Raw genomic sequence first — 57,091 nt, 5'->3', positions numbered from 1 at the left:
TGCACCCGAAATACTGAAGCCACGGGGCCAAAAAATTCTTCTTGATAGGGTGGCGCACCGAGCGGAATCTGATCAAGAATCGTTGGTGCATAAAAATTCCCTTTTTCCTTGAGTCGATAGCCCCCAGCTAAAACCTTAGCTCCTAAATCCACTGTTGTTTTTACCTGTGCATCTAGTTCATTCAAGATTTGCGGCGTGGCAAGAGGTCCCACATCCGTTTCAGGCTGCATCGGATCGCCTACCTTCAAAGCTTTAAACTTATCAACAAATTTAGAGATGAACTGATCCGCGATCGCTTCTTCAAGAATAAATCTCTTTGCTGCGATACAGGTCTGCCCATTGTTCATGACTCGCGCTGTTACCGCAGTATTTACAGCCAATTCCAAATCCGCACTTTTAAGCACAATAAATGGATCGCTACCCCCAAGTTCCAATACTACTTTTTTGAGATGATGCCCTGCGATCGCGGCTAGGCTCTGTCCCGCAGGTTCGCTTCCCGTCAATGTCGCCGCTTTTACCCTTGAGTCAGCAACTATTCCTGCTACGCGATCCGCCCCAATTAACAGGGTTTGAAATGCACCTTCGGTTATGCCTGCGGCATGGAAGACTTCAGCGATCGCTAAGGCGCATTGCGGCACATTTGAGGCGTGCTTTAGCAGCCCCACATTCCCCGCCATGAGTGCAGGGACAGCAAAGCGAAACACCTGCCAAAAAGGAAAGTTCCAAGGCATGACTGCGAGGATAATTCCCAGAGGTTGATAGCGAATGATCGTGCGACTAGCGTCGGTTTGAGCAGGAGTATCGGCTAAAAAACTCGGTGCATGTTCGGCGTAAAAACGGCAAAGATTGGCGCACTTCTCAATTTCGGCGATCGCACTTTTGAGTGTTTTTCCCATCTCAAGGGTCATAATGATCCCGAATTCAGTTTTCTTGGCTTCCAGAATATCGGCGGCTTGGTACATCCATTGGGCGCGATCGCGAAAACTCGTATGTTTATAGGTGGCAAAGGTGCGATCGGCGAGTGCTAACTTATGTTCAAGTTGCTCATCCGTCAAAGGCTCAAAGGTCTTTAACACTTCTCCTGTTACAGGATTTATTGATGCGATCGCCATGATCTTTTCTCCATTCCTGAGTAGCTACATCAAGCTCAAACTTGCCATCGGTAAGCTCAAACTCGCTATATCAGTTTGTATACATCAGATCTTAATCCTTGCGATCGCCAAATCTTCCGATAATTCAACTTAAATTAATTCTGTGCGTTGTTCTATTCCCAAAATGCCCGCCTCTGCCATTTTGTAATACTGCTCTACCGAAAGGCGACATTTTGCTGGTGTAGATATTGCAGCGAGTTTCGTTGTCGTCACCATAACGCCCTCTTGGTTAATATCTTCATTGTCTTAATGATATAGCGATCGCCTTCAGTACGTTGCACTATAAAGTTTTGAAAGCGCGGCAAAGCCACGCTTTCAAAACTTTATATGTGAATTTTATTTACAGAAAACTCTTTACAATCCAGAAACTTGACTAAAACCCTTGACCTTATACCATAGTATAAGGTCTAAGCTTGTAATTGTTGGATGTGAAAACAAGGATGGCAATGCTGCAAGTTGGTGAAGTCTCTCGCAAATTAGGTCTTAATCCTCAGACACTTTATTTTTATGAGCGGATTGGGCTAATTCCTCCTCCTCATAGGACTGAATCTGGCTATCGATTGTTTAGTCAAGAAGATGTAGATCGTCTGTCCTTCATTACCCATACTAAATCGATGGGATTGAGCTTAGATGACATCAGAGAAATCTTGGCTGCTAAGGATAGCAAATCGCCGACTTGTCAAACAGTGCATGATTGTTTGTCAAAAAAAGCAAGAGCGATCGAAGAAACCATTCAGCAACTACAAATCTTACTGGATGAACTTCACCCCCTCATTAATCACTGTCATCAAAATATTGAGTGCCAAGATTGTTCCAGTCCCAAAGAATCTTGCGCGGTATCAGATGATCCTCGTCATGACTTTCAGAAAGCTTGTAGTTCTTGGCAAGGGCTTGCTAAATCTGAAGAACAGGTTTTAGCTGTGAATTGATTGGCGGTTTTTACTTCACATACCACTGAGCCTCTGCGGGTTAAGGTTTCATAGGCGATCGCTCAGTGGCTAACTTTGTATTTAAAGCTCATTAAATAAATTCATAAGTTCATCAAATTCAAATAGCCATCATTTGCTAACGCAAGTTTTGCATAGGATAGGCGGCATTTTGTGCTGGATATCCTTCCTTAGCATGATGGGAAAAGGTTGTGCTTACGCTTTTTGATCACACACTTATCCAAATTTTTAGATAGGGAATTAGCGATTCTTCTCTTCTTCTCAAAACCTTTAGCACTGCCATTTAGATATAGACGCTTAAAATATGACAAGACTATTTTCAGATATCATTCCTGATCCTCAACCTGAACAACTAAAACTGAGTTGGGTATCGGTGGGTTTCTTTACTATTGTTCATGCTCTAGCCCTTTTAGCCCCTTGGTTCTTTTCATGGTCAGCTTTAGGAATCACAATCCTATTGCATTGGTTTTTAGGAAGCATTGGTATTTGCTTAGGCTATCACCGTTTGCTGAGTCATCGCAGTTTCCAAGTACCAAAGTGGTTGGAATATGTGATTGCTTTGATTGGTGCAGCAGCTTTGCAAGGCGGCCCCATCTTTTGGATTGCAGGACATCGCTTACACCATGCTCATACTGAAGATGAAGAGAAAGATCCCTACTCAGCACGTAAAGGTTTTTGGTGGAGTCACATGTTGTGGATTCTTTACCCTAAATCAGACTTTTTCGATGCGGATAAGTATTTCAGATATGCTCCTGATCTGGCGCGTGACCCCTTCTATCTCTGGTTAGATAAGTACTTTCTCTTACTGCAAATTCCTGTAGGTGTTGGTTTATATTTACTGGGCGGTTGGTCTTACGTCATTTGGGGAATGTGTGTACGTTCAGTATTTTTATGGCATAGCACTTGGTTTATTAATTCTGTTACCCATATGTGGGGCTATCGTACCTTTGAGACTAATGATAATTCGCGCAATCTTTGGTGGGCTGCGATCGTGACCTATGGCGAAGGTTGGCACAATAATCACCATGCTTATCCTAATGTGGCAAAAGCTGGCTGGCGTTGGTGGGAAGTTGATGTGACTTGGTGGGCGATTCAAGTACTCAGAGCTTTGGGCCTAGCCACAAAGGTAATCATGCCTCCAGCGATCGCCAAATAATCACCAAATAAAAAAGAGACTCGCTAAGCGAGTCTCTTTTTTTATTTATGCAAGAGCCATAACTTGATTAATCACTTCATTTCTTGCCCATTTGTCGGCTTCGAGAATATCCTCAAGTTCTGGCTTCGAGATGAGATTGTGCCGATCGCATACGTGCTTAATCAGATCGGCAATCTGTACATAACGCACACGTTCTTGAAGGAATAGCTCCACTACTTGCTCATTAGCGGCATTCAACACCGCAGGCATCGTACCACCTGCGCGACCTGCGGCATAGGCTAGTTCCATGCAGGGATATTTCTGGTGATCGGGGGCGCGGAAGGTGAGCGTGCCACACTTAACGAGATCAAGGCGTTCCCATTGAGTGGGAATGCGATCGGGATAGGAGAGGGAATAGAGCAGAGGCAGACGCATATCGGGAATGCCTAGTTGCGCTAATACGGAAGTATCTTCTAATTCAATGAGTGAATGGATAATACTTTGGGGATGAATCACGATTTCGATTTTGTCGTAATCCACACCAAAGAGATAATGGGCTTCGATTACTTCTAAACCTTTATTCATCAAGGTGGCGGAATCGATCGTAATCTTTTTACCCATCGCCCAATTGGGATGTTTTAAGGCATCGGCAACGGTGACAGAGGCGAGTTCCTCAGTGGGGCGATCGCGAAAAGCACCACCCGAAGCTGTGAGAATAATCCGCCGCAGTCCCCCTTCAGGAACTCCTTGCAAACATTGGAAAATTGCTGAATGTTCCGAATCGGCTGGTAATAACTTCACACCATGCTTTTGCACCAATGGCACAACCACTTCACCACCAGCGATCAGGGTTTCTTTGTTGGCTAGGGCAATATTTTTTCCTGCTTTAATGGCGGCAATGGTGGGTAATAGTCCCGCACAGCCGACAATCCCTGTGACCACGGCTTCAGAATCTCCATAAGCAGCCACAGTTTCTACGCCTTCGGCTCCCGCTAACATGATCGGCTTGACGGCTAGATCCGCGATCACCTCTTTGAGTTCAGCAAGTTTTGTTTCACTAGCGATCGCCACAATTTCGGGCTGAAACTTACGAATCTGCTGGGCAAAAAGCTCAATATTCCCCCCTGCGGTCATGCCTACGACTTGAAATTTTTCAGGATATTCTGCAACGATATCGAGGGTCTGTGTGCCAATTGAGCCAGTGGAACCAAGCAGAGTAATACGTTTCATAAAAATGGGCTTGTTAAGTATTTATTAAAGTTTTGCGTAAAGTCTTGCTTTAAAGTCTTGCATAAAATTTTGAGCGATCGCGATTTACTACAAAAAAATAGAGTATTGCCATATATGGGTAAGGATAGTCTGCACTGCAAACTATCCTTAAGGCTCTCGCGAATACAAAATGTCCCACCAAAGTTATCTAGCTTCGACTTCGCTCAGCCAACTTTATCTGAGCGAAGTCGAAGCCACAGGTACTTTAATTAATAGTAAGTCCCTAATAAAAAATAGAGGGACGCAAAGCGTCCCTCTATTTTTTTATTAAATTAGGCGTTGTTGCATAAAAAGGGGAAGAGAAGGTAAATTAGATAAAAATCAGGAGATGGAGTCCCAGCAAATGACACAGAAACATGAGATCCGCAACTGGACAGAGTATAACGCAGGGCTAAAACAAAGAGGAAGCCTGACTTTTTGGATGAGCGAAGAAGTAATTGAAGGATGGTTAAATCAAACATTAAGTGGCAAACGGGGAGCTTCCAAAGATTACAGTGATATAGCAATAGCGACATTTATCACGGTCAAAGCGGTATATCAGCAAGCAGGAAGACAAACGCAAGGACTGTTAGAGTCAATATTTGCCTTGATGGGAATAGATTTACCAGTACCAGACCACAGCACCGTGTCAAGACGGACAGCAAGTTTAAGTGTGACCTTACCAGTAATCCCGAAACAGGGAGCAGTGCATGTAGTAGTTGATTCGACAGGGATCAAAGTATACGGCGAAGGGGAATGGAAAACACGGCAGCATGGAATTAGTAAGAGACGGACATGGCGCAAATTACACCTAGGAGCCGATGAATCAACAGGAGAAATACTGGCTGCGGTCGTCACCACGAATGATTGCCACGATGGAGAAGTACTCGCCGATATTCTCGATGCGATTGATGCTGAAATTGCTCAAGTTTCCGCAGATGGAGCTTATGACCATCGTCATTGTTATGACGAGATTGCCCAACATGGTGCTAAAGCCGTGATTCCTCCGCGCAAAGATGCCAAAATCTGGCAGCATGGCAATACCAATGCTCCACCACATCCGCGTGACCAAAATCTCCGTTATATCCGTAAACATGGGCGTAAAAAATGGAAACGTGACTCAGGTTATCATCGGCGCTCTTTGGCAGAAACTACGATGTTTCGTTTCAAAAAAATCTTTGGTGCTACTTTATGTTCTCGTAAATTTGACAATCAGGCGGTTGAGTTGTTCATCAAATGTGCTGCTCTTAATCGCATGATTCAACTGGCTAAACCTCTCTCCTCTCCTGTTGTTCGTTAATTTTCTAAGATCCTCCATCTTTTGGCTTCTTTTTATTCATGCAACAAAGCCATTAAATTACTTGGAATTTCGGATTATTTCTGAGAGATGTCGCATCAAAGGATTGTGCCCAAGTCAAAAACTGATCATCAAGAATTTCGCTATGGGGTTCGATTAGTAGCGCTAGGTAATTACCATGCTGCTTAATAACTACAGCCGTATAGTCGTTTCCATGAATTACCGCATGGGTGAAATTTTCTACGGGCAAAGAAGCTGCTAATAATGATTTCAGTCCTAAAGCTTGGAAAATTGGCTGCACCCAGATAATGCTCTTACTGCCATCAACAAGGGTGTAATACTCTTTGGGAAGTCCACTTAAATCAAAAGTTGCAGCCCCAAGGGTATAGGTTTCAAATTTGGTTTCTTCTAAGGCTGTCATAGTTTTTGTAGCAAGCGATCGCTCTTGCCTAAGTTCTCTATCCTACTCATCCCATTGAATGGTAGTCACAATAATCATAGCAACCGTCATAGTACTTAAATAAGTAAAGGGGAGCTTTGCTCCCCTTTACTTATCTCAAGGCTGAATTTTTCGATTTTTCTACTTCGCGATCTTTTTTGCCTCGGAAGATAAACCTTACGGGAGTACCTTCAAAGCCAAGGCTCTTACGGAATTGATTTTCGATATAACGCTTGTAGTTATCGTTAAAGCGATGGGGATCATTTACGAACAGGATGATTGTGGGAGGACTATCAGAAATTTGAGTGCAGTAATAAACCTTGCCCTGTTTGCCACCGCGACTAGTAGGTGGTGCGTGCCATGTGACTGCTTCGGTAAGCGCTTCATTTAGTACCGCAGTGGGGACGCGACGCTTATGCTGCTCAGCAGCAATGTCCACGCGATCAAGAATTTGAGTTACACGCTGACCAGTTAATGCACTAACAAAGATGATGGGCGCATATTCCACAAACATCAAGCGACTTTTCACTTCTGCGGTGTAGTCATAGATGGTGTAGGAATCTTTTTCGATCGCATCCCATTTATTGACCACAATTACACAAGCTTTACCCTCATCGTTAATGCGACCTGCAAGCTTTTGATCTTGATCGGTAACGCCATCAAGGGCATCAATCACTAACAAAACGACATCAGAACGTCCGATCGCTTTAAAAGCACGGTTAATACTAAAAAATTCGATGCCGTAATCAATATTCTTTTTACGACGAACTCCTGCGGTATCGATCAGGCGATATTTCTTGCCATCACGTTCTACCGACATATCGATCGCATCACGGGTTGTCCCAGAAATTGGACTAACAATACTTCGATTTTCGCCAATGAACGAATTGAGCAAGCTGGACTTGCCAACGTTGGGACGACCAATAATCGCTACTTTAATTTCGTCGCTTTCCTTAACTACTTCGTCAGGAGGTGGCAAATGTTTGATCAACTCATCAAGTAATTCGCCCGTACCGTTACCATGAATGCCAGACATGGGAATTGGCTCGCCTAGTCCCAAATTCCAAAATTCTGCTGCTAACGACAGTCCATATTTGGAGCCTTCACATTTGTTCACTGCCAATAGCACAGGAATATTTTGTCGCCGTAACCAGCCCCCCAATTGTTCATCAGCATCGGTGATTCCTGCCTGTCCATCTACTACAAAAATTACGGCTGCCGACTCACGGATAGCAATCTCTGCTTGTTCGCGGATCATTGGCAAAAATTCAGTCTCGTCGTCAAATACTAATCCACCTGTATCAACAACTTGAAATTCGTGTGCTCCCCAAAAACATTCGCGATAAACGCGATCGCGGGTTACACCAGGTTGATCGTAGACGATCGCATATTGTTCACCTGATAGGCGGTTTACGAGTGTAGATTTGCCCACATTGGGGCGACCGACAACGGCAACAATCGGTAGCGGCATGGCTTTACAGTTTTAGAATTCCGAACTCACTATTATAACTTTAAATAAAATCGATTGTCAAATATTTGCTGGGTTTAAACTCAAGCTAAAGGACATGCAGGAAAATAAGGAACCGATTTTTTGTGGCGCGGCTTCGCCGCGCCACAAAAAATCGGTTCCTTATTAAATCGCAGAACCCTAAAGTTGTTGGCATTAAATGTAGGATGGGTTAGCGATCGCATAACCCATCATTAAATCGATAATTATTGATATGACTACAAGTTCTTCCCCTTCCCCAAATTTAGATCAACCTGATGCTTGGCTATATGATCGTTCAGTTTTAGGATGGATTCTCAATCCCAATCTGAATAAGCAATTACCCTTTCTATACAAAATCTTTAGCCTATATTGCAAAACATATTTTCAAATCACAGGTAAAACATATCTTCGTGGTGGTCGAGAATTATTTAGATTCCTATCAAGTATTTTCTACAAACTTGCGCCCGATCAATTTTTAGAATTGCAACTAGCGGGTTACAAAGTATTTTTAGACCCCATTGATATGCGGCTTTTTCAAGTAGTTAATGAACTTGCTAGTCAAGATACAGATACGCGAGTTTTAGCGAAATTACTATCCGAAGGTGATACTTTTCTAGATGTGGGTGCAAATCATGGCAGCTTTGCGATCGTGGCAAGTAAGTTGGTCGGAGCTAATGGATTTGTGTTAGCGGTGGAGCCACAGCCTCGTTTAGCTCAAGCATTAGAGCGATCGCTCACGGCTAATGCCCTATGTAAGTTCCAAATCCATAACCTCGCAGTGGGAAATACCGATGGTGAAATAGAACTCTTAGTTCCTCTTGGAACATCTGGTTCCGCAGGAATTTTTCCAGAACATTCCGCAACTCATCAATACAAAACTTTTAAAGTGCCTCTAAGAAGGTTTGATGATCTCGTAGATTGGCAGAAATTTAATGGTCGCGTATTACTCAAGCTAGATGTCGAAGGCAGTGAATGTGCATTTCTCTCAGGCGCAAGCAAGATGATTACAACTCTCAAACCTACCCTGATTATTGAAGTACATCCCACTAGTTTGAAAGCCGCAGGAGCAACAGGAGATAAACTCAAGGAATTGCTACAGTCATTAGGCTACACTCGCTATGCCGAGCTTGATGACTGCGATCGCACTTTCCCCTTAGAGGAACTAAATACTGATATTCAAAGAAATGTCGCAATGATGATGACATAACTATCTGAAACCAATTTTGGTATTTCCACAGCCTTTGGCTGTGGAAATACCAAAATTGGTTTTATAAAAGCCAGACTAAGTCTGGCTTTTATAAAACCAATTTTAATAATGAGAATTGCTATGACATAAAGAAGAGGGAGCGCTTAGCGCTCCCTCTTCTTTATGATTCGAGAAATACGCCCATCTTGCGGAATTTTTGATAGCGTAGCTCCTGTAGCTCTTCTATACTCAATTTACTTAAGCGATCGAGGTTTTCTACAAGTGCAGCTTTGAGATTTTCGGCGGCTTTGAGAGGTAAACGATGCGCCCCACCTAGAGGCTCGTCAATTACATAATCAACGATACCCAAACGTTTCAAATCGGGGGCGGTAATTTTTAAAGCTTCAGCAGCTTTACCTGCTTTTGCCGAGTCGCGCCAGAGAATTGCGGCACAAGCCTCTGGTGTAGCTACGGTATAGACCGAATTTTCAAACATCATGATGTGATCGCCAATACCAATACCCAAGGCTCCACCCGATCCGCCTTCGCCAATTACTGTGCAGATGATTGGTACACCTAGTCCAAACATTTGCCGCAAATTTGCGGCGATCGCTTCGCCTTGTCCTTGCTCTTCGGCGGATACTCCGGGGTATGCTCCGGGGGTATCAATCAAGGTAATAATGGGCAATTTAAATCGATGGGCATGATCCATTAGTCTGGCAGCTTTGCGATATCCTCCCGGAGAAGCCATGCCAAAGTTACGAGTCATGTTGTCCTTAGTATCACGCCCCTTTTGATGTCCCAAGATTACCACTGGGCGATCGTTAATTCTGGCTAGTCCACCCACCAAGGCAGGATCGTCATTGCCACGGCGATCGCCATGCAACTCCATCCACTCATCGGTAATTGCCTGCACATAATCTAAAGTGCTAGGGCGACGGGGATGCCTTGCGATCTGCATCCTTTGCATGGCTCCCAGTCCCGAAAAAATTTCACGCCGTAAAAGCTCAGCCCGTTGCTCTAAAAGGTGAATCTGCTCAACCATATCAACATCGTTTTCATTCGCGAGTTCGCGGATTTGGGCGATACGGTTTTCTAGTTCAACAATGGGCTTTTCAAAGTCAAGCAGGATTTGGCGATCGGCCATGATGGATGCAGTTTTGTATAGTAGATACCAAATCTCAGATTAGCAGACAACGCGCTAGTTACAGCCTTTTACAAGTAAAAGGGTCGTAGGCAATTTTTCAAAATCCTTACCTTGCAATGCTTTTAAAAAATTCTGAGTAGATTTGGGTTAGTCGCAATCTGCTATGTAGCGATCGCAATTAGTAATCTTCATTTGAGTGTGCACGTCTATACACAAAATGGATATATCCGTCTTATTTGTAACAAAAATTAAAAATTGATCGCCTAATCTAGATTTATCCCAATTCTCTTTGTGAGAACAAATGGCTTTGCCATTTGTTCTCACTACACATCACAACATTGCGGAGGTCTCAATGGCTACAAACAGATCTATCCAAAGAAAAGTGGAAATTCGCTATCTTTCCTCAATGAAAAATGGAATGGCGGAGTTTTATACCCCACAGGCGAGTCATGAAACCATGCTTGTCCAGATTGCCGCAGGGGCGATCGATGATTTGTTTGTGCATCATTTCCAGACCGATCAACTTTTGGTAGTGCGTGGGAGTTTTGTCCTCGTAGTGCTGAGCGATCGCCAATATCAATATATTCCCCTCAGCGAATATCGCCCTGCGGTGGTGACGATTCCTCCCAATGTGCCGCACGCCGCCATTAATCTCAGTGATCAGCCCTGTGTGATGGTCAATGCTGTTTTGCGTCACGGTGCGCCCTATGCCAAAGATTACCAACCCCGTCGCCATCCTTTTCCCTATGACCTTGACGCAGCTCGTCGGGCGATCGCTTCTTTGGAAATGCCAATCAGTGCTTAGTTATAGTTAGGATATAGCTAACTCTTTTATATTGCTGCGAATGCCAGACCATACTCATATCCATGTTAGAGGTGCGAGACAGCACAACCTCAAAAATATTGACCTGACGATTCCCCGCGATCGCCTGATCGTGTTTACAGGTGTATCTGGCTCTGGCAAATCATCCCTCGCCTTTGATACGATTTTTGCCGAAGGTCAGCGTCGCTATGTGGAATCGCTCAGTGCCTATGCGCGGCAATTTTTAGGACAAGTCGATAAGCCTGATGTGGACTACATCGAGGGCTTAAGTCCTGCGATTTCCATCGACCAGAAATCAACTTCGCATAATCCACGATCGACGGTCGGCACGGTCACAGAGATTTATGACTATTTGCGCTTACTGTTTGGTCGCGCAGGTTCGCCCCACTGCCCGATCTGCGATCGCAATATTGCGCCCCAGAGCATCGATCACATGGTGGATACGATTATGGAATTAAGCGATCGCACGCGCTTCCAACTACTCGCGCCCGTGATTCGTGGCAAAAAGGGAACCCATAAGAAATTATTAGCGAGTCTGGCTTCGGAAGGTTTTGGCAGAGTTCGCATTGATGGCGAAGTGCGGGAACTGAGCGACAATATTGAGTTAGATAAAAACAAACTCCATGATATTGAAATTGTCGTCGATCGCTTAGTTCGCAAGGATGATATTCAAGAGCGCTTAACGGATTCCCTCGCTACCTGTTTGAAACGTGCGGAAGGGATTGCGATGGTGGAGATTATACCCTCACCCCCAGCCCCTCTCCCAGAGGGCGAGGGGAGCAAGAAATCTAAGCAAGAAAGCAATATTCTGACTTTCTCAGAAAATTTTGCCTGTCCTGAGCATGGCGCAGTGATGGAAGAACTATCCCCCCGTATGTTCTCCTTCAATTCTCCCTATGGTGCTTGTCCTGCTTGTCATGGATTGGGAAGTATTAAAACCTTTAATCCTGAACTAATTGTTCCCGATCCCTCTTTACCTGTATATGCCGCGATCGCACCTTGGGCGGATAAAACCCATACCTATTACATTTCACTTCTATCAAGTGTCGGTGAATATGCAGGTTTTGAAATCAATACACATTGGGAAAAGCTCTCGCAAGCCCAGACTGACATTATTCTCTACGGCACTACGGAGAAGATTTTAATTAAGCCTGATTCCCTTTATCGCGATCGCGCTGAGGGCTATTACAAACGCTATGAAGGGGCAATCGCCATTCTCGAGCAACAGTACAAAGAGGCGGGTGAATCGCAAAGGCAAAAGCTAGAGAATTATCTGATCGAGCAACCCTGTGCCACTTGCGAAGGTACGCGCCTCAAACCTGAATCCCTTGCGGTTCGCATTGGTGGCTTTAATATTATTGATTTTGTATCGGCTCCCATTGGGACTTGCTTAGATCGTCTCAAAAATCTCAATCTTGATACTAGAACCAGACAAATCGGCGATCGGGTATTGCAGGAAATCGAAGCGCGATTGCAGTTTTTATTAGATGTCGGTTTAGATTACCTAACCCTTGACCGTTCCACCATGTCCCTCTCTGGCGGCGAAGCCCAACGGATTCGCCTTGCTACTCAGATTGGCTCAGGATTGACAGGAGTTCTCTATGTATTGGATGAACCGAGCATTGGACTCCATCAACGGGATAACTCGCGATTGCTTGCCACATTAACCAAACTGCGGGATCTCGGCAATACCCTGATCGTGGTTGAGCATGACGAAGAAACTATTCGGGCGGCTGATTATCTCGTAGACATCGGACCAGGGGCAGGCGTGCATGGTGGGCGAGTCGTCGCCCAAGGCAGCGTCAAGGATATTGAAAAAAATTCTGAATCCCTCACGGGGGCTTATCTCTCTAAACAAAAACAAATTTATACCCCTGCAGAAAGGCGCGAAGGCAATGGCAAATATTTAGAAATTTGCAATGCCTATCTGAATAATCTCAAAAATATCAGTGTCAAGATTCCCCTTGGCAAATTGGTTTGTATCACAGGCGTATCAGGCTCAGGCAAATCTACGCTTATTAACGACCTGCTGCACCATTCGCTAGAACATAACTTTTCACGGAAAGTGCCTGTCCCTAAAGGTATTGATGAAGTCAAGGGACTAAAGCACCTCGATAAATTCATCGTCATCGACCAGTCGCCCATCGGACGCACGCCTCGATCCAATCCTGCGACCTATACAGGGCTATTCGATGTGATCCGTGAAACCTTTGCGCTCACTACTGCGGCGAAAACTCGCGGCTACAAAGCAGGACAATTTTCCTTTAACGTCAAAGGCGGACGCTGTGAAGCTTGTTCGGGTCAAGGCGTAAATATCATTTCCATGAATTTCCTGCCCGATGTCTATGTGCAGTGCGATGTCTGCAAAGGCGCAAGGTATAACCGTGAGACGCTGCAAGTTAAGTACAAGGAAAAAACGATCGCTGATGTCCTCGATATGACCATCGAAGAAGCGATGCACTTTTTCGAGAATATTCCCTCCGCCCATGCCAAATTAGGAATGCTGGTGGATGTGGGCTTAGGCTATGTGCGTCTCGGTCAGTCTGCCCCCACCCTTTCTGGCGGTGAAGCCCAACGGGTAAAACTTGCCACCGAGTTAGCACGACGCGCCACAGGCAAAACCCTCTATTTAATCGATGAGCCGACCACAGGTTTAAGCTTTTATGATGTGCATAAACTGCTGGATGTGATGCAACGCCTTGTTGATAAGGGCAATAGCATTATTACGATTGAGCATAATCTTGATGTGATTCGGTGTGCTGATTGGATTATTGATCTGGGTCCTGAAGGCGGCGATCGCGGAGGTGAGGTGATTGCAGAAGGTACGCCCGAACAGGTGGCAAAAGTTAAGAAATCTTACACTGGCAAATATCTCAAACAAGTTTTAGCTGAATATCCTCGCAGCAAACCCTAATTGTGTTGCGGCAAAGCCTCCACACAATAATGTGAGTTCGACATAGCCATTTGCAAAGTGCTAAGCACTTTGCAAATGGCTATGTCGAATTAATGTTTGATTAATGCCCCAGCAAATAAAATCAACCTAAAAACTTACTTTTTGCCTCAAATATTAATTTGTTTTAAGTTATCTCACAATCTGATCATTGAATGTAAACCACTACGATAAACTTGGTTTTAAACATCCCGTGCCTAAATAGGTACATATATTGATTGGAGCAATAGCAATATGTCGCATGCAGTCAAAATTTATGACACCTGTATCGGCTGCACACAATGCGTGCGTGCCTGTCCTTGTGATGTTTTGGAAATGGTTCCTTGGGATGGATGTAAAGCGGCTCAAATCGCTTCTTCTCCCCGTACTGAGGACTGCATTGGTTGCAAACGTTGCGAAACTGCTTGCCCCACTGACTTCCTAAGCGTCCGTGTCTATCTTGGTGCTGAAACCAGCCGTAGCTTGGGTCTGACCTACTAATTTTAATTATTTATTTTTTTAATTACTTATTAGTTGGCTAGATTCTTGTTTATTTTCTATTAAGTGCAATTATTTTTATCCTGCATTTAAATTGAGGAGCGCCATTTGGTGCTCCTCAATTGCTTTAAGAGAGAGTCGATGCTAAGCATCGACTCTCTCTTTTGCGTTTATGCTGGTTACTATTGGGTGTTTTCTAATTTTTGTTTGCCATGCTTGACGTTTTCGATCGCTTGCCCGACGGTTTACTCGATCTTGAGTCCGATCAACTTTACAAAATACTTGAGCGCCCCACACTAATTCACTTAGAAGGCGATCGCCAACCAGCATTATTCGTTTCAGTTTTGCTACATGGTAATGAAACTACCAGTTGGTTAGCAATTCGTGAACTACTGCGAAAACATGAAGATAAAAGGCTACCGCGATCGCTATCAGTATTTATCGGTAACATTTCCGCCGCAAGATATCGCCTCAGACATTTACCCAATCAGCCTGACTACAATCGCATCTGGCAAACAGGTGACTCTCCAGAGCATCACATGGCACAACAGGTAATCGATGAAATGAGATCGCGTGGAGTATTTGCCAGCATCGATGTGCATAATAATACGGGCAGGAATCCTCATTACGGCTGCATTACGCATTTAGAGAAGGATTTTCGGAAACTGGCTAGATTATTTGGCAAAACCGTTGTCTATTACACCAGTCCCAAAACGGTACAGTCCTTTGCTTTTGGACATTTTTGTCCCTCCATTGTTGTGGAATGTGGACAGCCCGATGTTCCCGATGGTACAGCCCATGCTTTGGAATTCATGGAAACTTGCCTCAATCTCGATAGTTTTGATAGTCTCTCAGATTCGCTGATCGCTGATATTGATTTATTTCACACCGTGGCGATCGTCAAAGTACCTGAAGAAATTAACTTCAGTTTTGATGGTAATCCTAACGATGACATCACTTTTCCTACGGAGATGGATTGCCTCAATTTTTGCGAATTACCAATTGGAGCAAACTTTGGTAAAGCGAAATCTGAAAGAGCCTATTTATCAGCCTTGAGTGAAGATGGTCAAGAAAAAGGCGATCGCTATTTCCAAATCGAAAATGGCGAAATTAAATTAAAGATTGCGGCTATGCCATCAATGCTAACTCTCGACACCGATATCATTCGCCAAGATTGTCTTTGTTATCTAATGGAACGTTTGCCCCTTCCTTAGCTTCGACTTCGCTCAGCTAGCCTTAATTTCGCAGGCTGAGCGGAGTAAAAGGCTATCTTCCAAAGGGAAACTTAAATGGTAAAGGCTTAATCAGCGCTAATTCATCAATCATTTGCTGATGTAAATGACCATTAGTTGCCAGCAATCTTCCCGACTTAGGAATATGTTCGCTGCCATCATATGCCGTGACTATGCCACCAGCCTCACGCACAACCACCACGCCAGCCGCTAAATCCCATAGCGACAAACCTCGCTCCCAATAGCCATCTAAACGCCCACAGGCAACATAAGCCAAATCCATAGCGGCGGAACCACCACGTCTTACGCCTTGGGTGAGGTGAGTAAAATGGCAAAATTCTGCATAGTTATTATCTTCAACGAGGGTACGATCGTAGGCAAAGCCTGTTACTAAAAGACTGCGACTAAGTTCTGTCGTCTTAGAAACATGAATCGGTACACGATTACGAGTTGCACCTAAGCCTGTGGCAGCACGAAAAATCTCATCGCGAAACGGATCATAAATCGCGCCCACGGAAGGAATTCCATCAATTAATAAGGCGATCGATACCGATGAGAATGGATACTGATGGGCAAAATTAGTCGTTCCATCAAGGGGATCGATCGCCCACAAATATGGACTATCACTATTTCCCAATACACCTGACTCTTCTGCCAAAATGCCATGATCAGGAAAGTGGCGTTGCAAAATCGAGAGAACGGTTGCTTCCGATTCTTTGTCAGCGATCGTCACTAAATCCCCAGGGCGTTTCTCTTCGACTTCTTTCTCTTGGAGGTTTCCGAGATAGGATCTAAGTACTGCACCACCCGCACAAGCTGCCTCAGTAGCAATATCTAAGAAGGTTTGGAGTTGCTCTTTACTAACGGAAGCTAGTGAAGTTGTCATAAATTATGAGAATTAAATCTAGTGAGATGAGAGGTATTTTGCATTTCTGATCCTAACCCTAAAGCGAATTTTAAAAATAGAGTTCAGATTACATTAGGAAAATAATGGTGGCTCATATAGCGCGAACTATCATTTTCCTAAAAATAGAAATCACCAGATTGGTGGTGTTAATCCAGAACCGATCGCTGCGAAAATGTTAACGCATTACATTGTAAAGATTCTTATCATAAGTCTTTATGTTTTGTTACATTTTTTGTTAAATCACTAACTCGCCCGATCTCCTCCCACACATTCCTCGATTAACATCTCCGTAAATAACGCTAGTTAACAGTCCATGAAGCCTTATTGGAAAAATTTCCTGCTCTCACCCTTGTTTTTGGTAGTTGCGATCGCTAGTTTCTTTCCCTTACCTACCTTTGCTACCTCATCCAAACCTACTACTCCCGAAGATGAGTCTAACGCCAAAGAAGCAGAAGAACTATGTGGCAAACCAACCCTCGATGATCTCACCCAACATAAAGTAAAACAAGGCGAGACTCTAGATGCGATCGCCAAGCAATATAACCTCAAAACAGCAACCTTGATGGGACTAAACCCTGAAGTTCGTAGTGGCAACGTCACAGTGGGGCAAACCCTATCAATTCCACCGATGGATGGCTTGACCTATCGCTTCAAAAATGAGGAAAACTACACCACTGTTGCCAAAAAATACAATATTCGCGCTGACGTTTTATTCGAGCGCAATGGCTGTCAGCGCCGCCCTAAAGTCGTATTTGTACCCGGAGCCATCTGGAAACCCGATCCTATTCCCTTCAATCCTGCGATCGCCTCTAGAGGTTCTGACAATCCAACTGTGATCATGCAAACAGGGGGCTATCCTCTGCCCTACTCTGTCCCTGTCACTTCTGGCTATGGTTGGCGCATGAATCCTGTTACGGCGATTTGGTCATTTCATAGTGGGATCGACCTCGGCGCACCCTTTGGCACGCCTGTACTAGCAGCAAAAGCAGGTAGAGTTGATTTTGCTGGGTGGGGCGATGGCTATGGCAATCTTGTCGAATTAGATCATGGTTCCACAGGCACACGCTACGCCCATTTAGAAGCAATTTATGTCTATCAAGGGCAACAGGTAGCTCAAGGACAACAACTTGGGATTGTCGGCTCGACAGGACGTTCAACAGGTCCTCACTTACACTTTGAGATCATGGTTCCATCAGGTGATGGCTGGGTAGCCCTTGATCCAGCCCCCTATCTCAACCGCATCGCAGGAGTTATGTCCGACATCTTCCCGCTTTAAAAGCGATTATTTCCCCGCCGCAAGGAAATTTAGGTTTAATGTGAATAAAGCATTGCTTTGCAATGCTTTATTCACATTTTTGCTTTTATATGAACTTTTCTCCCAGTGCAATTGCCCTACTTGCCTATGGCATTGTTGCGATCGCAGGTGGCATCATCGGTTTTGCCAAAAGCAAGAGCAAAATATCCCTCATCTCAGGCAGCCTCAGTGGGGTAGGACTACTGATATCAGGAATCGCCACTGCCCAAGGTCAAGGGTGGGGCAAAATTGCTGGTATCGCGATCGCAACCCTCTTAGTCATCGTCTTTGTCACGCGCTTCCTCAAAACCAAAAAATTCATGCCAGCAGGTTTAATGATCATTGGTGGAGCCGCAACCCTTTTTGTAGCAATACTTACAAGTTAATTGATCCCGTTTCTTACCTCTAGTGCTACCATAGCAAATGTTAAGAAGTGTGATGAAGAAAAGCTTGTGGACAACGCAATGCTTCAAAATGTTTTGGTAATCATTGCTTTGACAAAGAAACCCTCCATGTCAGAAGCGCCTCTAAACTTTTAGCAATCTCCCTTGGATATTGCTTGAGCTAAAGGATCTCTGCATGGTACGGCATCACATCAATCGTTTTTATTCACATTTTTGATTGGAGAAAAAATTAAATGAGCGTAGTCACGAAGTCCATCGTGAATGCAGATGCTGAAGCACGTTACCTCAGCCCTGGTGAACTAGATCGCATTAAGAGCTTTGTAACCTCTGGTGAGCGTCGTCTTCGCATTGCACAAACTTTGACCGAATCCCGCGAGCGCATTGTTAAGCAAGCTGGCGATCAACTTTTCCAAAAGCGTCCTGATGTTGTTTCTCCTGGTGGAAACGCATATGGTGAACAGCTAACCGCAACTTGCTTGCGTGACCTTGACTACTACCTCCGCCTCGTAACTTACGGAGTTGTATCTGGTGATGTAACCCCAATCGAAGAAATTGGTCTAGTTGGCGTTAAGGAAATGTACGGATCTCTCGGTACTCCTATCGGTGCTGTTTCTGAAGGTGTGCGTGGTCTGAAAAGTGCAGCATCAGCTTTATTGTCTGGTGAAGATGCAGCAGAAGCTGGCTACTACTTCGATTATGTAATCGGTGCATTGCAGTAAGACGATTCTTGATCTGTTTTGAAATGCATTCTGTAGCTAGTTTTAAAACATTTCGGATTTCTTAATTTCTAAATTCAAAAATTAATTGCAAACCTAAAAAAATATATAAAAATGGCACAAGACGCAATTACCTCGGTTATCAACTCCGCCGACGTTCAAGGCAAGTACCTTGATGCAGCTTCTTTGGAAAAGCTAAAGAATTATTTCGCAACTGGCGAACTTCGCGTTCGTGCTTCTCAAGCGATCGCTGCTAACTCTGCAACCATCGTTAAGGAAGCTGTTGCTAAGTCCTTGTTGTACTCTGATGTTACCCGTCCCGGTGGCAACATGTACACCACCCGTCGTTATGCAGCTTGCATCCGCGACCTCGACTACTACCTCCGCTATGCAACCTATGCAATGCTAGCTGGTGATGCATCTATTCTTGATGAGCGCGTACTCAACGGCTTGAAAGAAACCTATAGCTCTCTTGGAGTACCTGTAGTTTCCACCATTCAAGCAATCCAAGCGATCAAGGAAGTTGCTGCTAGCATCGTTGGTTCTGACGCTGGTAAAGAATTGGGTATCTACCTTGATTACATCAGCTCTGGCTTGAGCTAATTGCTGATATAGCGTTTGTTGCTATTTATTTATTAATTTAATTTCTAATTAATTAATATTTACAAGGCGGCGGCGGTAGGTAGCTTAAGCTCCTATCTCGCCGCCAACGCTTATGACAGATAAATTTAATTTTTATTTGTCTTTGTAATTTATTTTTAATATCATTGGCTCTGAAGGAGATTGCCGCTATGCGGAGTTTTAAAATCACTGCTTGTGTACCTAGCCAAACTCGCATACGTACACAACGAGAGTTGCAAAATACCTATTTCACGAAGTTAGTTTCCTACGACAACTGGTTCGCTGAACAGCAACGCATTATGAAAATGGGTGGCAAAATTCTTAAGGTTGAACTAGCTACAGGTAAGCCAAACACAAATACTGGCTTGCTTTAATTTTTTGTTGACCACAAAAATCACGAAAGTCTTACTTAGTAAGGCTTTTTATAAAATTTGCAAAAGCAGAAAGAGTAAAAACTCTTTCTGCTTTTTGTATATAGACCCAAAGATGCGGCGCTAAGTGCCACCTCTTATCGTTTGGGATGATTTAAAACTGAGAATCTCAAAAAGCAAAGCCTTGCTAAGCAAGGCTTTTACCTTTAGGCTTTTTGCCAGATTAACCCGAACTGACATTAATGCAAGCCCCACGATCGCTTATAGGAGTCATAAGAAATATATTTACAATTTGCACCAAAAATGCTCCTTTCGATATATCTAATCTAAAATGTTTGACATGATACAGTTTTCATCATAAACTTAAAGTATTGTTACGTTATGTTGACACAAGTGCTAACATCTACATGTCAGGAAACTTAAATAAGTTACTTGTTGTCATTGTCTATTGTCATTGTTTGATCCGTTAAAGAGGTACTTATGAGTGACTTACCTATCGAGAAGCAGTTTACCCACATGATGTTTTGCCAACAGATCCAAAACATTGATCTAGACTCAGCAAAGCAACTCCTCACTGAGTTACATATGCTCTATCTAGGACAACAAGCTGTTATGGTAAAAATTGCTAAACAAGAATTTTTAGGGGGCATCTAATCTGACTTTCATCCATAAACGAAAAAGGAGCGCTCCGCGCTCCTTTTTCGTTAACACCCTAAAATTTTGTCTATGGCTGCCGTTAAATTCGTTAGGATTTCCTGAGGTTGGTACTTTTCGAGTTGAGTTTGGTTGCGGATGCCGCTAAGGACAGCGATCGCAGGAATATTATGACTTTGGGCAGCAAAAATATCAGCTTCAGTATCACCAATCATCCATTGCTGATCCACATTGGGTAAAGTAGCTTGAGCAATTTTCATTAATTTGGGTTTGTCTTGAGTATCGACAGTCTTTACATAGTCATCATCAAGACAAAATATGCGATTGCCAGGAAAAAAACGTCTCAAATTATATTGATCGAGAACTGGCTCAAGTTCTCGGCGACGACGCATGGTCATGACAGCAAGATCGTATCCAGCTTTTTGAGCTTTTTCTAGAGCAGGAATCGCATTTTCAAGCAAACGATCATAGGCGAAATAGGGATCGGTATGCACAGTCGCACGACGTAAATGGGCAAAGGCAACTTGTTGCTTCTCATCAGTAAAACCTGAAAGATTAGCAATATCTTTTTCAGGAACTTGCGATCGCTTTAATTCCCAAAATTCAGATTTAGATAGAGTTTTAACTATTTGCTCAGGCTGACCTATCTTCCCTAAACAATATAAATAAACTTGATAATAGCGCTCTGATACATCCATGATTGGACCATCAAAGTCGGTAAATATGCGTTTTTTCATAAAAGTTAGTTGAATAAAAAATTTGCAGGATCAAATTTTTTATTCTTTAGTTTCAGAAGTCCAAGTTCCGTAGTGATTTAAGATATTTTCGATTAAAACTTGCGATCGAACTGGTATGTTTTGGGGACGGCTGAGCCAGAGTCCACCAATTTGACTACCTAAATAGCTAAACTCAGTGCTTTCTTGCCAAAATAATTCCACATCCACATCATCAATTTGTTCAATATGTGAAGCTAACTCCCGATACATAGCTAAAGCAATATCGGGATTGTAAGTTATTTTGCTGCGATTAATCGATAGCTCCCCACTAGGCACTTTCTAATTCCTGTGTATTGAGAACGTTGTTAATTGGGGTTGTGGTCGTGTCAATGATGCAACAGTTAACTTCATCAATGCAGACTTTTCCCCATTGCAAAGCCCAGCGTACTAGGGCAACTCGATTATCAGTTTTAGTTTTAGTTAAAATATTGCTGATGTGATTATCGACAGTTCGTTTACTGATTGCTAGTTGAACAGCGATATCTTGATTAGTTAAGCCCGCAGCCACTAATTCAATCACTTGAAGTTCTCGCTCGGACAGGGCAATCGATTGAGGTGTTAGTGTGGTTGGAGTCGGTTCGGCAGGATTGGTCATGATAGCGAGGGTAAATTGCGCCAATGTTTCAGAATATTACTCATTTTTGGCGGTTAACTAATGAGTATAATTTCTCAGTCAATATTGTGTCAATTAATTAAGATTCTCTGAGTTTGTCTGAAAACTAGCTTAAGGGGAAGTTTCATAACTAAGCTAGCAAAGATTCTATCCATTTGGGGGGAGCAGGGATAGGATTACCGAGACGATCAAGGACAATCCATGCAACGAGATGAACTAGTAATTGATAAGCAAAGTTGCTAAAGATGATCGCGGCGATCGCAAAGGTTTGAATCGCGGCAAAGTCGGGCTGCTCTAATGAACCAAAAAGCTGCATTAGCCAATTGAGAAATCCTGTAATCTGCACAATTGAATATGTCCAGAGATTCTCTCCTAATAAAATCGAGAGAAAAGCAAATTGAAAAGCTGTCCCCAATGAGCCAATGATTGTTGCAATGCTAAGCGAGCCAGACCAAGGAAAATCCCTCTTCCAGAGATAGCCTAGGGTGACTCCGACTAGTCCATGCGGAATAATATATTGAATACTGCGTGTCGGTCCCATCAAGATCGCCAGAAGTAAAGCTGTCACAATCATTGCCATCCATGCGGCGCGACCATTCCAACGCAAATAGGCAAGAGCAGTTGGCAATGGAAATAGCATTCGTAGCAGAGGTCCAAGGGGAAAGTAATAGTTAATTAAAAACAACATAGCCGTGGTGCTTGCCAAGAAGGCAGTCTCTACCATGGCACGAGGATCTTTAGATGGAACTGGGGACATGGGTATGGGGATCAAGAAATATTTATATTATTAAGCCCCGCTAAGCGGGGCTTAATAATCAAGTTATGAGTTTTCGGCGGGAAATTCTTTGGAGATTGTATCTGGGAAACGACGGCGCAAACCATATAGCCAAATCAGACCAAAAATCCCTGCGGCGATCGCGGTTAAGCTGACCATTTGAGCAGTACGCAGTGGTCCAATCATCAAGCTGTCGGTGCGTAAACCTTCGATCCAAAATCTACCCAAACTATAGGCGATCGCATAGATCATAGTGATTGTGCCAGTTTTGAGTTTAGGAAACTTTAAAAAAGTAAAGATCAAAATGGCAAATACACCAACATTCCAGAGTGACTCATAAAGAAATGTAGGGTGAAAGTAGGGTTCATTAATAAACTCAGGTGGACGGCGATTGATGGGAATAAATAGCTTCCAAGGTAAATCCGTGGGCGCACCAAAGGCTTCAGAGTTAAAGAAGTTGCCCCAACGCCCGATCGCTTGTCCAAGGATCACCGTCGGCATGACGATATCAGCCATTAACCAAGTGGAAATTTGTTGGCGCTTACAGAAAATAGTTGCTGCGATCGCCCCACCAATAATTGCCCCATGAATAGCAATGCCACCTTCCCAGATCGCAAATACTTTGTACCAAGGTTGAGTTTGAAAGCGCTGCCATTCAAATAGGACGTAGTAAAAACGAGCGCAGGGAATTGCCCCTACGACTAGCCAAATCGCCAGATCCCCAACCAGTTCAGGATCAACATTACGTTTTTTGGCAAGGGTTTGCGCTAACACAGTGCCTAGAATAATCGCCGAAGCAATCAGCAATCCGTACCAACGAATTGTTAGTGGACCAATCTCTAAGGCGATCGGTCCAGGTGAGGTAAATTCAAAAGCAAGCGGCAACAAATTAATCACTTTTCCTTTTCCTGTTTTCCTATACCAAATTAAAAAATGGCGCTGCCATTTTTTAATTTCAAATTATTTGTACCTTATACCTGCCTGCTTCAGGCGATTTAACGCTTCACCTAAGCGATCGCAATCAGCGATCAAACTAATTCTCACATAACCTTCACCACCTTTACCAAAGGCACTACCGGGGGTGAATACGACACCTGTACTTTCTAAGACCTTGAGTGCAAAGTCGGCGGAGGACATTCCTACGGGTACAGGAATCCAGAGATACATCGTGGCATAGGTTTTGGGGATATCCCATCCTAGTTCCCCCAGTCCCGCAATTAGGAAATCACGGCGCTCTTTGTAGCGATCGCAGACTGCTTCTAGATATTGGTCAGGTAGTTGTAGTGCTGTTTCTGCGGCTACTTGAATTGCTGAGAAAATACCGTAATCAAGGTTAGTTTTGAGAGTTCGTAAACCTTGGATAATGTGACGATTACCAACCACAAAACCGACGCGCCAACCAGCCATGTTATAGGTTTTGGAAAGGGTATGAAATTCTACCCCGACATCTTTACCACCTTCGATTTCCAATAGGCTAGTAGGTTGATAACCATCAAAGGCAAGTTCGGCGTAACAAAGATCATGAACTAATAGAATCTCGTATTTCTTCGCAAAGGCAACCGCTTCTTCAAAAAACTCGCGTGGGGCGATCGCACCTGTGGGATTTGCAGGATAGTTGAAATACATGACCTTTGCACGTTGAGCAACTTCCTCAGGAATTGCCGCAAGGTCAATCAACCAGTTATTCTCAGCGCTGAGAATCATTTCATAGATTTCGCCCCCTGCAAGCAAAGGACCGCGAAAATGGGCGGGATAGGCAGGACTTGGCACAAGTACTACATCCCCTGGATCGATATAGGCGATCGCTAAATGTCCTAAACCTTCTTTAGAACCAATTAGGGGTAAGGCTTCTCCCTCAGAGTCAAGTTGCACATTGTAACGGCGCTTATACCAGTCTGTAATTGCGCGACGGAAACTTGCAGTACCTTCAAAGGGGGGATAGCCGTGATTTTTGGGATCTTGTAAAGCAGCGATCGCGGAATCAATTACAGGCTGGGGCGTAGGTCCATCGGGATTACCCATGCCCAAATCGATCAAATCTAGACCTTGCTCTTTCGCTCGCAACTTTAACTCATCTAAGCGTGCAAAAACATATTGAGGAAGTTTTTCTAATCGCTGAGCAGGTTTGAGCCAAGTCTTCATTTGTGTTTTGAGAGCGTATAAGGTGAATGTTGGGAATAATTGTCGCGGAGCAACAAAAATCAACTGAATTTGTTGTAGAACTTCGATCTTAATAGAAATTGTCTCGCGATCATAACTTGTGATTAATAAAGTCAGCCTGTATTAAGTAGCTGGGCATAATTAAAAACTAGAGCCACAACCTGCGGCGCACGCTGCGCGTGCGCCGCAGGTTGTGGTTTTTTATATTTAATTGCGCCCAGCTACTTAAGTAGTAAGCACAAATAAACTTAAAACCCAGATTGTCATGCTGCCTGCAAAGCGGGCAGCATGACAATCTGGGTTTGTTTTTTAACTATTTAATTTCTAAGGTTAATCAAAGAGTTTTGTCGCTATCAAGTTTAACGATAGCTATAAATCAATGATATTTATCAGTTGAATGACAATTTATAGATGCTTTTCAATCTAAATCCTAATAAATAAGTCTGGGTATAGCTTTGAGTCTATTAGGATGATTTGAAAATTATTAACTTTTATGTCAAAAGACTTAATACAAGTTTACAAAAGCTTCATACAATGTATTTAACGAGTAAGTATTTATCCTCATCATGTCTGTTGCAGAATTTCCTTGGCTTACAACAATTCTTTTGTTTCCTCTAGTCGCCGCCTTTGCGATTCCCTTCATTCCAGATAAATATGGCAAGACCGTGCGCTCATATGCCGTGGGGGTTGGGTTTGTCGAACTATCTCTAATCATTTATGCATTCTGGAGTCAATACAACCTGCATGAAGCAGCGTTTCAGATGACAGAAACTTATGCTTGGATTCCCCAAATTGGTTTGAACTTTTCGCTAGCGGTTGATGGTTTGTCCATGCCGCTAATTCTATTGACAGGTTTGATTACTACCCTTGCAATTTTTGCAAGTTGGAACGTTACCCAAAAGCATCGCCTGTTCTACTTCTTGATGCTTTGTCTATATAGCGCTCAGATTGGCGTATTTGCAGCTCAGGATTTACTCCTATTTTTCTTGATGTGGGAATTAGAGCTAGTTCCTGTATATTTGCTGATTTCGATTTGGGGGGGAGCTAAGCGTCTTTACGCTGCAACCAAGTTTATCCTCTACACAGCATTAGGTTCGATTTTCATTCTTGTTGCTGGTTTAGCGATGGCATTCTATGGCGATGTCACCACCTTTAACCTATCGGAACTAGCCTTAAAGCAGTATCCGATCGCTTTTGAGTTACTCGCCTATGCTGGTTTCTTAATCGCTTTTGGTGTGAAGTTACCAATTTTCCCATTACATACATGGTTGCCTGATGCTCATGGTGAAGCTTCTGCACCAGTATCAATGGTCTTGGCTGGGGTCTTGCTCAAAATGGGTGGCTATGCCTTAATCCGTTTCAATATTGAAATGTTGCCCAATGCCCATGTTTACTTTGCGCCTTTACTTGCTGTTTTAGGCGTAGTTGGCATTGTTTATGGAGCATTAGCTGCCTTCGCGCAACAAAATCTCAAGCGTCGCCTAGCCTATTCCTCAATTTCCCACATGGGCTTTATTTTGATAGGACTTGCATCATTTAATGATCTTGGAGTTAGTGGTGCAGTATTGCAAATGCTATCTCACGGTCTGATTGCAGGCGCATTATTCTTCCTTGCTGGTGTCACCTACGATCGCACCCATACTTTAATGATGGACGAAATGGGTGGGATTGCCAAAATCATGCCTAAGGCTTTTGCCCTGATGACCGCTTCGGCAATGGCTTCTCTCGCACTTCCAGGGATGAGCGGTTTTGTAAGCGAACTGAAGATTTTCCTTGGTATTACCACCAGTGATGTCTATGCATCCAATTTTAAGATTGTGATGATCTTTATCGCGGCGGTTGGCGTAATTATCACCCCCATCTACTTACTCTCAACCTTGCGCCAAGTATTCTATGGCAAGCCTAATCCAGCTTTGCACTTCGATAAATATGTTAGTGATGCAAAGCCTCGCGAGATATTTGTTGCAGCTTGCTTGCTTGTGCCAATTGTGGCGATCGGCATGTATCCCAAGTTGGCAACCCAAACCTATGATGCTAAGACTGTGGCGGTAACTGAACAGGCTCGCGATGCCTTCAGTTTAGTCGCTCAGTCCAATCCTCATCTCTACTCGTCAGGTTTTATCGCACCTCAACTACCTCACCCAAATCCTCAGTCCCTTTTAGGAATTATGGAATAGGGATAAATTCTGCAAAGACTAAAAGAGCGCTAAGCGCTCTTTTTTTATGAAATCTTAGGTAAATCTCGCTCTAAATCTGTCGTCACAAACCTAAGAAGAGATAGCGGCGTGATAACCACCATTCTCGTTTTACTCATACAGGCGGCGACAGCTATAGCAATGTAATTTTTGCTTAGGACATAAAACCCAAATAAGTGAAGGAGGCACTTCGTGCCTCCTTCACTTATTTGGGTTTTGATTTGTCCTAGCTATCTCTTACATTGCTATATAACTCTAACCTTGGGAGCAATTCTCATTCGTGAGGTGATTCTACAATAAGTACTAGAATCAGACTTGATCGCCAAACTAAATCGCCAAACTAAATTGAAGTCCCATGACTAATGCCAATCTGCCCCGTCGTGAAAGTTTAGTCAATCGCTTAATTTTTGGGCTAACCACCAGTACATCTCTCCTAGCTACGGCAACTTTGATTCTGTTGCTACATATTCAGCAGGGAACACCAGAACTAGAAAACTTCACCACATGGTTAGCGATCGTGGTACTTTCCACAGGACTAGGCTCAGGGCTATTTGTAGCGATTTCCATTATCCGTAGCATTCAACCACCACTGACGGAACTAGCCGAAGCTGCCGAAGAAATCTCCCTAGGTAATTTGTCTGCGCGATCGCAATTAAATCGTTCAGATGAAATCGGAGAATTTGCCAAGGTTTTTAATCGGATGGCGGCGCAGATGGAAACCAAAACCGCTACCCTTGAAGCTCGTGATATTCAGTTTGCCCTGCAATCTCTCGATCGCGTGTTAGTAAACACCACCGATCAATACAAATTAATCAAGGCAAGTTTAGAAGAGATCTGTAAACTCACAGGTGCTCAACTCGGTAGCATTTACCTATGGGAAAATTCAAACTCTCGCCCTGAGGGATGTCTGGTATTAGCGGCCGAATGGGGATATAAAACTAGTCAAGCCCTTACAGAAATCACCCTCGGCGAAGGGATCATCGGTCAAGCTGGACAATTAGAAGAAGCGATTATTTGGGAAGGCGATCGCCTCAAAGGACAGAATTTAGTTTACCGTACTCCCGTTGGCGATCTCTTACCACAGAGCATTTCAGCATATCCTCTGATGCTCAGAAGTAGCCTTGTGGGCGTTCTGTTTTTGGGTAGCCTCACCCCCCTCTCGGCTCGAGGCAGGAATATTCTGCAATCCATTGGTCGCCGCCTTGCTACCGCCATTAGTAATGCCCAGAGTATTGAAACGATCGCCCGTCAGAGAGAAGAACTGACTACTGTTTTTGAGCAACTTGCCGATGGTGTATTACTTAGCGATCCTGCGGGACGAATTCTCAAAATTAATTCCGCAGGACGTAAAATCCTCAGTTTTAATGCTGTCAATGATGGCGTTCCTGCATCACCAGTGATCGCTAAATCTATGGAGGAAATTGTCAAACAGTTTGACATTAGGCATCAGGATGGCGAACCCGTCGATTTAGCGAATCTGGTGGTATTTCGCGCCATGTCTTCAGGCGAAGTTGTAGAGGATCAAGTGGTTTTGCGACCTCCTGAAGGCAATGAAATCATTCTCAGTACGAAGGCTGCACCATTGGTAGGGACTGAATCGGAACTGATTGGCAGTGTGATGATTTTGCGTGATGTCACCGAGCAACGCTATCGCGACAAGGTGATGCAAGAAACCAACAAGATCATGATCGAGCAGCAAAAGCGCATGAGCATTTTGCAACGTCTCACTAACTTGATTAACCAACAGCTACAGGATTTAAATGTTCTCTTAGAATCAGTAGTAGAAGCGACTTGCGACGCGATTATGTGGGCAGAGATTTGTGTAATTGCCCTATACAATCCCAAAGAGAACCGACTAACTTTGTCAGCAGCAAAAGGATTGCCCGATGATTTTCCTCTGCAAGCATCCTTTGCACTAGATGCTCAAAATCTAATCGCACAGGTATTTAAAGAAGGAATTCCTGTTGAGATCAAAGCAGGAGAATCGCATTTGATCGAAGATCTACCTGTAAAAAGTGCTTTGTGCGTACCGATTGAGTCAAGTCGTTCTGGGCGTTTAGGGGTTTTGGCGATCGGGCATTGCCGTTTAGAAAGAGCGAGTTCGCGCGAAGATTTAAATCTATTAGCCTCCTTTGGTGTGCAGGCTGCGATCGCGATCGGTAATGCTCAGTTAATTAATCAAATCGAAGCACAGAATGCTCAATTATTAGAAGCAACTCAACTCAAGAGTCAGTTTCTTGCCAATATGAGTCATGAATTGAGAACACCGATGAATGCGATTATCGGTTTCTCACAAGTATTGCTGCGCCAGCGTCGTGACGCTCTTTCACCAAGTCAAGTCGATATGGTAGAGCGGATTTTGCGTAATGGTAAAAATTTACTAGATTTGATTAATGACATTCTCGACCTATCAAAAATCGAGGCAGGCAAAATGGAAGCGCATCCTGAGTTCTTTAACCTAGATGAATTAATCCACCATACCTGTGAAAGTCTGCAACCTTTAGCTGGCAGTAAATCCCTAAATTTTGTATTTGAGAACCACATTGGTACTTGTGCGATCTACCATGACTCAATTCGGATTAAACAAGTAATTACGAACTTAGTTTCCAATGCGATTAAATTTACGGATAGTGGCGAAGTTTGTGTCGAGTTAAAATATGCGGAAACATCTTCACAGACTGTTGATTCTCCATCTGCGGAGGTCATAGAAACCAGCAATTCACTTGAAGAAGGTCAAACATCTCCATTCGCAACCTCAAATATTCTTATTTCAGTTCGTGATACAGGTATTGGGATTGAGCCTGAGTTTCAACGTACTATTTTTGAACAATTCCGCCAAGTCGATCAATCTTCTACCCGCAAGCATGGTGGTACTGGCTTAGGCTTAGCAATTACAGAACAGCTTGTCCTGCTCATGGGGGGAACTATCTACTTAGAAAGCGTAGTTAATCAAGGCTCTACCTTTACCATTGAGTTGCCACCACGCTTGCCACAAACTAAAGAGTAATAAAGAGCGCTAAGCGCTCTTTTCAATTACTTTCCTTCTACTTTTTCAGAATATGCACTGGCGGAAAGAGTATCACTCAGTTCACTTTCGTCTTCAATGCTTACCTTGAGTAGCCATGACGCGCCATAGGGATCGTTAGCAATATTTTCAGGTTCATCAATTAGAGTGGTATTGGCTTCAATAACAGTCCCTGTTACAGGTGAGTAAATATCTTCTACAGCTTTCACCGACTCAATTGTGCCGAAGGTTTGTCCTTTCTCCACTTTTGTCCCTACTTCAGGAAGATCAAGAAAGACAATATCGCCTAACTGATCGATCGCAAAAGCTGTAATCCCAACAGTAGCGACATTATTTTCTAGACGAATGTATTCGTGGGAGTTGGTATATTTTAGGTCTTCAGGATATTCAAACATCTTGATACTTTTCCTTGTTTACTCTATTTAGTCGCTGATTAGCGCAGTGAAGATGTGTGGCTTAGCAAATTGGCAAATTTGTAGTGCGATCGCTACCTTGAGTCTTTATACCAAAAAATTGTGATCAAAAAGAAAGGTGACGCAATGCGTCACCTTTCTTTACTGTTTTGTATCAGCGATCGCTTCAATGTCGTCTAAATCATCTAATGGCTCACGTTTAGAGAATCCCCAGAGAAAAACTGCGCCAATCAATGAGAGCATCAACCATTCAGGAGGAACGAGGCTATCAGAAAAAACCTTAATGAATAGGCGCAAACCTACTAGCAACACAATTAGATAACCCGCTGATTCTAGATGCGTAAATTCAGATAACCACTTGATAAAGAGCCCTGCTAAAAAGCGCAAAGCAATAATTCCTGCCACCCCACCAATTAATACTAACCAAGTTTCCTCAGCTACGGCAACGGCTGCTGTCACACTATCAAGGGAAAAAGCTAAATCCGTAAGCGATACAAGAGCCACAACTTGCCATAGCTTATCTGCCATGCGGACTGGGTGCTTAGTATCATGTCCTTCTTGTGCTTTTTCTAAGAAGAATCTGCCCGATAGCCATAGTAGATATAGGGAACCCGCGAGTTCAAATTGCCAGTATTTGATAACCCATGTTGCCGTGAAGATTAAAACAACGCGCAACACAAAAGCGCCAATCAAGCCATAGCGTAGCGCCCATTTCTCTTGCTGTGGATCTGGTAAACTTCGCACGATCGCGGCAAGAGCGATCGCATTATCAGCAGACAGAATCGCCTCTAGCAGAATTAGCACACCCAAAATGGGAATGACTTCAACCCGAAAGGATAAGGCATTTGTATCTAGAAACTGCTCGAACATTCAATACGATCCATCACAAAAGGTCAACAAAACAATATCAGTATACAAAATCATCAGACCATCATTTCAGGAATTAAGTTGAGAGTATATCCCTCTATCTTGCCGCTATTTCTTGCTTTGTGGTTATTTATAGCTAAAGCCAAGTAAGTTAAAATATAAAAACCAGAAGTAGAGTTGTGGCGCTTCGCGCCACAACTCTACTTCTGGTTTTTGGTTTTACATATCTTGATGCGTAGAAACACAGGATAAATTTTGTTACATTTTGCTGTGTTGCAGAGCCTAGCATTGTGTTAACAATGAATAAAGGATTGCTAAAATTAGGTACTTTTTATGAAGTCAACAGCCTTTAATCATTCCGTGACTGCGATCGCTAGCACTATGATTGCTAGTGTGATGGCCATTGGTATGACATCGAGCGTACAAGCGCAAAATGCCGAACATCTCAAGTCTTTATTGGAACACCACACATGTCAGCGCTGTGAACTGAGTGGCATCACGGCAAATGGGGCAGATCTCCGTGAATCTTTTCTTGATGTTGCTGATCTAAGGAAAAGCGCACTTTCTGGTGCAACTTTAGCTTTTAGCACGATGTATTATGCTGACTTTCGGAGCGCCGATCTCAGCAACTCTGACCTGCGAAATACTTTTTTGATTAATAGTGACTTGATTCAGGCAAATCTATCGGGTGCAAATGCGCGGAATAGTCGCTGGAAATATATTGATCTAACTGAAGCCAACTTGCAAAATGCTAATTTGATCGATATCGAATTGGTCTATGCCAAACTCAATCGCGCTAATCTCAGCAATGCTTCCTTGCGTAATGCGAGCCTCTATGGTGCAGATTTGACAGGTGCAAATCTTAAGGGAGCCGATCTTTATCGCGCTGACCTCACCAATGCGATCGTTACAAATGTTGACCTCAGCCAAGCGAATCTTTGCCGTGCAACTATGCCTGATGGGACAACTTCCATGCAGGGCTGTATGCTGCAAAAATAAACACCTGAGAGAGGCGTAAAGCGCCTCTCTCTAAATGTCACGCGAGAGGGAAGTTTTTTATGTCGATCGCACCATCACCAAATCCAGCATCTAATCAAATACGTTGGCTGCAAGTGTGGAGTCTTGCCTCAGTGCAGGGGGCAATCTCTCTGACTTGGATAGCGTATGCGGTGTACTTGCCCAAGTTTATCGAGCAGGTGTTTGCATACCCCACTAGTCAAGCTCAACAATTTGCAGGGTTGCTATTGGTGATCGAAAGTGCGATCGCGGTAATTATCGAGCCATTATTTGGGGGACTCTCCGATCGCTGGCAGCGTTGGTATAGCTCACGGATGCCCTTGATTGTGGCGGGAGTAATTGGCTCAACAGCTTTATTTATTGCCCTGCCTGCCGTCGTCGTTTTTGGTGGTTCCAATGAAATTGTCCGCTTGATCTTGCCGAGCTTGGCGGTTCTGTGGGCGATCGTCATGGCAACCTTTCGCAGTCCCGTGATTTGTTTATTGGCAAGCTTTGCGGGAGCTACCCAATTGCCGCTTGCAGGTAGTGTTTTAACCTTGGTCGGTGGTTTTGTCGGTTCGATTCGCCCCTTAGCGACTAGCTTTATTCTGGGACTGGGCGCACCAGCGACCTTTGTGATCGCCTCATTCACCCTGCTCGCAGGTGTTGCAGGTTTACGCAGCGCGATGATCTATATTCCCAAAAATCTCAATCCCGCCTTAGAAAATGCGGAACCATTCAAGATTAGAGATTTCTTAAATAATTTAGCGATCGTGATGCTCGTTGGTGGAGCGATCGGTTTAGGAATGCGCTTGCTGATGGGAGATGTGTTACCCCGCACCCTCAAAGCAGATCTTACAGGACTTACAGGTTTATCCTTTGAAGTTTTAATGGGTTCAGCATTAATTACTCAGGCGCTATTGGCGGTCGGTACTGGTAATATCTCCAAATTTATCGATAACAAACGCTTGATGATCTTTAGTTTAGGTGGAATTGCGGCGGGACTAGGCTTGTTAGCAGGTGGCTATGGGGCGATCGCTTCCTTGATCGTTATTTTGTTGATATTAGGATTCCTCAGTGCCGTAAATAATGGCATGGTTGCCTTTGCCCTCACAATGGTTCCGAAGGCACTCGGTGGGTTAACAGTTGGGACATTCTTTGGCGGATTGTCAGGGGCGATCGCTATCTTTGGTTATCTCGTTCCCAAATCCTCAGAGATGCTTTCCACGCCAAATGCGATTTTACTAACAGCGATCGCTTTTCTCCTTGCAGGTGTCGGCATTGCTTTAGGTGAGCGCATTACTCGCAAAGTCAGTTTTGAGTAATTGCTGCGGTTTCCCACGAGTTGCACCAATAATCCAATTACCTAATGCAGGAACCATCTGACATAGACTCACTCCCATATTTGCGAGGGGTGGCTGCACAAAGCAATTGTGCATGATTCGCCCTAGTTGTAAGCGCATTTGAAATTCCCTTTGCCATGCGATCGTATATTGTTGCTTAAAGGCGATCGCGTTAATTTGCTGTTCGAGAAATTGACTCACCAAGGGAACTGCTATTTCGGCTGCACGTAGAGCCATCGCCATGCCATCACCACAAAGCGGCGTAATCATGCCCGCTGTATCACCAATCATACAGATATCGTTATAAAAGTTTTCTTTACGCGCAAAGCTAATCTGGCTTAAGCCCTGTAGAGAAGGCGAAACTCGCTGCATATGAGCAAAGCGATCGGCTAGTACAGGGTTTTTCGCCAAGGATTCAGGAATACCTAAATCTTGATGAATTGGCTCTTTCATCACTCGTTCATGGGCAATCCAACAAACATTGATTTCCCCAGTTTCAATTTGTGACAATCCACAATAACCATTGGGGAAACTATGCAACTCGATCACATCACCAATATCAATCCCTGTGAAATGTCCTTTATAGGCAATCCAAGGCGATCGCTTGGCGATAAATTTACGATTGAGTGTGCGATCGAGGGAAGATCTTTTCCCAAATGCTCCTAATACTAAGCGTCCAGAAAATTCTCCTTTAGTAGTACTAACTTGAAATCCCTCTGCAAGATTTCCCGTAACACCCGTAACCTTAGTATTGTCGATACAAGTGACATTCAAATCTTTGGCACGTTCAAATAGCATCAGGTCTAGTTGATAGCGACTAAGACCAAGAGCAGTGCTAGGCAATGGACTCCGAAAGGATGCGCCGCTAGAGGTAGTTAAGTAAGCACGATGAATCGGATGTGCGCCGACTTTGTGAACCTGTTCCAATATACCTAAGTTCTCAAATGCTGCGGTAACTTCAACGGAAAGGAACTCTCCGCAGAGTTTGTGTACAGGATAATGGCTTTGCTCTAGCAGTAATATACGATAACCAAGTTTTGCTAGTTGAATGGCAGCACTACAGCCCGATAGCCCAGCACCAATCGCGATCGCGTCATAATTCATATTTTATCCTGATATCATTGATTCTAAACTTTTAATGGAGTGACATTAAGTAAAACTGTTAAAAAACACTCTATTTTCGTTAGAAAGAATTTAACTTATACAGATTCGCTAAGATAAACTTTTTTAATTATAAAGTCTCTTCAAATTCTCCATGCACCACTCCGACAATAATGAGCAAAATGTTCGCAGTTTCGATTTAACAAATTGTATCTAAGTTTTTGTCTACGAAGTAGTTTATTAGCTCTCTCAACTACGATTTTGTGAGAACCTTTACGAGGACTATGTATAATCCCGTAGCGGTGTTTTCGTCCCATACGACGAAATTGTTTCAAACTAATTTTACTCACAATGCCATTATCCATTAGATGAATAACGCAGTTTTCCCCAACGTATATCCCATGATGCTGGTATCGCAATCCTAAATTAGGATGAATCTTAACTACAAAAATATGTGCTCCAAGATAAGGCTCATCTTTTCTACATGGAAGAGTACTATCTAGAGGATTACGAATGACAACAGGAACTATTTTGTTTGCTTGTTCTAATGATTTTTCAAGTTTCTTGGGTAAAACTTTTACTTCCTGAACAGATTTTCTTATACCCTTAAAATTTTTGTGAGTTATTCTCTTTAGTAATTTAATTGTCATTTATTTGTGTATATTATGAATTAGTAACCATCTATATTTTATTTGCCTTTAATAATTTTAACTCACCAAAAATAAGACCTTTATAAGCTTGACCTCAGAATTTCTTACTTGTATCTTGAAGTAAGTATAAATTGTTTGTTAACTTCGCTAACCTAGCAAAAGCCATGTCCTTGCAATATATAACTGACCAACAAGGCGAAAAAGTTGGAGTTGTGTTAGATATCACAACCTACAATCGGTTGACCTCAAATACTGATCCTGACCTACTACAAGGTCTAAGTATTCCTGAACTAGAAGCATTAGCTGAGAGTAAATTGACAACTGACTCTCAACAACAACTTAGTGACATGTTGGCACGTAATTCTGAAAATATCCTTTCAAACAATGAATTAGCTAAATTAGATCAACTTTTGCTCAGAGTGGATCAGTTAAATATTCTCAAAACTAGAGCTAGATATACCTTAAAAAGCATAGAGAACTATGCAAAATCAGCGTGAGCGTATATATTTCTGTCGATTTACAGCGTCAAATTCGGGGACGATTTTCCAACTGTTGTGCGTATTGCCAAACGGCTGAATCTCTGATTGTAACGACATTTGAAATTGAACATATTAATCCTCGCTCATTAGGCGGAGCTAAAACGTTTGAGAATCTATGCCTTTCTTGTCCGTCTTGCAATCGCTATAAATCGTCACGACAGACTGCAATTGACCCATTAAGCCAAGAATTAGTCCCACTATTTCATCCTCAAAAGCAAAAATGGTTAGAGGAATTTAATTGGGGAGAAGATAGCACAGAAATCATAGGGATTACGGCAATTGGTAGAGCAACCATTGCAGCACTAAAAATGAATCGTCCTGAATTAATTCGTGTACGCAGAATGTGGGTAAAGATGGGAGAACATCCACCTACTTCTATTACTTAAGCTCTACACTGCTTAATACCCAACGAAAGGCATAGCGCCACTTGAGCGAGAAATTGCTTAAACCTGCGGATTCGGCGATGCTTTTTAATTCAGGAGATTTGAATCCGCGCAAAACAGAAACGGGTGCATCATTCCGCACCATATCTACCGCAGGCAATAGCCTTGTAAGGGCATAGATGCCGTAATAGGCGAGGGGATGGCGATGTAAATCATTGATCAGAATTCCATGCTTGGATACACGCTGCATCGATCGCACAATTTGTACAGCATTCTCATGGGCAAAGTGATGTAAAAACATGGCAGCGATCGCTATATCAAACTCACCGTCATCGTAGGGAAGCGCCAGAGCATCGGCAACTTCCACATTAATTTTTGATTGCAAGTTTGACGGTAAACGCTTTTGTAAGGCAGAACGGGCATAGTCCACCGTTACGGGATTCGCATCGATCGCCACAACTTCGACATTAATCACAGAGGATTGCGCTGCTGCCCACCGCACAATATATTCAGGAAAATCGCCAATACCCGTACCCAAATCCAGAATGCGGATCGTTTGATTTGGTTGCGATCGCGATTTTGCTCTCAAAAAAGGAGCAATAATTTCCATCGTAGTTGCATAGCCACCCAAGAGTTGATTAATTGGGCGCAGTTGTTCTAAAGCATCCGTCAGGCGTTCATCCTGAATTGTGAAATCATCCATCAACTCATCTTGATCGGTGCGGATTTGAAATGAAGGCATAAATATTCCTAAAATAATTGATTGACTATGAATCTTGCCCTCACCCCCCAGCCCCCTCTCCCGCAGGAGAGGAGGAGCAAAAAATCTTGTTCCCCTCTCCTGCGGGAGAGGGGCTAGGGGTGAGGGTCTTAGACTTTCTGAAATAAACAACCTTCAATGGATAGTCCAGGACCAAAGGCTAAGGCAATTCCATGATGAAAAGTAGAATTAGAGCGATCGCTAATTCCTGCTTGATGTTTGGCTAATATCTCTTTGAGAATAAATAGAATCGTCGGCGAACTCATATTGCCATATTGCCGCAGAACATTATAGGAATCAGCAACCATGCGATCGCTTAAGGCAAAAATTGATTGGATTTGCTCAATGATTTTTCTACCCCCTGGGTGAATTGCCCAAAAATCAAGATTGTTTTGCGTAAGATGGTGTTTATTTAAGAAAGTTTGTAAATAATTAGGCAGATAAGCCGCAACTACTTCTGGAACCTTTGGTGATAAGCCCATCAGAAACCCCGTATCACCAATTGTCCAATTCATTAACTCTTCCGTATTCTCAATCAAGAGGCTACATCCATCGGTATAGGCAAGCTTTCCCTCTGCTTCCGCAAATGGATGGGAGGCAAGAATCGCTGCTGCTGCACCATCGGCAAAAATGGCATTAATAATTGTATTTTCGAGGGTATCGGCAACTTGGAAATGCAAGGAACATAACTCAACACATACTAATAGGACTTTGGCTTGGCGATCGCTTTGGCAAATGGCATGAGCGGCTTTTAATCCATTAAAAGCCGCATGGCAGCCCATAAATCCAATCATCGTGCGGGCGATCGTATAGGGCAGGCCCAATTGCTTAATTAAGTGCATATCTATCCCCGGGGCCGAAAAACCTGTGCAACTGACGACGATCAGATGCGTAATCTCTTGAGCAGTAAGTTTTGCCTGCGCGATCGCTTGTTCGGCTGCTTGTATAGCTAGTTTTGGGGCATAGATTGCATATATCTGATTACGACTAAAGGTGGTTGGTGTAGGTTTGAGTTCCCAATTAGGGGGATAGAGTTCAAAATGCTGAAGATCGCCACCATAGTCGGGAATACAACTATAGCGATAGTCAATACCAGAATTTGCATAAATTGCAGGAATTCTTTTTCTAATTGCCGCCGATAAACTTTCGGTTTGTAACATAAAGTCGGCGGCTTCAGTCTGGGTGCGCTTGTAGGGTGGGTTGGCAGTTGCGATCGCTTCTAAAACTGTATACATTTGATAAAACTGCCTAGGCTAGGATGAACAAGCATTAACTCAAGAGATTCAAGACACTCTATGAGGAAACTCCAAGGTTCACGTAAATAGCAGTAATAATTCAAGATTTGCTTTAAGGAACACTATAAGGCTAGGCGGCGCGATGCGCCGCCTAGCCTTATTAAGATTAAACTTTAACTAAAGGCTTGGCATCGGTGCGAATGGGAATAGAAATACACATCCCTTCCCTTGCCATTACAGATCCCGCAAATTTTTCTTTGGCTAAGCCTTCAAACTCATCTAATTGATCATCACTGCGTAGAGGATCGTGATGAAAAATTACTAGGGTTTTGACATTTGCTGCCTCAGCGACCTTGATCGCCTCTTGCCATGTCGAATGCCCCCAACCAATTTTGGGATTAGTAGTTGACCAATATTCCTCATCAGAATAGGTTGCATCCATAATCAAAACATCGGCATTGCGAGCAAGATGGACAAGATTCTGATCGATATGATCATGGAAATGCTCAGTATCCGTGGCATAAACTGCCGAGCGATCGCCAACGCTGACTCGATATCCTGTCGCTTCCCCCGGATGATTGAGCAATCCTGACTCAACCGTTACGCCATTCCCGACCTCAATTATGCTCGGAACTTCTACATCAAAAAATTTCAGACAGGAACCCATCACGCGCAATGGTACAGGAAAATTAGGATGGTGCATTTGTTCCTCTAGACGTTCCTGCATCGTTTGCCCAGTAGGAGCGATTTTGCCGTAAATTTTAAAAAGATTGCCCTTAATAAAAGCAGGCGTGAAAAAAGGAAACCCTTGAATATGATCCCAATGACTATGAGTAAAGAAAATACTCGCTTCGATGGGCATCTGCTTGAGTAAATGTTGTCCTAATACTCTAATCCCCGTTCCACCATCAAAGATAAGTCTTTTGCCTTGGCAGCGCATTTCTACACAGGGAGTGTTGCCACCATAGCGCACGGTACTTGAACCAGGGGTCGCTATGCTGCCACGTACACCCCAAAAATGAATAGAAAACTCGCTGTCAGAAATGGACATTAGCTAACTCAGTGTCAGAGAATTTTGAACCATTGGGGTAAGCCTGAAAATCTAGTGAACTTTAAGCTTATATGTACTTGTCTAAAAACTGCTATACCTTGAGTTAGGTACTAGTTAGGAGAAGAGTTATTACTATTCGCCATACCCCTAACTTTAAGTTTAACAGTCACACATAATAAGCAAGACAAGAATAGACGAGCATTGCTATCGAGAAGTTGGATCAGAATTACCCAGCTAATTTAACTAGATTTGAGTATATGCTAACCCTATGTATTGAGATGTGGCTATCAGCTTTTAGTACTAGCTAGATTACCCATAACAGTTTGGTATCGTTTTTTAATGGGTATTGACTCATTCGATATTAGATCTTTTGAGATTTTTTGTAGATTCGGGATACAAGTTTGTGGTAGTAACTCAACCAATAGAAATAACAAATTCGCCATCTATTGTGCCCTCTAGCTCTTTAGCTTTAGCGATCGCAGGTATGAAATGCGCGGGTTGTGTGGCAGTTGTAGAAAAGCGTTTGCTTGGCTGTGAAGGAGTCAAAGCTGCGAGTGTAAATTTATTAACTGAGAAAGCAACTGTCGTTTATAGCGGTGAGACTACACCACAGGATTTTGCCCCGCAGTTAATTGAAGCGATCGCGAAGGCAGGATTTTCAGCGGAGTTTATTGATCAAAGCGATCGCCAGTCAAAGCTTAAATCTCTTAATGCAACCGTTCCACCAACTCTATGGTTTGGCATTAGTCAAGAAGTAGCTATTCCTGCATCGCTGGTAATTCTAGCGATCGTCGGACATTTAGGATTAATCGGGGTGGTGGATCTACCGCTCTTTGGCAATATGTATGCCCATTGGATCGTTTCTACGGTGGCACTTGGCTGGGTTGGTCGTCCGATCTGGTGGGATGGTTTGAAATCATTATGGTATCGCGCCCCAAACATGAACTCCTTGGTGGGACTGGGAACGATTTCCGCCTATTTGGCAAGCACGATCGCTTTATATGTACCGCAGCTAGGTTGGCAATGCTTCTTTGAAGAACCTGTCATGCTTTTGGGGTTTGTGCTGTTAGGACAGGCTTTATTAGAACGGGCTAAGGGCAAAGCCTCCAACGCTATCCGTGCGCTCATGGAGTTGCAACCTGCGAGTGCTAGATTGCTTGTCAATTCTACTGATGGTGAGATTCAAGTCCCGATCGCTGTGGAAGATTTGCAAGTTGGAGATCGCATCGTGGTTTGGGCTGGCGAAAAAATCCCTGTCGATGGTGAGATCATTACGGGTAGCTCTAGTGTTGATGAGTCAATGCTCACAGGGGAATCGATGCCTGTGGCGAAGCAATTAGGCGCAAGGGTCACAGGGGCAACTCTGAATTTGACGGGAGCAATTACTGTCCAAGTTTTACAAACTGGTGCAGAAACGACCTTGGCACGGATTGTGTCACTGGTGGAGTCAGCACAGGCAAGTAAAGCACCGATTCAGTACTTAGCCGATCGCGTGGCGGGATATTTCGCCTACTCGGTGATGGCAATCTCAGCATTAACCTTTCTCATTTGGTATGGCTTGCTCCATACGGAAATCGTATTTAGTTTGCGCTTAGCGATCGCGGTTTTAGTAGTAGCTTGCCCCTGTGCATTGGGCTTAGCCACACCGACAGCAATCATGGTCGGCACAGGCATGGGCGCAGAAAAAGGAATTTTAATCAAGGGTGGGGCAAGTCTAGAAAAAATCGATCAATTGTCCGCAGTTGTCTTTGACAAAACTGGGACTTTGACAACGGGCAAACCTGAAGTTACAGACGTGATCACCAATGACTTAATGGTGTTTGGGAAAAGCATGATCGATCAAACTACTTTTAAAAGTCTGATTGATCGCGAAGTGCCGACATCGGCTCTAAGGGTTTTACAACTAGCGGCTAGTGCCGAAGTCGGCGCAAACCATATCCTTGGCGCAGCAACGATCGCCAAAGCCCAAGAGCTAAACATCGAGCTACTACCAACCCAATCTTCGCAAATTGTGGCTGGTTGCGGTGTGGAAGCCTTACTCACAACTGGCGAAATGATTCTAGTGGGTAATGCGGCATGGTTAAACGATCGCCAAGTGACAATTCCTAGTGAAATTTCAGAGCGATCGCAACAGTTAGCCCAGTTAGGTAAAACTCCAATTTTCGTGGGAGTGAATACTCAACTCTTGGGGATAATTGCAATTCGCGATCGCCTTAAACCCGAAGCCCCTGAAGTTGTGCGCCAAATTGAAGCAATGGGTTTACAGGTTTGGATGCTCACAGGCGATCGCCAAGAAACAGCGATCGCGATCGCTAATCAGTTAGGTATACCCGCCGAAAGAGCGATCGCGGAAGTGAAACCCGATGGCAAAGCCGATGCAATTCTCAAATTACTCGCAGAAGGTCAGCGTGTGGCGATGGTTGGCGATGGGGTCAATGATGCCCCTGCCCTTGCCAGTGCCACTGTCGGCATTGCCCTCAGTTCAGGAACTGATGTGGCAATGGAAACTGCGGATATTGTGTTGATGCGTCATGGGCTGAGCGATGTTGTCCCTGCGATCGAACTCAGTCGCGCCACCTTCAGCAAAATTCGCCAAAATCTATTTTGGGCTTTTGCCTATAACACTTTAGCGATCCCCGTTGCCGCAGGTATTCTCTATCCCAGTTTTGGCATCTCTCTCAATCCCACGATCGCAGGTTTAGCAATGGCTCTTAGTTCCGTCAGCGTTGTGATGAGTTCACTATCATTGAGAGCTAGAAATTAGGCAAAGCCGAACCAAGAAATTTTTAAAAGTGTTGCTCCGCAACACTTTTAAAAATTTCTTGGTTCGGTTAATCAAAAATTGCTGTCAAAGATTTAGAGAAATATAATGGATTGGATTAATTTAATTATTGCGGGACTATTGGAAGTTGTTTGGGCGAGTAGCTTGAAATATACCGATGGCTTTACGAAACCTATTCCTAGCCTGATTACGATTGCCACCCTTGTCGCCAGTTTTATCCTTCTTGCCCAAGCCTTAAAAACCTTACCCGTTGGCACAGGCTATGCCGTATGGACAGGTATTGGTGTCGTCGGAACTGCGATCGTTGGTTCCGTATTTTTAGGAGAACCCCGTGACCTAACGCGATTTATCTGTATTAGTCTGATTATTGGTGGAATAGTTGGTTTGCGGTTTACAAGTGCAAAATGATAGGATGGGCGTTGCTTTGCCATATCCTATTGCCTAAAACTAAAGAAATAAAAGAATGGATTCTCAGTCGTTAAACGATAAATCTTGGAATGCGAAATCATTACTATTAAGTGTTCTTAGCCTGTTGTCTGTTTTTTTTATTATCCTGACGTTGCAGGTAAGTTGGAATAATCCACAGGAGCAGACAAAATTAGATTTGCTACAAACAGATTTAATTTTGCAAGTGACCCAATCAGTTAATCAAGAAAAGGATCATTTCGCAGGAGATTTCTTGCAATCACTGATCAGTGATGGAGATCCTCAAGATATCTATACGCAGTCCCTAAGAAGTTACCAAGAGGTGCTTCAAGCGAATAAATCTGCTTTTGAGCGGCTTTCCCAAGATGTGAGTGGTGCAGATTCTCAATCTATCTCGAAACAACTCCAAAAAAAGCAAAATGCCGTCAGCGAGATCAGTATGCGGGCAGGATTGCTCCAGATCCAAACGGGAGATATTCAAGGCGCAATCACAACATGGTCAAACGTTAAGGAGATAGAGGGCGAATCCATGACCAGCTATGGATTAACTACCCAAATTCTCCAAGGATTATGGTCAGAACCAACCATATTGTTCCCTAATGCAGAAACTCAAATTAGAAATACCCTTGATGGTTGGTATCGCCAAGTTGCACTCACTAAGCTCTATCAAGCTCAACAAAGAAGTGAAGAATTAAGCAACCTCGCCCAACAAGCTCAAATCGCTGTAGAGACAGCAATTAAACGCCTTATAATTGTCAATTCCATTCCACTAATCGGTGGCAGTATTGGCGTTTTGCTCTGGTTAGGGCTACTAGTTCAATGGATTTTCTTTCGTAAATCCTCTCCCTTTTATACCAAATCAGATACCAAATCAGAAAGCGCGGCTAATCAAACTTCCAATCAAATTAACTGGCAAGTTCCTTGGGGAATGGAGACGATTTGGGAAGTTATGGTTTTATGGTTCTCTGCTTTTTGCTTAATTACTCAGTTAGTATTGCCCTTAATTTTTGAACTATTAGGAATTGAATCAAGAGTTAGCGAAGATTATACATTACAAGCCTTGTTGGTGCTGATTCCCTATACAGTCTCGGTTATGCCGATGCTGCCGATTTTACGGTTTAGTCTGGCTGCCTATCGTCCCTTGCCTGAAGGTTGGTTCCGCTTTAAATTGACTTCGCCACAATGGCTAGTATGGGGAATTGGTGGTTATTTTGCTGCTGTGCCACTGGTGCTAATTGTCTCTGTGATCAGCCAAAAGTTTCTCCAAGGTCAAGGTGGTGGTAATCCCCTGTTGCCAATTTTGACGGAAAGCCAAAATATTTTGCCAAAGCTTCTGCTCTGGTCAACTTTGGCGATCGCTGCACCATTTTTCGAGGAATACCTATTTCGCGGATTTTTATTACCTTCACTGACCAAGTTTTTACCAGTTTGGGGGGCGATCGCTACTAGCGGATTTTTATTTGCACTCGCCCATTTGAATATTGCAGACATTATTCCCCTAAGTGTTTTGGGAATAGTAATGGGATTTGTCTATTGGCGATCGAAAAACCTTTTATCTTCCATGCTATTACATTGCCTATGGAATAGTGGTAGCTTCTTAGCCCTAATTGCTTTAGGTGGTAAGTAGTAAGTAATTGGAACTGTAGCACTGAGTGTTCGTTACAGTTCTAATTTTCGTTTGACAATTGATCTAGTTAGCTACAACAAAACCCCAAAAGCCGTGGCGCACGATGCGCGTGCGCCATGGCTTTTGGGGTTTATGTCTCGATGCTTAGGTGATAGAAATCACAGAAGATCTGTGAGTAATTCCTTTAAATATGGAGCGCGAAATCACCAGCCTAACCTTCAAAAAGCTAGATATTATTGACATCAAGATTTAAAGGGAAGGAATAAGGCAATGATGGAAGTTACTATTGGCGAATTGATGGTTAAATCCTACGGTGCAGTGATTGCATTTTTATTACTCGCAATCATTCTCTAAATCCCCGAAATCACAGGTTTTTAAGATAGCAAAAGCTGCGGTACTTTATACCGCAGCTTTTGCTTTGAAGTAATTTTTTATACTGACTTGGCACTGAGAGAATCTTTTGAGATATTGACTTCGCCAAGATCTCAAAAGATTCTCTGGCATACTTTAAACAGGCTGTAGCTTTGGTTTATTTGTTGATGCCTGTGATAGCGATCGCATTTTTGGTTACTGAGCATCACAGGATCTATAGCTGTGAGATCGCCATCCATTCCTAGAGAGAAAGCCATACTTATATCCATAGAGAAATTCTTGCAAAGGGTAAAAGTAATGATCCTCAATTCACTAAATCAAGTTCGCTCCATAGTCATCAATACTATTACTGGCACAGAAAAAGCAATTATCTTCTTAGGCAAAATTTTTGTAGCTGATAAAAATTATGACTCTCTTAATGAAGCGATCGCAGGATGTAGAAGAGATTTAGATTTATGTATGGCACTATTAATTACCCCAAATGCCAATCAGTTTAGTGTTTGGATTGCAATTCCTCATGAATTAATTCTGAACTAAATTGTTAACTAAGGATAGTCATATATGGGTGGTTATATAGCAATCCCAAATGGTTTGTGGAAGCGCACCCCTTCGGGGTGCACTTCCACAAACCTAAAAATCTAAAAATGATTTAGGGTGGTTATAGGCAGAGCAAAGCTCTGCCTATAACCTTTTGTAGCGAAAGGTATTGATCAGGCGATCACTACTGTCAAATGTAGAATTATTAAGATTAATCCTTATACTTAGGTACTGATAATCCCAGATTTCCTAAAATATCTAATGATTTGGCTTTGGGCAGAGGATTTTTCCGTTGAATAACAATAACCCCTATTTAAATAATCGCAAATTCCGCCACATCAGTATGGGCTGGATTGGTTACTGTGTGAGTATTTCTGGTAAAGATGTTTTTCTATTTATTCCTGAACAAGATCGGATTGCCTGCATTGGTAAAGGTGACTTGATTGAGATTCGCTGAGCATTAAAGTTTTGGGCGATCGCTATTTATCGACATCAACCATTGACTTAGCTCCCCAAAAGAAAAAGGCTCGCAAAGCGAGCCTTTTTCTTTTGGGGATTAGATTTAATTACCCATTTGACGACGAAGAGCTTCTAGCTCAGCATCGATCGCTGCACCAACACTTGGTCTTGCCGCATCCGATGGAGGTAATGCGCCTTGAGGTGTGGGACTACTAGAAATCATCTTTGCCTTGAGGGCGGCGAGTTCATCATCGACACCACTACCAGCTTCTAGCTGAGCAAACTGTGATTCTAGATTGTCCATACCCAGTTCAGAGCTAGCACTTGCCTTAGCTTCTGCCATTAATACACGCTCTTCCATGCGCTCAAACGTCGCAGCAGCAGAGTTAGTATTTACCTTGCCCAACATATTGTTGAGATTTTCTTGAGCTTTAGCCGATTGCAATCTTGCCTTAAGCATTTCTTTCTTGGTTTTCGCCTCAGAAATCTTGCCTTCGATCGCAATTAGATTTTTCTTGAGAGTATCTACTTGAGTTGTTTGTTGATCCAACCCAACCTTTAAAGTTGCCGCCGCGTCCGCATGGGTTTTCTTGCGACTGAGAGCTTCCCTTGCTAGGTTTTCATCTCCCTTTTGGAGAGCTAGCATTGCCCGCTTTTCCCATTCTTGGGCTTGAGTTGCACTTTGATTATATTGTTGCTCTTGGCGCTTGAGGGCAGCCATTGATTGCGCGACAGCTTGGCGCAATTGCACCAAATCTTCTTGCATATCAATGATTGATTGCTCCAGAATTTTTTCTGGATCTTCAGCAGCCGTAACCATTGCATTTACATTGGACTTGACCACCATACCAATGCGATCGAGTAATCCCATAATCCTGTCCTTTGCGTTAGGGAGTAAATTGTCTACATACTATCATGAACAAAAAACATCGGCGTTGGGATATAACACCGATGTTTTTCTATATTTATAGCAGCTCCGGGATTTGAACCCGGGACCTACGGATTATGAGACCGTCGCTCTAACCACCTGAGCCAAGCTGCCGCATTTGTTAATATAACATAGCTGATGTAAATTTTTTGCAATATTTGGTTTGAATTTTTGATCGTGACAGCGATTTATGCTTGTTTAAAATCCAGATAAATTTTCAAAAAGCTTGCTTTGCAAGCTTTTTGAAAATTTATCTGGACTACCCAAAGATAAAAGGCAGGGCGAATCTCTGCCTTTTATCTTTGGGGGGATGTACCGTAACATATTGTTCCTTCGTGGTAAAACTCAATACACCAACCAGTAAAGGGTTCAAAGATCCATGTATCCCAATCTTGCGCCACAATTTCCGCGATCACAGGTTTAACCAGTTGTAAGGGCATTTCTAAAGTGGGCTGATGGGCAGAACACCAGAGGATATTGACATTGGGGCTGATTAATTGCTTAACCTGACAAAGCTGCTGAAAAGCTAAAATCGCATCATCATCACTATGCCAATTTACACAGATACTTTCAGGGACAAGCTGCCAGTCGATTTGTCCATATTGCCAAGGGAAAGACTGGCTCAGCCATTGCTCTAGATGTTGTGCAGCAGAGCTATTGGGCAAGAAGATCTGGCAAGCATCTATTGGAATGCCTACATCTGTTAGCCAATTTTGCACTGCTTTTAACTGCGATCGCTGGTGAAACTTAGTTTTTGGGCTAATTTAGCTTGGCTCAATAGGAGAATCGGGGAGGTCAAGAAAGTAGAGAGTCCAGCAAAGCGCTTAGCAAAGTTTTACCCATCCTCTTATGCATTATGAACAAACTCAAAGCAGCTCATCAAATACAAAGGCAACTTTTCTTGAGAAATACCGCGATGAGGACGTAACCAAGAGCGCAAAAGCGACCAAAAGCCTTCCATGGTATTGACGTGAACCTCGCAAAAGCCTTCCCCATCTTCATCTCTTGCATATTCTCCCGCGCCATGACAAACAGTTTTGTGAGCATAAGCTTGTAAAGGGGTGTAAATAGCATATTCGTCAGTGTAAACCAAAGTACCAAGAGAAATTGTTGCTTTAATCAGAGACTCAATAGTGCGTTATTGCACGTTTTCTAACATGCGAATTACCACTTCACCACCGCGTTGAATCATGCCGAAGATGGGTGGTTTTTCTTTTTCGAGTGTCCCCTGACCCCGAATCCCCTTGAGCAGATTACGCCTGGACGGTTACCTTACAACGATTAGTTCACAACTGGATGAGACCTCATGTGGGCTCAGGGAAGAATAAGACTCCTGCTAAGACGATCGGGCTATATCATCGTCCGATTTCGATTCTGGAGTTGCTATCACTACGAGGCTTTCACTCCCTCACGATTTAACTGACCAGTGCCCAGCACTTTCAAAAATATTTCTGGGTTTTACGTAATTGCAAAGCGCTGTATCTAGGCTAGAATTTGATTCTAAAGTTATGGGAGAAAAAGTATGAATTTACTTTATCCTCAGTCTCAACAAAGTAGTAGCGATTTATCTTACCCTGTCAAGATTAATAGCGCTAGAAGTCAGTTATTTTCAGTTAGAACATTTCTGGCAGGTGCATGGCTGGATTTGCAAGCCTCATCTGGCTTTGCCAAGCGTCTGTTTTTACAAAATATAGCCCAACGTTATCGTTATTCATCTCTTGGCTTATTTTGGGCTTTTGTGCCTTCAGCTTTAGTCGCTATATTACTGACATTGGGACAGCGAGATCGCATTCCGATTTTAATTGGTGGGCAAGTTCCACCTCAAGTTTATGGTGTCTTTGGAGTAGTTATGGCACAGACCTTTCTGGAAGCATTGAATATTCAGTGTAGTTCTCTTACGCGATACATTCACTTATTAGCCCGACAAAAAATCCCTATAGAAGGGATAATGATAGCTGGTTTAGCAGAGTCTACTTTTAGCTTTTTGATGCGATTTCCAGTGTTAGTAGCTATTTTGTTAGTTTTTAATATTACTCCTAGTATAACATTTATTCTAGCGCTATTAGGTATTATATTAATTATTGGATTAGGTTCTGGTTTGGGTTTATTATTAGCTCCTTGTAATTCTTTAACTAAAGATTTAGAAAATGTGATACAGGTTTTTCCTTGGGTTCTATTTCTCGTTACTCCTGTCTTTGTCGTCATCCAACCAGGAACTTGGCTTTACTTCGTGCAAATATGTAATCCTTTAACTTACATATTTGAAGCTGTAAGATTTTTAACTTATGGTGTTGGTTCAATTAATCCTTTGGCTTTATTTCTATTAATGCCTCTAACAATATTATTGATGTTAGGAAGTTGGTTGTTTTGCCGCCTGTGTTTACCTCATATAATTGAAAGATCTCTAGCTTAATCATGGCAAAAATACTATTAGAAGTAAATCATTTATCAAAACGATTTTGCAGTGATCCCAAGTTAGCATTACGTTATACAATTCAGGATATTTTTTGGGAGTTTCGTCGCAGAGCAGAAGGAGAAAATTATCTTCGCCAGGGGGAATTTTGGTCTCTTTACGATGTCAATCTACAACTAAAAGCTGGGGAAGTACTGGGATTAGTTGGACATAATGGGGCAGGGAAAAGTACATTAATTAACTTAATTACGGGAATTTTGCGCCCTACTTTGGGTGAGGTGAGATGGAATACCAATCAAGTGGTAATGATAGACAATCAATCTGGATTAAATGCTGTGCAAACAGGAAGAGAAAACATCTACAACAAATTATCAATGTATGGAGTTAATGAACAGCAAATTAAGAAAAATATTCATAATATTATTGATTATTCAGGTATTGAAAGCTTTATTGACGCACCTGTGGGTACATACAGTACAGGGATGCGCTTGCGGTTAGCATTTTCTATTTATACGCAACTGCATCCAGATATTTTTATCATAGATGAAGCTTTAGGGGGAGGAGATATTCGCTTTCAGCAGAAGTTTCAAATTTATCTGAGAGACTATGTTGAAAAGGGTGGAGCTATACTACTGGTTTCTCATCAAATACCTCAAATTAAATCACTTTGTCACCGTGTCATTCTTTTGAATCAGGGACAAGTATATGACACAGGCGAACCAGATACGATAATTCACACTTACAATGAATTGATAGAACAGAGTTATTCCCAGTCAATAGACAATAATCTATCCCAACAAGCCAATAAAGATGAAGATTTAATAACAGGAGAAAAATTTGGTACAGTTAAAATTGAACAAGTGGAGGTAGTTGCCACCGATGGGAAAGAAATTTTTCCAGGTAGTCAAGTTCAAATTCAATTAACTTGTCATTCACAACTTGATAAATACCCAATTCTTATTGGTTTTGCTTTAAGAAAAGATGAACTTTTTCTGATGGCAAATATGACTGGGATTTATGGAGATCAGCATTATCAAATAAAAGCAGGACAAAATGAATTTAGATGCACAATTAATCAATTGCCTCTCCTCCCAGGAAAATATCAGTTAGAAGTATATGTTGTGGACTATGACACCCATGACATTTTAGGAAGAAAAGGGATCAGGGATCAACTTTACAGCTTTGAGGTTAAAGGTTTGGCAGACCCTAGTTTGAATTTTTCTCGAAGTTCTAAATGCCTATTTCATATTCCAGTACAATGGGAATAGAAATTACTATTCTATTGTTTTTAGACTTTTTATGATGAAACACAAGCTGCCTCCGATTTATTTTCTGCATATTCCCAAAACTGCTGGTTCTTCCTTAGGTCAATTAATTCTTTGCTCCTACCCTCAAGGCTCACAACTCAATTGTTCGCTATCACAACTGTTACAAATGAGCAGAGAGGAAATTAGTCAATTCAAATGCTTTGCAGGTCATTGGGGAACAGGTCTGTTTAGTCTGCTAGATAAAGAAATTTCCTCTATTACTATGTTGCGAGATCCTTTTGAGAGAACAGTTTCAAATTGCCTTTTTATAAAAAGGATTGTGGTAAAAAAGTTTGCTTCTAATCCATTAGCGTTGGATGAAGTTGAAGATCTCAAGCTCAAGAGTGATATCAGCGAACTATTGAAGTGTACTAATATTAGAGAGATGCTTAATCTTATGCCAAGTATGAAAGAACAGCAAAGTTGTTATCTGGGATGCGATATAGATTTGAATGAGTATTTAGGTGTTTCGCAATGCTCACTTGATACACTTGATAAGAGTAAAGAAATCTTCATTGAGAATATTATTGCTCAACAATTATCATCTGGACTATTAGATATAAATGAAATCTTCAATAAGGCTAAACAAAGACTCGACGCAATGGAAGTTGTGGGGATAATGGAACAATTTAATGATTCGGCTCACTTGATTTGTAATTCTTTAGGAATATCTACTCCTAAAAATCTGCCACGAGAAAATGTATCACCTGAAAATTTAGCATTAGGGAATTTAACCTATCGGAAATCTGGAACAATCCCTGACGATGTCATCAAGCAAATAGATGAGTTGACAGTATGTGATCGAGAAATTTATGAGTATGGTAAAAAATTATTTAACAAGCAATTACAAACGGAAAAGCGAAAATTCTTTTGGTTTAAGAAGATGTTTAAAAAGTCGGAAAGATTTTAAAAAACTCTCTTAATTGGGTTAAAGTTCGGTGAAGTCTCCGTTTAGCAAAGAGATACTAATACTCTATACAAAAATGCTACCGATAGATTTTTGCATAATCTTGTAGAAGATTTTGTTTACTTCTTTATTCTCTCTCTCTTGACAGATTAAGGTCTCCTCTGGCTGTCTTTAGTCTAAATCACAGTAAATTAGGGTAGTGCTAAATAGGTAAGGATGGGCGGCGCTTCGCGCCGCCCATCCTTACCAAAATAAATCCTTTCCTTTTTAGGACTACCTAAATTAGCTAGAAGGAGCTTTGAAAAATGACTTTTCAAACAATGCCTAACCGCTTGATTACCCGTTGAAAGAAACCAAAGGGTTGAGAATTATTCCATTGACTGCTTTCAACGAGTAAATCTGATTCAAACGGTTCAGAATGAATAACTCGATAATTCCTCAATAGCTCTTGATTGCTTGCCTCATCACCACCCCGTCTGATGTAGAAATCATTGTCAACGGAATAGATCAGAATTTTTCTATCTCGCATGGTTATATGCCATAGATCAGCTTCCTCTGGGATAAGGACACAATTTCCAGCAATTCGGGGAGACAATGATTTGTTGGCAGGGGATGCATGAATCGTCCGCATATCATAACAGACAGCCTGTCCGATTTCTAGGTCAATCTCAGTCATACTTGAGATTGCAATGTCTGTATAATTACTATAAAGATTTGACCCACACAGGGGTGTGTAATGATGAGATCCTGCCAATATGTGTAACCGTCCCGCTTCAGAAGTAAGTTCCGTAAGAGGAGTCCAGACAGCGATGGCTGAGTACTGCTTGTGGTCAACAAAGGTCAAGTCAGTATGGGGAGAAACAACACTGGTCTCTCCAGTGTGCTTGGCAACAAACGCTCCACTCACGAATTTACAAGTATCAAACAAATTAAGTGCCTTTTCCCCAATCACATGACGAAGAAGGTTTTGTGCCTTTAACTTACGCACAAAATCAGTATCATGACATGAGAATACACAGCCTTGCTCTTTGTTTGGATAGAGATATTGATAAGCCTCAGCCAAATTTTTTAATTCACCAGGTTCAGCCAAATTTACAACCACATAGCCATTGTTTGAGAACTCTTCTTGAAGGACTGAATCTCTGAAAGCGTGACGAATATTTTTCATATTTTGAAGTTAAGTAAGTTGGCATAATAAACTTACTTACATACTTGGCTTTATCAAATTTGTGAAACATCTTAATTTGATAAGATGTTCGTTAATTTAACATTTGTTGTATGGCTTGATTATTCAATGCCAACTTAATTAGTAGTGTCTAGTCATCAATGATAATTGTACGCAAAAATTTCTATCGGTCGTATGACTGCCCGCTCTGGGTTATCTAATTTCGGAAGCCAGAAAACATTGGTATGCCGCATAAAGTTTTCCCAAGCTGCTGGAGAATAGGTGTACTGGGGTTCTCGCAAATAAATGATCCCAAATCCTAACTCACTGATTAGATCTACCATACTGGTAAGGTCTGGCATAATCAGACAGTAAATTCGATTCAACTCACGCAGGTCTTCTGCCTGCACTTCGAGCAGATGGGGACTGGAACGGTAATCTGACGCATAAAAGTCTTTAATGTAAATGCACCCACCTGGCTTCAGTACTTTTTTTGCTTGACGGAGAACCTCTCGATAATCCTCAGCGTGGCACAGTGATTCCAGAAATAAAACTCGGTCGAAGTAGGCAGGTGGATAAATTTTTGCAAGTTGGTGAAAATCCCCTTTCCTCACATTAATGTGATTTTGCAGACCTCGATCCTGAATGCGTTGTTTCCCCTCCGCGACCTGAACTTCGGAAAGTGTGACGGCTTCAATTCTTAAGTTTCGACGTTCAGCAAACCCAATGGCAGGTCCGCAGACACCGCACCCAGCATCTAACACTGTCATACCATCCTCTAACTGAGCCGAGCCAATAATATAATCGAGTAGTTCATCCGTTGATTCAGGTCTTGAACCCTGAAAAACCTCTCCAAAGCCCTCGATATAGCTTTGAGTCCACTCGTTGTAGTAATTGGTGACATCAGCAACCTTATGTCGGTTAATCGGAGTGCCGGCTTTACGAATTACACTTGATGTCTGAGGATTGGACAGCACCTTTGCTGTTGATCGAGCCTTCATACCTAGAATATCCATACAAGTGGAAGCAATGCGAGTCAGAACTGAAGGCACTTTTGCTATCCCTAATGTTATTACTTTCTGCTGAGTATCGTTCAAACTCACCCTCATCTCTGGGTTCATTGCTGACAAGTTTAAAGTTTCGTTCGGAGAGTACATTTTATGGCTGATTTCTTTCTCCTTCGCAAGGAGTTCTAGAAACTCTCCCTCAGAAATATCAGGAATATCGGGATAAAGTTCGCGACGAATTTTATCAGGATTCTGCATTCGCTCCTCAAACTCCTCCAGAGTATAGGCGTGATTATTGTTAGGGATAATTGCCAGCAGTTTTAGATCGCTGGGTCTCTGTATTGGTTTACCAAAGACAGTTTCGGTTAAAAATTTATCTGTTGCCTCATACAATTCAAACTGCTGGGGAGCCTTGGGATCAAAATGGACATGAACAGGTGTCACTTCTTTGGGAATACACATACAGTGAATAGCATATCGTGGGTAGTCTGTCATATTATTCGGCGACCAATGCAGCATACTATCTTCAAAAATGACTGCCTCCCCTGCCTTTGATGGTAGCGGAATCGAGTATTTATCTCGAATAACTTGGGTATAATCTTTAAAAAACGGATCGTAACTACACGTATGATGAACGATTTTTGGAAAGATTTTGTGGCTTTTTGGAACAGCATGGAACGTGCCATTAGAAACATCTGTGTCGGTTAAAGGACACCAGATGTCCATCAGCCAATATTTCTCTTCATCAATGTTTATCTGGTGGTGATAATGAATGTCAATCCATCCACCTTTTGGAGCCTTAATAAATAATCCACAACTCATAATGCGGTAGCCGTCAAATAGTTTCTCAACGTGAGGGAATAGAACTTCCTGTACAATCCTGGAACCAAATTCACGCAGATACTCAGAATCTACCGCCGCATAACTAGAAAAAATGTAGGGGTGTGAGGAAGCATCACTATGGGGTTGAAAATCAGTTTCAGGACAGACTTTACGAACCTGATCCAACAAATACTGAATTTCGGATTCGCACAAAATTTGCTGCTGAATATAACCTCTTTTTGTTAACAAGCTATTTTGAGTTTCATTATTAAGTATGTTTCGCATAGTAATTATTTCCTAGTTAAAAGTTATGTTCGGAGAGTAGATTTTTGGGCTAATTTCTTCCTTCCTCCTTCTCAAGGAGTTCAAGAAATTCCTCCTCAGAAATATTAGGAGTATTGGGATAAAGTTCGCGACGAATTTTATCAGGATTCTGCATTCGCTCCTCAAACTCCTCCAGAGTATAGGCGTGATTATTGTTAGGGATAATTGCCAGCAGTTTTAGATCGCTGGGTCTCGGTAATGATTTACCAAAGACAGTTTTGGTTAAAAATTTATCTGTTGCCTCATACAATTCAAACTGCTGAGGAGCTTTAGGATCAAAATACACATGAACGGGTGTAACTTCTTTTGGGATACAGGTACAGTGAATAACATATCGTGGGTAGTCTGTCATATTATTCGGCGACCAATGCAGCATACTATCTTCAAAAATGACCGCCTCCCCTGCCTTTGATGGTAGCGGAATTGAGTATATATCTCTAATAACTTGGGTATAATTTTGAAAAAAAGGACCGTAACCGTCCGTATGATGAATGATTTTTGGAAAGATTTTGTGGCTTCCTGGAACAGCATGGAACGTGCCATTAGCAACGGCTGTGTCGATTAAAGGACACCAGATGTCCATCAGCCAATATTTCTCTACATCAATGATTATCTGGTGATGATAATGAATGTCAAGCCATCCACCTTTTGGAGCCTTAATAAACAATCCACAACTAATCATACGGTAGTTGTCAAAAATTTGCTCAACGTGAGGGAATAGAACTTCCTGTACAATCCTGGAACCAAATTCGCGTAGATTCTGAGTATGTGTATAACTGGAAAAAATGTAGGGGTGTGAAGAAGCATCGCTATGGGGCTGAAAATCACTTTCAGGACAGACTTTACGAACCTGATCCAACAAATACTGAATTTCGGATTCGCACAAAATTTGCTGTTGAATATAACCTCTTTTGATCAACAAGCTATTTTGGGTTTCATTATTAAGTATTTTTCGCATGGTAATTACTCACGAGTTAGGATTTGTGTTCGGAAAATAGATTTTCTGGCGGATTTCGTCTCCTTTTTTGAGGAGTTCAATAAATTCTTCTTCAGAAATATAACGGTTCTTGTTCTCGACAAAGCCCAGACTTTTCCAGTGGGGCTGACGGACAATCATATTCGGTTATTGACTGAGATAGGAAAAACTCTTCATCCACCTCAATTTTCTCAAAGTATTCTGGATCATCCTGATTGAACAAATATAGAAAGGGTGTAGATTCACTTGGCACACAAAAAATTTGGACAGCAATTCTTGCTACCTCAGAGTTATTCACTGGTGTCCAGTGGATAAGTCCATCGTCAAATATCAGCCCTTCACCCGCCCTCATCGGTATTGGTTGAAGATATTTTTCCATCAGGGCTTTTTGAAAGTCTTTGAAATAGGGCGGACACATAACACTTTCAATGTGAGGAATAATCTTATGACTACCGGGAACAACGTGAATTCCGCCATTGTGAGCATCTACATCTTGTAAAGGACACCACAGGGTAACTGTGGTGTCCTCAAGCTCCAACGCCGTCCAGTTTTGATGAATTGCCATTGCTCCACTATGAGGCGGCTTTACAAAGAAGTTGGCATTGACAATCTCGAAGTCTGGCATATAACGCTTTAAATAGGGATTAAAGACCTCTTTGATCAAGCTGAATGCCTGACGTTTGTAGTCCAAGTTCTTATCAAGAAAAGAGCAGTGATAAGAAGTCCGATATTTTTTGCCTGATGGTGGGTTAAAGTTATCATCAGGACACAATTTCCCAATTTCTGTGAGCAAGTAGGATACTTCTCTGGCAGAGAGTATGGGAACTTGAACATAGCCAGTAGATAGAAAACTATTTTGCAATGTTGAATTATCAAACAGTTGTCTCATGATATTTTAAACTATTCTCTAGCATATAACCCTATATTGAACTTGCTGTCGATAAAACTCGACTAGTTGATTGAACTACGATAATTTATGAAATTTACTTTTTTGCAACTTGCAACTTGTTGAGGTAAATTGGGATTTCCCATCGAAATAATACATAAAAATCTCTACTCCATATCCATAAACAATTAAAGTAAAGTACAGAATGCGCGATTAAAATAATCACATTAAGCCAATTATGCCAAACTGATATCACTAAAAAAGCTAATGGATAAAACAAGATATAATATTCCGTAAGAATTGTACTGCGATTGGCGAATGGCAAAACAATTACGGTATAAATTTTCCAAAAATAATATCTTAGCCATACTGTTGCTAAATATAATGCCAGAAAAACTCCAGCTAATAAGTTATTAGAAACAAGCAACATACCAGTAAAAGCAATTACTTCTATTGGGAAAACAATCCATTTACCAAAATAGTGTAGTGTTTTGACGGAAGTTTGAACAGCAAATGTCTTGACTCCAGCTAAGCGATCATTCTCAATATCTTTTATTTGATGCCAGAAAATTCCTCTCAAACCTGATGCTAGCGACCAAGTGCCTACTAAAGTTATCCATAATAATGGGATCTGTCGTTCAGACACATGAGCAATCCAAACTACTGCAAACAAATTTGGCAGCAAATGGGCTCCAATTGTGTCAGCTAAAACCCCTAAAATATCCCTTTGTTTTAAACGTATAGGTGGAATTGAATAAGTAAAGAAAATAAGCCAGTTACTGA

At 42.5% G+C, this 57,091-nt stretch carries 58 protein-coding genes, 1 tRNA gene and 1 pseudogene (2 of these 60 cut by a window edge); 30 read left to right on the top strand and 30 right to left on the bottom strand.

All coding sequences use genetic code 11. From position 1 onward, the window contains the following. A protein-coding gene (locus HC246_RS11970) for an NAD-dependent succinate-semialdehyde dehydrogenase (protein ID WP_169363584.1) crosses the window boundary here: on the bottom strand, positions 1-1,112 show its 5' portion. Its footprint begins 253 nt before the window's first position; 1,112 of the gene's 1,365 nt are visible here — the first part of the coding sequence; its start codon is at positions 1,110-1,112; the stop codon falls past the left edge of the window. Here HC246_RS11970 and HC246_RS26395 point away from each other — a divergent pair. After that, positions 1,111-1,245, top strand: coding sequence for a hypothetical protein (locus HC246_RS26395; RefSeq protein ID WP_263972470.1), 135 nt, complete (start codon positions 1,111-1,113; stop codon positions 1,243-1,245). The genes HC246_RS11970 and HC246_RS26395 overlap by 2 nt on opposite strands. Here the strand turns inward: HC246_RS26395 and HC246_RS26390 are convergent. Continuing rightward, positions 1,242-1,367: a hypothetical protein gene (locus tag HC246_RS26390; RefSeq protein ID WP_263972469.1), complete on the bottom strand. Its 126-nt coding sequence runs from the start codon at positions 1,365-1,367 to the stop codon at positions 1,242-1,244. The genes HC246_RS26395 and HC246_RS26390 overlap by 4 nt on opposite strands. A 224-nt stretch (positions 1,368-1,591) precedes the next feature. Between HC246_RS26390 and HC246_RS11965 the strand changes: the two genes are divergently transcribed. Together HC246_RS11965 and HC246_RS11960 are read left to right on the top strand one after the other, a co-directional pair. After that, a complete protein-coding gene (locus tag HC246_RS11965; protein WP_225902946.1) occupies positions 1,592-2,080 on the top strand; it encodes a heavy metal-responsive transcriptional regulator in 489 nt (162 codons plus the stop codon). A gap of 322 nt (positions 2,081-2,402) precedes the next feature. Continuing rightward, a complete protein-coding gene (locus HC246_RS11960) occupies positions 2,403-3,254 on the top strand; it encodes an acyl-CoA desaturase (RefSeq protein ID WP_169363583.1) in 852 nt (283 codons plus the stop codon). A 45-nt stretch (positions 3,255-3,299) separates the two neighbouring features. Here the strand turns inward: HC246_RS11960 and HC246_RS11955 are convergent, their stop codons facing one another. After that, positions 3,300-4,463, bottom strand: a complete 1,164-nt coding sequence (locus HC246_RS11955) for a 1-deoxy-D-xylulose-5-phosphate reductoisomerase (RefSeq protein ID WP_169363582.1) — start codon at positions 4,461-4,463, stop codon at positions 3,300-3,302. A gap of 382 nt (positions 4,464-4,845) precedes the next feature. Here HC246_RS11955 and HC246_RS11950 point away from each other — a divergent pair, with 382 nt between their 5' ends. Next, on the top strand, positions 4,846-5,781 hold the full coding sequence (locus tag HC246_RS11950) for an IS5 family transposase (RefSeq protein WP_169364403.1): 936 nt from the start codon (positions 4,846-4,848) through the stop codon (positions 5,779-5,781). Between the two features lie 52 nt (positions 5,782-5,833). Here HC246_RS11950 and HC246_RS11945 read toward each other — a convergent pair whose 3' ends face one another. Together HC246_RS11945 and der are read right to left on the bottom strand one after the other, a co-directional pair. Continuing rightward, positions 5,834-6,199, bottom strand: a complete 366-nt coding sequence (locus tag HC246_RS11945; RefSeq protein WP_169363581.1) for a hypothetical protein — start codon at positions 6,197-6,199, stop codon at positions 5,834-5,836. A 130-nt stretch (positions 6,200-6,329) separates the two neighbouring features. After that, positions 6,330-7,688 (bottom strand): ribosome biogenesis GTPase Der, encoded by a 1,359-nt coding sequence (der, locus tag HC246_RS11940; RefSeq protein ID WP_126384705.1) that lies wholly within the window; start codon positions 7,686-7,688, stop codon positions 6,330-6,332. A gap of 250 nt (positions 7,689-7,938) precedes the next feature. On the opposite strand from der, the gene HC246_RS11935 reads away from it, so the two are divergent. Beyond that, entirely contained in the window at positions 7,939-8,913 is a 975-nt protein-coding gene (locus HC246_RS11935; protein WP_169363580.1) for an FkbM family methyltransferase, read from the top strand. Between the two features lie 160 nt (positions 8,914-9,073). Here the strand turns inward: HC246_RS11935 and HC246_RS11930 are convergent, their stop codons facing one another. Beyond that, positions 9,074-10,039 (bottom strand): acetyl-CoA carboxylase carboxyltransferase subunit alpha, encoded by a 966-nt coding sequence (locus HC246_RS11930; RefSeq protein WP_169363579.1) that lies wholly within the window; start codon positions 10,037-10,039, stop codon positions 9,074-9,076. 352 nt (positions 10,040-10,391) lie between these two features. Between HC246_RS11930 and HC246_RS11925 the strand changes: the two genes are divergently transcribed. From HC246_RS11925 to HC246_RS11910, 4 genes are all read left to right on the top strand, one after another. Beyond that, positions 10,392-10,844 carry a cupin domain-containing protein gene (locus HC246_RS11925; RefSeq protein ID WP_169363578.1) on the top strand — a complete coding sequence of 151 codons (453 nt, stop codon included), beginning with the start codon at positions 10,392-10,394 and terminating at the stop codon, positions 10,842-10,844. Between the two features lie 40 nt (positions 10,845-10,884). Then, positions 10,885-13,776, top strand: a complete 2,892-nt coding sequence (uvrA, locus tag HC246_RS11920; RefSeq protein WP_169363577.1) for an excinuclease ABC subunit UvrA — start codon at positions 10,885-10,887, stop codon at positions 13,774-13,776. 270 nt (positions 13,777-14,046) lie between these two features. After that, entirely contained in the window at positions 14,047-14,292 is a 246-nt protein-coding gene (gene psaC / locus HC246_RS11915) for a photosystem I iron-sulfur center protein PsaC (RefSeq protein ID WP_126388766.1), read from the top strand. A gap of 209 nt (positions 14,293-14,501) precedes the next feature. Continuing rightward, positions 14,502-15,503 (top strand): M14 family metallopeptidase, encoded by a 1,002-nt coding sequence (locus HC246_RS11910; protein ID WP_169363576.1) that lies wholly within the window; start codon positions 14,502-14,504, stop codon positions 15,501-15,503. A gap of 52 nt (positions 15,504-15,555) precedes the next feature. On the opposite strand, the gene HC246_RS11905 is transcribed toward HC246_RS11910, so the two are convergent. Further along, positions 15,556-16,407, bottom strand: a complete 852-nt coding sequence (locus HC246_RS11905; protein ID WP_169363575.1) for an inositol monophosphatase family protein — start codon at positions 16,405-16,407, stop codon at positions 15,556-15,558. Positions 16,408-16,741: 334 nt separating this feature from the next. Between HC246_RS11905 and HC246_RS11900 the strand changes: the two genes are divergently transcribed. From HC246_RS11900 to HC246_RS11875, 6 genes are all read left to right on the top strand, one after another. Further along, positions 16,742-17,704 (top strand): peptidoglycan DD-metalloendopeptidase family protein, encoded by a 963-nt coding sequence (locus HC246_RS11900; protein WP_169363574.1) that lies wholly within the window; start codon positions 16,742-16,744, stop codon positions 17,702-17,704. Between the two features lie 89 nt (positions 17,705-17,793). Further along, entirely contained in the window at positions 17,794-18,108 is a 315-nt protein-coding gene (locus tag HC246_RS11895) for a TMEM14 family protein (RefSeq protein ID WP_169363573.1), read from the top strand. A 251-nt stretch (positions 18,109-18,359) separates the two neighbouring features. Next, positions 18,360-18,845 (top strand): allophycocyanin subunit alpha, encoded by a 486-nt coding sequence (gene apcA, locus HC246_RS11890; RefSeq protein ID WP_169363572.1) that lies wholly within the window; start codon positions 18,360-18,362, stop codon positions 18,843-18,845. A gap of 111 nt (positions 18,846-18,956) precedes the next feature. Continuing rightward, entirely contained in the window at positions 18,957-19,445 is a 489-nt protein-coding gene (gene apcB, locus HC246_RS11885; protein ID WP_126388754.1) for an allophycocyanin subunit beta, read from the top strand. Between the two features lie 188 nt (positions 19,446-19,633). Next, the gene (locus tag HC246_RS11880) at positions 19,634-19,837 is read left to right on the top strand and encodes a phycobilisome linker polypeptide (protein WP_126388752.1); all 204 of its coding nucleotides are present in this window, start codon (positions 19,634-19,636) and stop codon (positions 19,835-19,837) included. 477 nt (positions 19,838-20,314) lie between these two features. Next, positions 20,315-20,488 (top strand): hypothetical protein, encoded by a 174-nt coding sequence (locus tag HC246_RS11875; RefSeq protein ID WP_169363571.1) that lies wholly within the window; start codon positions 20,315-20,317, stop codon positions 20,486-20,488. Between the two features lie 50 nt (positions 20,489-20,538). Here the strand turns inward: HC246_RS11875 and HC246_RS11870 are convergent, their stop codons facing one another. The 6 genes from HC246_RS11870 to HC246_RS11845 form a co-directional block, all read right to left on the bottom strand. Further along, complete coding sequence (locus HC246_RS11870) at positions 20,539-21,225, bottom strand: HAD family hydrolase (RefSeq protein WP_169363570.1); 687 nt, start codon at positions 21,223-21,225, stop codon at positions 20,539-20,541. Positions 21,226-21,264: 39 nt separating this feature from the next. Beyond that, positions 21,265-21,540 (bottom strand): hypothetical protein, encoded by a 276-nt coding sequence (locus tag HC246_RS11865; protein WP_169363569.1) that lies wholly within the window; start codon positions 21,538-21,540, stop codon positions 21,265-21,267. Beyond that, on the bottom strand, positions 21,533-21,859 hold the full coding sequence (pedR, locus tag HC246_RS11860) for a photosynthetic electron transport-dependent transcriptional regulator PedR (RefSeq protein ID WP_169363568.1): 327 nt from the start codon (positions 21,857-21,859) through the stop codon (positions 21,533-21,535). The genes HC246_RS11865 and pedR overlap by 8 nt, the downstream gene beginning before the upstream one ends. 148 nt (positions 21,860-22,007) lie before the next feature. Then, entirely contained in the window at positions 22,008-22,634 is a 627-nt protein-coding gene (locus HC246_RS11855; RefSeq protein WP_169363567.1) for a DUF2232 domain-containing protein, read from the bottom strand. Positions 22,635-22,697: 63 nt separating this feature from the next. After that, positions 22,698-23,549 carry a prolipoprotein diacylglyceryl transferase gene (gene lgt, locus HC246_RS11850; protein ID WP_169363566.1) on the bottom strand — a complete coding sequence of 284 codons (852 nt, stop codon included), beginning with the start codon at positions 23,547-23,549 and terminating at the stop codon, positions 22,698-22,700. A gap of 63 nt (positions 23,550-23,612) precedes the next feature. Beyond that, complete coding sequence (locus HC246_RS11845; protein ID WP_169363565.1) at positions 23,613-24,794, bottom strand: aspartate aminotransferase; 1,182 nt, start codon at positions 24,792-24,794, stop codon at positions 23,613-23,615. A gap of 584 nt (positions 24,795-25,378) precedes the next feature. Between HC246_RS11845 and HC246_RS11840 the strand changes: the two genes are divergently transcribed. Together HC246_RS11840 and HC246_RS11835 are read left to right on the top strand one after the other, a co-directional pair. Then, a complete protein-coding gene (locus tag HC246_RS11840) occupies positions 25,379-26,989 on the top strand; it encodes an NAD(P)H-quinone oxidoreductase subunit 4 (protein ID WP_169363564.1) in 1,611 nt (536 codons plus the stop codon). 373 nt (positions 26,990-27,362) lie between these two features. Further along, positions 27,363-30,014 carry an ATP-binding protein gene (locus HC246_RS11835; protein ID WP_169363563.1) on the top strand — a complete coding sequence of 884 codons (2,652 nt, stop codon included), beginning with the start codon at positions 27,363-27,365 and terminating at the stop codon, positions 30,012-30,014. Positions 30,015-30,040: 26 nt separating this feature from the next. On the opposite strand, the gene gcvH is transcribed toward HC246_RS11835, so the two are convergent. Together gcvH and HC246_RS11825 are read right to left on the bottom strand one after the other, a co-directional pair. Further along, a complete protein-coding gene (gene gcvH, locus HC246_RS11830) occupies positions 30,041-30,427 on the bottom strand; it encodes a glycine cleavage system protein GcvH (protein ID WP_169363562.1) in 387 nt (128 codons plus the stop codon). 159 nt (positions 30,428-30,586) lie between these two features. Beyond that, entirely contained in the window at positions 30,587-31,315 is a 729-nt protein-coding gene (locus tag HC246_RS11825) for a TerC family protein (protein ID WP_169363561.1), read from the bottom strand. 330 nt (positions 31,316-31,645) lie between these two features. On the opposite strand from HC246_RS11825, the gene HC246_RS11820 reads away from it, so the two are divergent. Both HC246_RS11820 and HC246_RS11815 read left to right on the top strand, forming a co-directional pair. Further along, on the top strand, positions 31,646-32,311 hold the full coding sequence (locus tag HC246_RS11820) for a pentapeptide repeat-containing protein (RefSeq protein WP_169363560.1): 666 nt from the start codon (positions 31,646-31,648) through the stop codon (positions 32,309-32,311). A gap of 59 nt (positions 32,312-32,370) precedes the next feature. Beyond that, positions 32,371-33,633, top strand: a complete 1,263-nt coding sequence (locus HC246_RS11815; RefSeq protein ID WP_169363559.1) for an MFS transporter — start codon at positions 32,371-32,373, stop codon at positions 33,631-33,633. Here the strand turns inward: HC246_RS11815 and HC246_RS11810 are convergent. Next, entirely contained in the window at positions 33,595-34,755 is a 1,161-nt protein-coding gene (locus HC246_RS11810) for an NAD(P)/FAD-dependent oxidoreductase (RefSeq protein WP_169363558.1), read from the bottom strand. The two genes, HC246_RS11815 and HC246_RS11810, sit on opposite strands and share 39 nt — an antisense overlap. 140 nt (positions 34,756-34,895) lie before the next feature. Beyond that, positions 34,896-35,402, bottom strand: coding sequence for a lecithin retinol acyltransferase family protein (locus HC246_RS11805; protein WP_169363557.1), 507 nt, complete (start codon positions 35,400-35,402; stop codon positions 34,896-34,898). Positions 35,403-35,566: 164 nt separating this feature from the next. Here HC246_RS11805 and HC246_RS11800 point away from each other — a divergent pair, with 164 nt between their 5' ends. Both HC246_RS11800 and HC246_RS11795 read left to right on the top strand, forming a co-directional pair. Further along, positions 35,567-35,899 (top strand): hypothetical protein, encoded by a 333-nt coding sequence (locus HC246_RS11800; RefSeq protein WP_169363556.1) that lies wholly within the window; start codon positions 35,567-35,569, stop codon positions 35,897-35,899. Beyond that, a complete protein-coding gene (locus HC246_RS11795; protein WP_169363555.1) occupies positions 35,896-36,327 on the top strand; it encodes an HNH endonuclease in 432 nt (143 codons plus the stop codon). The genes HC246_RS11800 and HC246_RS11795 overlap by 4 nt, the downstream gene beginning before the upstream one ends. Here the strand turns inward: HC246_RS11795 and HC246_RS11790 are convergent. The 3 genes from HC246_RS11790 to HC246_RS11780 all read right to left on the bottom strand — a co-directional run bounded on the left by HC246_RS11790 (position 36,320) and on the right by HC246_RS11780 (position 39,370). Then, complete coding sequence (locus HC246_RS11790; RefSeq protein ID WP_169363554.1) at positions 36,320-37,066, bottom strand: methyltransferase domain-containing protein; 747 nt, start codon at positions 37,064-37,066, stop codon at positions 36,320-36,322. The genes HC246_RS11795 and HC246_RS11790 overlap by 8 nt on opposite strands. A 128-nt stretch (positions 37,067-37,194) precedes the next feature. Continuing rightward, positions 37,195-38,319 (bottom strand): type III polyketide synthase, encoded by a 1,125-nt coding sequence (locus tag HC246_RS11785; RefSeq protein ID WP_169363553.1) that lies wholly within the window; start codon positions 38,317-38,319, stop codon positions 37,195-37,197. A gap of 166 nt (positions 38,320-38,485) precedes the next feature. After that, positions 38,486-39,370 carry an MBL fold metallo-hydrolase gene (locus tag HC246_RS11780; protein WP_169363552.1) on the bottom strand — a complete coding sequence of 295 codons (885 nt, stop codon included), beginning with the start codon at positions 39,368-39,370 and terminating at the stop codon, positions 38,486-38,488. A gap of 403 nt (positions 39,371-39,773) precedes the next feature. Here HC246_RS11780 and HC246_RS11775 point away from each other — a divergent pair, with 403 nt between their 5' ends. From HC246_RS11775 to HC246_RS11765, 3 genes are all read left to right on the top strand, one after another. After that, positions 39,774-42,134, top strand: a complete 2,361-nt coding sequence (locus HC246_RS11775; protein WP_318655928.1) for a heavy metal translocating P-type ATPase — start codon at positions 39,774-39,776, stop codon at positions 42,132-42,134. Positions 42,135-42,239: 105 nt separating this feature from the next. Beyond that, a complete protein-coding gene (gene sugE / locus HC246_RS11770) occupies positions 42,240-42,560 on the top strand; it encodes a quaternary ammonium compound efflux SMR transporter SugE (RefSeq protein ID WP_169363551.1) in 321 nt (106 codons plus the stop codon). A 55-nt stretch (positions 42,561-42,615) separates the two neighbouring features. After that, positions 42,616-44,205, top strand: a complete 1,590-nt coding sequence (locus HC246_RS11765; RefSeq protein WP_169363550.1) for a CPBP family intramembrane glutamic endopeptidase — start codon at positions 42,616-42,618, stop codon at positions 44,203-44,205. Between the two features lie 485 nt (positions 44,206-44,690). Here the strand turns inward: HC246_RS11765 and HC246_RS11760 are convergent, their stop codons facing one another. After that, positions 44,691-44,834, bottom strand: coding sequence for a hypothetical protein (locus tag HC246_RS11760; protein WP_169363549.1), 144 nt, complete (start codon positions 44,832-44,834; stop codon positions 44,691-44,693). Between the two features lie 40 nt (positions 44,835-44,874). Between HC246_RS11760 and HC246_RS11755 the strand changes: the two genes are divergently transcribed. Together HC246_RS11755 and HC246_RS11750 are read left to right on the top strand one after the other, a co-directional pair. Beyond that, positions 44,875-45,114, top strand: a complete 240-nt coding sequence (locus HC246_RS11755; RefSeq protein WP_169363548.1) for a hypothetical protein — start codon at positions 44,875-44,877, stop codon at positions 45,112-45,114. A gap of 292 nt (positions 45,115-45,406) precedes the next feature. After that, complete coding sequence (locus HC246_RS11750; RefSeq protein WP_169363547.1) at positions 45,407-45,571, top strand: hypothetical protein; 165 nt, start codon at positions 45,407-45,409, stop codon at positions 45,569-45,571. 105 nt (positions 45,572-45,676) lie between these two features. On the opposite strand, the gene HC246_RS11745 is transcribed toward HC246_RS11750, so the two are convergent. From HC246_RS11745 to HC246_RS26920, 4 genes and pseudogenes are all read right to left on the bottom strand, one after another. Continuing rightward, positions 45,677-46,444, bottom strand: coding sequence for a PspA/IM30 family protein (locus HC246_RS11745; RefSeq protein WP_126388881.1), 768 nt, complete (start codon positions 46,442-46,444; stop codon positions 45,677-45,679). A gap of 97 nt (positions 46,445-46,541) precedes the next feature. Next, positions 46,542-46,615, bottom strand: a tRNA-Met gene (locus HC246_RS11740). 182 nt (positions 46,616-46,797) lie between these two features. Beyond that, entirely contained in the window at positions 46,798-47,220 is a 423-nt protein-coding gene (locus tag HC246_RS11735; RefSeq protein WP_169363546.1) for a CDI toxin immunity protein, read from the bottom strand. 76 nt (positions 47,221-47,296) lie between these two features. Beyond that, positions 47,297-47,762, bottom strand: a pseudogene (locus HC246_RS26920) (IS1595 family transposase); the annotation flags it as partial. Positions 47,763-47,797: 35 nt separating this feature from the next. Between HC246_RS26920 and HC246_RS26380 the strand changes: the two are divergent. The 4 genes from HC246_RS26380 to HC246_RS11715 all read left to right on the top strand — a co-directional run bounded on the left by HC246_RS26380 (position 47,798) and on the right by HC246_RS11715 (position 51,131). Next, positions 47,798-47,920: a hypothetical protein gene (locus HC246_RS26380; protein WP_263972468.1), complete on the top strand. Its 123-nt coding sequence runs from the start codon at positions 47,798-47,800 to the stop codon at positions 47,918-47,920. Between the two features lie 103 nt (positions 47,921-48,023). Further along, complete coding sequence (locus HC246_RS11725) at positions 48,024-48,914, top strand: ABC transporter permease (protein WP_169363545.1); 891 nt, start codon at positions 48,024-48,026, stop codon at positions 48,912-48,914. Between the two features lie 2 nt (positions 48,915-48,916). Then, entirely contained in the window at positions 48,917-50,182 is a 1,266-nt protein-coding gene (locus HC246_RS11720; RefSeq protein ID WP_169363544.1) for an ABC transporter ATP-binding protein, read from the top strand. A gap of 31 nt (positions 50,183-50,213) precedes the next feature. Continuing rightward, positions 50,214-51,131: a sulfotransferase family 2 domain-containing protein gene (locus HC246_RS11715; protein WP_169363543.1), complete on the top strand. Its 918-nt coding sequence runs from the start codon at positions 50,214-50,216 to the stop codon at positions 51,129-51,131. Between the two features lie 310 nt (positions 51,132-51,441). Here HC246_RS11715 and HC246_RS11710 read toward each other — a convergent pair whose 3' ends face one another. From HC246_RS11710 to HC246_RS11690, 5 genes are all read right to left on the bottom strand, one after another. Continuing rightward, positions 51,442-52,218, bottom strand: a complete 777-nt coding sequence (locus HC246_RS11710) for a phytanoyl-CoA dioxygenase family protein (RefSeq protein WP_169363542.1) — start codon at positions 52,216-52,218, stop codon at positions 51,442-51,444. A 233-nt stretch (positions 52,219-52,451) separates the two neighbouring features. Continuing rightward, positions 52,452-54,407 (bottom strand): methyltransferase domain-containing protein, encoded by a 1,956-nt coding sequence (locus HC246_RS11705; protein ID WP_169363541.1) that lies wholly within the window; start codon positions 54,405-54,407, stop codon positions 52,452-52,454. 49 nt (positions 54,408-54,456) lie between these two features. Then, positions 54,457-55,404 carry a phytanoyl-CoA dioxygenase family protein gene (locus tag HC246_RS11700; RefSeq protein WP_169363540.1) on the bottom strand — a complete coding sequence of 316 codons (948 nt, stop codon included), beginning with the start codon at positions 55,402-55,404 and terminating at the stop codon, positions 54,457-54,459. Positions 55,405-55,495: 91 nt separating this feature from the next. After that, entirely contained in the window at positions 55,496-56,311 is an 816-nt protein-coding gene (locus tag HC246_RS11695) for a phytanoyl-CoA dioxygenase family protein (RefSeq protein WP_169363539.1), read from the bottom strand. A gap of 94 nt (positions 56,312-56,405) precedes the next feature. Then, positions 56,406-57,091, bottom strand: partial view of a UbiA family prenyltransferase gene (locus HC246_RS11690; RefSeq protein WP_169363538.1) — the 3' portion only. It continues 388 nt past the right edge of the window; 686 of the gene's 1,074 nt are visible here — the last part of the coding sequence; its start codon lies beyond the right edge, outside the window — the gene reads right to left on this strand; it ends in the stop codon at positions 56,406-56,408.

Source organism: Pseudanabaena yagii GIHE-NHR1 (genome assembly GCF_012863495.1).
GTDB classification, from domain to species: Bacteria; Cyanobacteriota; Cyanobacteriia; order Pseudanabaenales; family Pseudanabaenaceae; genus Pseudanabaena; species Pseudanabaena yagii.
This window is presented reverse-complemented; position numbering and strand designations above follow the sequence as displayed.

Bases quoted from the DNA above. Each gene is read 5' to 3' on its own strand.
- HC246_RS11900 (WP_169363574.1), top strand. From the start codon at position 16,742: ATGAAGCCTTATTGGAAAAATTTCCTGCTCTCACCCTTGTTTTTGGTA.
- HC246_RS11910 (WP_169363576.1), top strand. From the start codon at position 14,502: ATGCTTGACGTTTTCGATCGCTTGCCCGACGGTTTACTCGATCTTGAG.
- HC246_RS11950 (WP_169364403.1), top strand. From the start codon at position 4,846: ATGACACAGAAACATGAGATCCGCAACTGGACAGAGTATAACGCAGGG.
- HC246_RS11905 (WP_169363575.1), bottom strand. From the start codon at position 16,407: ATGACAACTTCACTAGCTTCCGTTAGTAAAGAGCAACTCCAAACCTTC.
- HC246_RS11760 (WP_169363549.1), bottom strand. From the start codon at position 44,834: ATGGCTTTCTCTCTAGGAATGGATGGCGATCTCACAGCTATAGATCCT.
- HC246_RS11930 (WP_169363579.1), bottom strand. From the start codon at position 10,039: ATGGCCGATCGCCAAATCCTGCTTGACTTTGAAAAGCCCATTGTTGAA.
- HC246_RS11810 (WP_169363558.1), bottom strand. From the start codon at position 34,755: ATGAATTATGACGCGATCGCGATTGGTGCTGGGCTATCGGGCTGTAGT.
- HC246_RS11945 (WP_169363581.1), bottom strand. From the start codon at position 6,199: ATGACAGCCTTAGAAGAAACCAAATTTGAAACCTATACCCTTGGGGCT.
- HC246_RS11765 (WP_169363550.1), top strand. From the start codon at position 42,616: ATGGATTCTCAGTCGTTAAACGATAAATCTTGGAATGCGAAATCATTA.
- HC246_RS11835 (WP_169363563.1), top strand. From the start codon at position 27,363: ATGACTAATGCCAATCTGCCCCGTCGTGAAAGTTTAGTCAATCGCTTA.
- HC246_RS11725 (WP_169363545.1), top strand. From the start codon at position 48,024: ATGAATTTACTTTATCCTCAGTCTCAACAAAGTAGTAGCGATTTATCT.
- psaC (WP_126388766.1), top strand. From the start codon at position 14,047: ATGTCGCATGCAGTCAAAATTTATGACACCTGTATCGGCTGCACACAA.
- HC246_RS11700 (WP_169363540.1), bottom strand. From the start codon at position 55,404: ATGCGAAAAATACTTAATAATGAAACCCAAAATAGCTTGTTGATCAAA.
- HC246_RS11790 (WP_169363554.1), bottom strand. From the start codon at position 37,066: ATGCCTTCATTTCAAATCCGCACCGATCAAGATGAGTTGATGGATGAT.
- HC246_RS11960 (WP_169363583.1), top strand. From the start codon at position 2,403: ATGACAAGACTATTTTCAGATATCATTCCTGATCCTCAACCTGAACAA.
- HC246_RS11715 (WP_169363543.1), top strand. From the start codon at position 50,214: ATGATGAAACACAAGCTGCCTCCGATTTATTTTCTGCATATTCCCAAA.
- HC246_RS26395 (WP_263972470.1), top strand. From the start codon at position 1,111: ATGATCTTTTCTCCATTCCTGAGTAGCTACATCAAGCTCAAACTTGCC.
- HC246_RS11880 (WP_126388752.1), top strand. From the start codon at position 19,634: ATGCGGAGTTTTAAAATCACTGCTTGTGTACCTAGCCAAACTCGCATA.
- HC246_RS11720 (WP_169363544.1), top strand. From the start codon at position 48,917: ATGGCAAAAATACTATTAGAAGTAAATCATTTATCAAAACGATTTTGC.
- HC246_RS26390 (WP_263972469.1), bottom strand. From the start codon at position 1,367: ATGGTGACGACAACGAAACTCGCTGCAATATCTACACCAGCAAAATGT.
- HC246_RS11955 (WP_169363582.1), bottom strand. From the start codon at position 4,463: ATGAAACGTATTACTCTGCTTGGTTCCACTGGCTCAATTGGCACACAG.
- HC246_RS11825 (WP_169363561.1), bottom strand. From the start codon at position 31,315: ATGTTCGAGCAGTTTCTAGATACAAATGCCTTATCCTTTCGGGTTGAA.
- HC246_RS11745 (WP_126388881.1), bottom strand. From the start codon at position 46,444: ATGGGATTACTCGATCGCATTGGTATGGTGGTCAAGTCCAATGTAAAT.
- HC246_RS11870 (WP_169363570.1), bottom strand. From the start codon at position 21,225: ATGAAAAAACGCATATTTACCGACTTTGATGGTCCAATCATGGATGTA.
- HC246_RS11845 (WP_169363565.1), bottom strand. From the start codon at position 24,794: ATGAAGACTTGGCTCAAACCTGCTCAGCGATTAGAAAAACTTCCTCAA.
- HC246_RS11855 (WP_169363567.1), bottom strand. From the start codon at position 22,634: ATGTCCCCAGTTCCATCTAAAGATCCTCGTGCCATGGTAGAGACTGCC.
- HC246_RS11785 (WP_169363553.1), bottom strand. From the start codon at position 38,319: ATGTATACAGTTTTAGAAGCGATCGCAACTGCCAACCCACCCTACAAG.
- HC246_RS26380 (WP_263972468.1), top strand. From the start codon at position 47,798: ATGAGACCTCATGTGGGCTCAGGGAAGAATAAGACTCCTGCTAAGACG.
- HC246_RS11705 (WP_169363541.1), bottom strand. From the start codon at position 54,407: ATGCGAAACATACTTAATAATGAAACTCAAAATAGCTTGTTAACAAAA.
- HC246_RS11895 (WP_169363573.1), top strand. From the start codon at position 17,794: ATGAACTTTTCTCCCAGTGCAATTGCCCTACTTGCCTATGGCATTGTT.
- HC246_RS11695 (WP_169363539.1), bottom strand. From the start codon at position 56,311: ATGAGACAACTGTTTGATAATTCAACATTGCAAAATAGTTTTCTATCT.
- pedR (WP_169363568.1), bottom strand. From the start codon at position 21,859: ATGACCAATCCTGCCGAACCGACTCCAACCACACTAACACCTCAATCG.
- HC246_RS11965 (WP_225902946.1), top strand. From the start codon at position 1,592: ATGGCAATGCTGCAAGTTGGTGAAGTCTCTCGCAAATTAGGTCTTAAT.
- HC246_RS11755 (WP_169363548.1), top strand. From the start codon at position 44,875: ATGATCCTCAATTCACTAAATCAAGTTCGCTCCATAGTCATCAATACT.
- gcvH (WP_169363562.1), bottom strand. From the start codon at position 30,427: ATGTTTGAATATCCTGAAGACCTAAAATATACCAACTCCCACGAATAC.
- HC246_RS11815 (WP_169363559.1), top strand. From the start codon at position 32,371: ATGTCGATCGCACCATCACCAAATCCAGCATCTAATCAAATACGTTGG.
- HC246_RS11800 (WP_169363556.1), top strand. From the start codon at position 35,567: ATGTCCTTGCAATATATAACTGACCAACAAGGCGAAAAAGTTGGAGTT.
- HC246_RS11780 (WP_169363552.1), bottom strand. From the start codon at position 39,370: ATGTCCATTTCTGACAGCGAGTTTTCTATTCATTTTTGGGGTGTACGT.
- apcB (WP_126388754.1), top strand. From the start codon at position 18,957: ATGGCACAAGACGCAATTACCTCGGTTATCAACTCCGCCGACGTTCAA.
- sugE (WP_169363551.1), top strand. From the start codon at position 42,240: ATGGATTGGATTAATTTAATTATTGCGGGACTATTGGAAGTTGTTTGG.
- HC246_RS11805 (WP_169363557.1), bottom strand. From the start codon at position 35,402: ATGACAATTAAATTACTAAAGAGAATAACTCACAAAAATTTTAAGGGT.
- apcA (WP_169363572.1), top strand. From the start codon at position 18,360: ATGAGCGTAGTCACGAAGTCCATCGTGAATGCAGATGCTGAAGCACGT.
- HC246_RS11820 (WP_169363560.1), top strand. From the start codon at position 31,646: ATGAAGTCAACAGCCTTTAATCATTCCGTGACTGCGATCGCTAGCACT.
- HC246_RS11840 (WP_169363564.1), top strand. From the start codon at position 25,379: ATGTCTGTTGCAGAATTTCCTTGGCTTACAACAATTCTTTTGTTTCCT.
- HC246_RS11925 (WP_169363578.1), top strand. From the start codon at position 10,392: ATGGCTACAAACAGATCTATCCAAAGAAAAGTGGAAATTCGCTATCTT.
- HC246_RS11935 (WP_169363580.1), top strand. From the start codon at position 7,939: ATGACTACAAGTTCTTCCCCTTCCCCAAATTTAGATCAACCTGATGCT.
- der (WP_126384705.1), bottom strand. From the start codon at position 7,688: ATGCCGCTACCGATTGTTGCCGTTGTCGGTCGCCCCAATGTGGGCAAA.
- uvrA (WP_169363577.1), top strand. From the start codon at position 10,885: ATGCCAGACCATACTCATATCCATGTTAGAGGTGCGAGACAGCACAAC.
- HC246_RS11875 (WP_169363571.1), top strand. From the start codon at position 20,315: ATGAGTGACTTACCTATCGAGAAGCAGTTTACCCACATGATGTTTTGC.